This is a genomic window from Paraburkholderia sp. UCT31, assembly GCF_014397655.1.
In the GTDB taxonomy this organism is placed as follows: domain Bacteria; phylum Pseudomonadota; class Gammaproteobacteria; order Burkholderiales; family Burkholderiaceae; genus Paraburkholderia; species Paraburkholderia tuberum.
Genome location: NZ_VZQP01000012.1, coordinates 1 through 57,671, shown reverse-complemented (window position 1 = coordinate 57,671; position 57,671 = coordinate 1). Strand labels below are relative to the sequence as shown.

Here is a 57,671-nt window from a genome sequence, read left to right as displayed (position 1 = left end):
GTGGCGCTGGCGTCGAACGCGAAGAACTACGACGCGAACAACATCGCCGAGGCGGACCGCATAATCGGCCAGGCGCAACAGTTGATCCGGCAGGGGCAAGCGGGCGTGCGGGTCGAAGATTGCAAGCGGTAAGCCGGGCAGCCAGGAATCGAGGAGCAATTTACAGATGAACGCTTCGATCGTTGAGCCACCGCAGTCAACCGGGGCGTCGGTACGCTTGCGCGCGTGCGCTGTTCTGGTGTCCGCCGCGCTGTGCGCGTGCGACAGCATGAGCACACCGGAGATACTGTCCTGCGCGGGCGCGCTGGCTGCGTCGGTGCTGATCGGCGCGGCGGCGGGCAGCGGCAAGGGCGCGGCCATCGGTGTGGGGGCGGGCGCGGCGGCATGCGTCGCGATTCACTTCGCGATGCGTAAGACTCGCGACGCGCCTCAGGTCGAAGCGGACTATCTGCGGGCGCACAACGGTCAGCTTCCGCCGCAGCCCATCATTTACAGGGCCGATATCAGCACTCAGCCGTCCCAGGTGGTTCAGCACGGCAGCCGGTTTCTGGTGGTCTCCAACCTCGAGGCTGTCAGGGGGGAAAGCACGCAAATCAATGACGTGAGCGCTGAAATTCGTTTCTTCGCATACGGCAAGACCGAGCCGATCTTCGTCCACCGACAGGACGTATCGCATGATGGGGGCAGCGGCGCGTACGAAGCACAATTCAGTGTGGAGTTGCCCAACGCGATGCCGCAAGGGCGGTATCGGGTCGAGGCCGTCTATTTCCTGAACCAGCAGCCAGCGGATAGCCGTTCGGTGTCGCTGCAGGTGGTCTAGGCAGGATCGTATGTCACTCGCCGCCCCAGTCCTCGCCAAAGCCAGCACGACACCGGCGGCCGATCGGTCTGCCGGACCGGGTCGGGTTCTGGGCACGCGCTGTCCGGGACACGGTGCGGAGGACCCGCAGACATACCATCAAGCCGTTGCGGATCTCGGCTGGGAGTTCTCGGCGCTCCCGCCGTCGAGTCGAGCGTCGACCGGGCCTCCTCAAAAGCCTGTCAAACCACAGGAAAACGAATTATCAGGCGGGCTGGAAAGTCGCCGCATGGCGGCGAGTGCTGACGATCCGCTGGAACACGAGGCCAACCGCGAAGCGGAACGCATCGTTCGCTCGCGCGACAGTGCCGATGCGGTGAGCCTGCGCGTGAACCCGGCTCACGGGCCCCCCGCGATGCAGACTGATGAGCGCGCCAACGCCGCTGCAGGAGATGCCGCGAGCGTGCGTTGTCGAGGCGCACGAGGCGCACGAGGCGCACGAGGCGCTCGCGCTCTCGCCGCGCCGGCGGCGGCGCCGCAGTTGGTGCATCGCGCGCTCGCGTCGCCAGGCCAGCCTTTGGATGCGGGCGCACGCGCATTCATGGAACCACGCTTTGGCCGCGATTTTTCCGACGTCAGGGTGCACACCGGGCCGCTCGCGGCGCAGGCTGCCAGGAGCGTCGCGGCGCAGGCGTTTACGGTGGGCAGCGATATCGTCTTCGGCAACCGCAAGCTCGCGATGGAATCCGACAGCGGCCGCCTGCTCCTCGCACACGAACTGAGCCATGTCGTTCAGCAGGCAGACGGGCTCGGAAGTGGCACGCTTCAGGCCGCACCGGAGTCGTCGAAACCTGCCGCGTCGAACCGGCCGAAGCCCCGACGGTTCTGGGTGGAAGTCACCCGTGAGATGACGCCTGACGAGTTGCTGCACGAGTTCGTCCGGCAGTACTACCACGAAGCGGACGAGAAGGAGATTCAGAAGAAGCTCGCGATCTGGAACTGGCAGACCGCACCGCGCAGCGCCACCAGCGCAGACGTGGCCCGACATGGGCTCTTTCTCGTCGTGACCGACTATTCGCAATTGCAGATTGCGTCAATGTCGCAGCAGCAGCAGCAAGCGCTGAACAGGCAGACCGACGAACGTTTCTGGCAGGAAACGGGCTATAAGCCCGGAGAAAAGCTGGGCGAATCGGCGCAAGACAAGGAAATGGCGCAGAAGTGGCTCGGCGTGCGTACCGATATCCTGATCGAGAACGAGCAGAGCCGCGCCATCAATGCGCTGCCCGACGACATCAAGCGGATCCTCTTCGGCGGCGATCGCAAGCTCAGCCCCGACGAATATGAAACGGTGCTCAAGCTTGCCGCCCGGCTCGCGAAGCTCACGCCCGCCGAACGCCAGGACTACCTGAACAAGGTCAACGAGGGCACCGACAGCTGGAACGATATGGACGCCTCCATTACGCGCTTCGAGCGAGAACTCGCGGTGCGCGAGGCCGAAGAGGAGAAGACGGAGAACGCGGCGGCAAAGCTTTTCGGCCTCGAAGATCTCTACGCGTTGTACCGGGCGAGAAACCAGGCACGCACGGCCTATACGGTGACCGCGGCCAGTGGGGCCTACGATCCGCGAGCTCTGCAGGAGATGATGGACGCGGATCGCCAGTTCACCGAGTCATTGCGGCAGAACGACTTTGGCAGCGAAGCGGAGTTCACCGACGCGCTGGAGGCCTACCGGCTGCGTTTTCGTGACGAGGCGGTGCATCTGGCGCTGGAAGTACTCGCGCACTACGATCACCTGCTCTATCAGGAACGCGTGAAGTTCCAGGACCAGGGTCACGCGCAAGCACTCGTGCGTGGCATCGGCGCGACCCGTGCGAGCGAATTCTATGCGGCGGCTAATGCGAAATTCGACGAGGCGAGCGCCACGCGCAGGACGATCGATCCCGAGGACACGCAGGATGCGCTGACCACCGGCATGCAGGCCGCCCAGCTCGATGAGGAAGGACGCAAGTTCAGGGAGCAGGCCGAGAGCGAGGTCCTCAAGGGCGCGGACAAGGATGCGCTCGTCGACCCCGCGAGCCTGGGGCGCGGCACCGATCGCGAGAAGCTGGCCGGCCTTAATGCCGCCGATGCACAGCAGTATCTGCTCGAAGTCGTCCAGCAACGGCAGAAGGACGCCAACCAGGCGCGCGCCGAATTCACCGAGGATCCGGAACGGATCTTCAGCATTCCGGATCTGGTGAAGGCCACCCAGATCAGCCTCGGCATTGCCGACAACACCGTCTACGCGATGAGCGTGCGCGACTATATCGACGAACAGAAGACGTTGCATCTGTTCTCGGAAATCGCGAAGGGCATTCTCGCGCTGGTGCTGGCCGTGCTCGTTCCAGGGGGCGGCTGGGTCGCCGCCGCGGCGCTGATCGCCAGCGCTGGCCTGAGTGTCTATCAGGCTTACGAGGCGATCAGCGAGTATCGCGAGAAGGAGGCTGACTACCGACTGAACTTCATTCAGGACGAACCTTCGCTGCTGTGGGTTGGCGTTGCGATTGCGGCGGCCGCGCTGGACCTGGGGCTCGCGACCAGCCAGGTCTTCAAGGCGTCTGCCGCCGGACTCAAGGAACTCGAAGCCCCATTGAAGGAGTTCGCCGCGGCAAGCGACGCCGAGACCGCGGCTGCGCGACTGGCCAAACTCGAATCCAGCATCGACGCGGTGGATGGCCTGGAGCAGGAGGTCAAGGACGCGCTCAAGGCGCACGCCGCGGCGGAAGCAGGGTTCAAGAAGGCGTTGGGCCAGGCGGGCGGCACGCTGATGGGCTCCGTTGGAGGTGTCGTTGATACCACGCCAATCTTCGAGGCCGTCTACTACGCGATCAAACGTGGCGTCGACTCCATCACGAAACTGCGCAAGGAGGCTCAGATAGCGGAGCTGATGGCCGACGCAAGCAAGCTCCCGGGAGCAGGCAAAGACGAGCTGAAGACGGTCTTCGCCCAGATCAGGAAAGTGGTGAACACCGGCAAGAGCAAAGGCATGGACGACGCGACCGTGCTCGCATACGTGGACCGCGTGGCGGCTGAGCGCTCAGGCGGTGAGGGTGCCTTCGAGGCAATCGCGAAAGACATGGCGGCCTGGCGGAAACCGACCGCTCAACAGATCGCGACGCAAAAGCAGCTCACCGAGGCGTATGACACGCTGGCATCGCTCAGGCGTACCAAGCGGGAACTGGAGGCCGAACTGCGCGCGGGTCCGAAAACGCCTCAAGGCACGCCCGATGAAGAAGCGATCGCAGAGTTGAGGGAGCAACTGAAGGGACTCGAGGACGAGTACAGGGTCGATCCGGCCACCGGCAGGAAATATACGGTGCCGGGAAGAGACATCGCGCGGGCGACCGAGCTTGCCGAGTCGGCGGCGAAGGCCGCCGAACGGGCCGCGGTCGACCCGAAGGAGATCATGCGGCAAGCATTCAACGGATCGGAGGAACGGGCTGCCGTGATCGAAGGCGTGTTGACCGACCAGGTCGGGACATTAAGGAAACCGGCCCAGAAACTGACGGTCGATCATATCGTTTCCATCAAGCAGATTTCGGAGATGGACGGCTTCGAAAAACTCACAGTGGTCGAACGCAATGAATTGGCCAAGCTGAAGGACAACCTCGTGGTCATGGACGGTTCGGCCAATTTCTCCAAGGGCGGGCGCCGCTGGGCGGCATGGCAGCAAGCCTCCGAGTTTTATGACGACGCGACGCGCGATGCCATGATCCTTCGCGAAGCCAGGTTGCGCACCCAGATACAGAAGTGGATTCTCGACAAGGTACGCACGCGATGATACTGACATCCACCATCGACACTCACGAGGTTCTGCTCGAATGCGATGTCGCGTTAGAGCCAGCCGCCAAGGACGTGTTGCGCACGCTCGCGGAACTGAGCCGTCCGGATGCGCCGCTGCGCGATGGATTGCGCGTTCGCTTCGGCTGGTCGCTGCTGACGCTGCGCACGGAACCGGCGGGGCTGCGAGTCTGCGAGCCGCATTTTCGCGGCGACCCCGAGCGCGAGTTGAACCCGCGACTGGACACCACGCTTCGGGTGCTGGTGGAACAGTCCGCGTGGCTGCACCAGTTGGGCGAAGCGGGTAGCGACGTGTTCTTCGATCAGCAGATCGTGGTGGCCGGCGACGCGCTTCACGCCACGAATATCTTCGCGCTGCGCGGGGAGGTGCAGAAGCAGGGCGATAGCGGCTGGTCGGTCGCACCCGTTCCGTCCGGCGGACAGGCGATCGACATGCACAACCTTCGAGCCCTCCCGGTTCACCGGTTGCTCGATGCACGCCCCGGGTTGCTGGCGGTCCTGACGCTACCCGCTGGGTATCTGGTGCGACTGAAGGCGAATCGGGTGGTCGAAGTGAATGCGCCGGATGGCCGGGTGGTGTGGCTGCTCAATGGTGGCGACCCAGCGGCGCGTGTCACCGTTTAGTTGCGCGTTCCCGGCGCGGCCCATGCCCACAGGCGGTCCAGCAATCGCTGTCCGGCGGTTTTTTCTGGCGCGCTCGTCTGACGCAACACATAGTTTGACAGCACGAATTCACACTGATCATAAATCGAGCGCCAATACTTCACGGACGGCACGCGCGTGTGCAGACTCTGGTAGTCCGCCTCCAATTCCTGCCAGCGATCCGCGAGGCAACGCTGTTCAAGGGTCGTGTAAAGCTCGAGTTCCGCTTCGCTGGCCACGCTCCAGAAATCGGCGCTCGCCTCGTTCTGTTGCGCAAGCTCATTGCGTATGCGCGCGACGAGGCCGGCGTCCACACGAGTGGTCTTGCCCCGCATACTCAGCGACAGTTCGGCGGCGAAGCGGTTCATGGCCGCGTAGAGGAACGCGGATCGGTTGGATTCCTGAGCGCATTCCATCGCCCGTCCGTAGTAATAGGACATCTTGTCCAGTGCCGCGCGTTCGTCCTGTCCATGCGTCGCTCTGCTTTCGATCATCGCGAGACGCTTGTATGCCGAGCCGCAGATGCTGAACCGTTCGGCGGTCGGGGGAAACGTCAGCAGCGATTCCATCCGGGCGAGTGCCGCCTGTACATTGTCTCGCGCGCGTTGGATCGCCTTGCCACGCACGGCATCGTGTTGCCTCGCCCCCGTCCGGGTCTTCTGGACTGATGCAATCCTGTCGATCTCCTTCAGTTCCTCGCGCAAGGTCGTCCACGCGCCCTTCGCGGTCAGGTTGACATATTGATGAGCCGCGCCGAGCGTCGCGCTGCCGTCGTTGGCGCCGAGCGCGATTTTGAACCAATCGATCGCCCTTGCCTCGTCGCCGGCTTCGGCCCATGCCAGGCCGAAGCCTTCCGCGACTGCACCGATGTCGCGATAACGCTCGCCGAACTTCTGTTCGAGATAATTGAGACGTTGCCGGTGGTCGTCCGGATCCGGCTTTTCGTAACGGGACTTCAGGACGAGTCCCTCGAGCGCAAGCGTCAGCGCGGGCGGCGATGCCACGTTGGCATAGCGCACGTCGACCGGGATGGTGCGGGCCGTGGCCTGTTCGCGCGAGCGATCCAGCCGCCAGTCCGCGTCGCCATAGCATTGATATGCGGCCCAGGTGTTAGTGTGCAACCGCCACGCCGCTTCCCGGGCCAGCGCGACCGCTTCGATGAAGCTCTGTCCGGCTACGACAGCCCGGTAGAAGGAGGTGGCGAACGTCTTTGCGGCCTTGTCGTCCACGGCCCATCCGGCCGCAATGACGCAGCGCACGCCGATCTTGATCAGTTCTTCGGCCACGGTCGCGGCGAATTGCGGCCGATTGAAACGGCTGTTGAACGGATCAGCCAGCAACTGGCCGGCGTTGCGCGTCGCCAGATGGCAGCAATTGATGAAGACGAGTTCGGGCACTCGTTCCATGTTGCGAATCTCGCGTGGGCCGAGATAGGTGCCATTCGAAAGAACGACGCCACGTAGACTGTCGTCCTCTTGCCGCGACGGTCCGTACTGTCCAGGCGCCTCCCCGTGTCCAGCGATGTGCACGATTTTCCAGTCGCGCGCGAGCAGCGCGTTGATTACGTCGCGGGCGCCTGGACCGGGCGCGCCGTCCGTCGCGCTGTAACACGCGTAGACCCGATCCTCGCCCAGTTCCTTCTTGAACAGCTCGGCGACTGCCACGGCTTCCGCTCGCGCATCCGGCAAACGAGGGTAGTTGCGCGGGGCGGTGTCCGGCTCGCCGACTACGAGCACATGGGCTTGCGTTCCCGCGTCGTTGACCTGGCGCCTGAAATCCTCGATGCGCAACTTTCGCAGCAGCTTCGAGCGGATTGCCCACGGGCGTTGGGTATCGCTGCCGGTCGCAGCGCCGCTGCCGCTGTCGAGCAATTCCCAGGGAATACCTGCGGTACCTGCGTCGAGCTCGATCTGCATCTCCGTGGAACCGGTCATGAACGGCCGCATCTCGAGTGGAATGACCAGTTGGAACAGCGTGCGCCCGATCTGCGGGTCGCGGTTACCGTCATTGGACGCGGTGCTCACCAGCTCACGCAGCAGCGAGCTTTGCGTCGCTACCGCCCGCACCTCCGTGCGAGCGCGGCGGGTGTCGAGCGTGTACGCGATCGACGCTTCGCCGTGTTTGTTCTCCTGGGAGATTGCGCTGATCAGGTCGTAGTCGGCGCCGCGATAGCTCGAATCGAGCGGACGCCTGCGCGCGCCTTCGGTGGACTCCACGACATCGTCGATCAGATAGTGTCCGACGTCGGCGTCAGACAGCAATTGGAGCGATCGCCACGCATCGGTCGCGCGATCGAGATACCACTCGATGATCCGAAGCCTGCCCACGCGCGGCCAGTTGGACGCCGCCAGCCTTTGATTCGCCTGGTACACGCCCTCGGCCACGAGCCGCGCCGATTCCCCGGCCGACACGTTGATCCCGCCGCTGCCGACGAGCGTGGCCGCAAGATCGAAAATGGGGGCCGCGGCAGGAGTCTGCTCCGCGAGCCGCTGTGACCAGGCAATCACCCCCTGGCGGACCGCGGAGATCAACGCGCTGCCGCGCAGTTGCCCCTCTTCGCCGAGCCCGATGACGATGACGCCAGCGGGCCGAAGCTTCTCCGCTTCGCACACCCTGTTGACGCCGGTATTCAGAAACACCTGCTGACTGTCGAGTTGTTGCGGATAGCGGCCGAGCCGCAGTGAGGCGCTCATCGTGCCACCGATCAGTTGGTCGACGGCGAGTTCACTGCCTGCCAGCGAGGCGCCGCGATAGTGGCCCATCAATACCGGTTGGTGAACGAACTTAAGATTGCCGTTGACGACGCTGATCGCGAGCGGTGCCTGTTCGGCGCCGTTCGCCCGGGTAGCGTTGTCGCCGCAGGCGATGGCCTGCGTGTCACCTTCGCTGCAAGGCGGCGTGTTGGCTACGCGCATCCGGGACGGGCGTAGCCGCACTGGCGCAACGCCGTCGGCGTGGCCGGAGCGTTTCGCGTCGAGCTGGAGGCGCGACGCGAGCGCTGTGGTTCCTGTCGACAACAGGTCGCGATACAGCGCGAAGCAGTCCCTGGCTTTTGGCAGGTCACCATGTGCGTAGGGAACCTGCCAGGTCGGTACGTTGGGCAGCAGAGCGCTTTCGAGCGTGACGCGTCCGTCTCCTTCGGCTTGCTCGACATGCAGATAGGTGAGACCGCGCTCGCCCGTTTCATAGCCGCAAGGCGTAAGCTGCGCCTCGCCTACCACCTGTAGGAGCTTGCCATGGGCCAGCTCGGCTATTCGGCTGTGCTGTTCGTCGAGCCGCGCGCGCCAGGCCGAGGCCAGCTCGAGCACCTGTTCGGTGGGAATGCCCCAGCGGAAAGCGTCGGTTTGCTCACGGCACGTGTGCCACCAGTTGTATGCGCGAAGTGCGCCTTCGTCACTGGCCGCCAGTTCCTGCCACGTTTTGACGTCGCGAAGCGGGCGTCTGACATCGAACAAACCCGCCTGCAGCTGAAGGAATCCCGGCAGCTCCGCCATCACCTGGCGCGCCGCGGAGCCGGCATAGGGCGAGCTCGTCGCGACGAGCGTGTTGCCGAACGTATCGTCGCCGGTCAGTACCTGCATCGGGGCAAACGAACCGGCGTTAGGCGTGCCGAGCATCAGGACGCGCGAATCGGGGTGGGCCGCCATGCGCTCCCAGATCGCCGGGCATTCCAGCAGCAGCGTGCGCGCGAGCAGACCACCCGTCGAATGGGCGATGATACGCACCGGAAGCCCCGTTTGCGCCCGGGCGGTCAGCGCCTTGCGCACTTCGTTGCCGAGGCGTCGCGCCTCCGTTTCCATCGGCTGCCGCCAGTCGTATGGAAAGGCGATGACCTCGTGCGTTTCGGACATGAAGTCGATGAGATCGTCATAGATGATCCCGATTGGCGCCTCGGGCGTCACATTGTCTGGCGCCTCGTCCGACAGGCGCAACTTCTCGAGACCGTTCGAGGTGCGCCAGCTCAACCAGACGCGCTCCCCGTTGACCTTCAGGTGGCTGCCGAGCATGCCCGGCAGCAGGAACACCGCGGGCCTTGACTGGTCGGAAGTGCGGGTCGCGCGCCTGCCGGCGCGCAACCCGTCGGCGGACTTGCCTGACCACGACAGCGGACCGATCGATCTGAAGTCCTGCTGGGGTTCGTCGTCGACGAGCGCCGCGACGATGCGGTTCGCCGTCGAATCGTTACTGAAGTACGAAAAGTGGCTGGCCTGACCGCCACTCTCCAGATAAAAGCTCGCGCCAGGTCCACGTGGCGCACCGCCGTACATCGAGCGCGTTTGCACTGCGAGATCGTTGTCGGTCCAGTAGAAGGCGTCCGCGAGCAGTATCTTGATCCATGAACCGAGCGAGTCGCCGTGCAGGTCGCCGGCTATCACGCGCAGCTCGCCGGGGATCGGATCAGTCACCGCGTGCAGCCACCTGATGAGCGGGCTGTCGGGCATCTGCTCGGCAAGACCCGGCGCCTCTTCCGGATTCATTCGATGCTGTGCGACGCTGCCGAGGAGTTCGACGAACACATCGGCGACTGGGATGTTGGCGAGGTCGAGCATCCATTTCAGCACGGACAGATACGCGTCCAGGCGCTTCGAGGCGAGCAGCGTGCCGCGAGCTGGGCAGGCCACCCGCACCACGCGATCGACGCGGATCCCTTTGTCACGCGCGAGCGAGATCAAGGCCCGCAAGTCACGCCGCTCGGCGGCGTGCCCAGGGGCCTTGAATGGCGCCTGGTCACTGTCGCTCAAACTGACGCCGCTGCACACGCGCGCGAGCACTTCAGCGACAAGGCCACCGCGACCGTGAGTCAGCAAATGCAGGCGCGTGCCGGCTGGGATGGCTTTGACCAGGTCGAGCGCGTTGGTGATTGAACTTGCGCCGAGCGTCGGATGATCGAGTGCGTAGACCTGATCGGCGTAGCGGCGGAACAATTCGACGAGCAATTTCGGATGCTTTTCCCACAACTTGCCGAAGCTGCCATGCGTGTGGGAGAAGGTGCCGTGCAGCAACACGAGCAAGGGCTGCTCCCGTGCGTGCAGCACGAGCTTGTCGTTGCGCATGTCGCCGCCGGGCTCGGGTGCGCGCGCCGCCGACAGTTTGTGAAGACCTGCAGTGGCCTGAGCATCGAATTTCTCGATCAGCTTCTCCGCGATCCTGCCTGCGGCGAAGTCGACCAGCGGTCCGCGCAGGATATGAATCGCAGAGAGGATGACGTCGGACACCATGCCGCGGCTGCGATCGGCGGGCATGATGCCGGCATGTTCGTGACCGCGCCATTCGAGGCGCCGCCCCATGCGGATTTCCTGTATGCGTGCGCTGTCGTCCTGAGCCGGAACCGCGCCGCCCGAGCGGCTGTTGCGCGCGATGTCCTGCTGTCCAAGCAGCAGATCCCGAGCGGTCTCGGGATGCAGCACGAGGCTCGGGCCGTGAGCGATCGTCAGCACCACGACGTCCTTGCCCACCGTTGCGTCGAGGCGCCGCTCGCTGGCGTTGCCACGCAGCGTAGACACCACCGCCGTGTCCTTGAGCTCGCCCAGTTTCGCGAGAAAATCGTCCGCCGAACCCTCGCCTGAAGCGATCGGCGCGGCGTTCTCCGATTGGACGATGAACGTAAGAGTATTAGCTGAGCTAGCCGCCATGATTCTTCTCCAGCCTCTGTGCTTCAGCCCGGGACCGGTCCCATTACGGAAGACCGCGAACAGAAACTTTTCCAGTGCTCAGCATGCCTGCTTCGCGGGTTTCTCGACGGTTTTCTAGTATGAGCCGCGTCTCTCGGCAATTCTATTGCTTTGCCGATTATTTGTTATTGGAGTACTGAAAATCAATGGACGTCGCCATAAGGTGTTAGCTGGCATACATGTTTCGATTGAATCAAAGAATGTCGCGAGGAGCGCATAGCATGTTGTCCAGATCAGAAAAAATCGGACAGTCACTGCGCAATGGGTAGCTACCTGGCGCATAAAGACTGGAACGGCGTAACGCAATCGCCTTTTTATCTAATTCGTTTGTAAGCACGCGATGCAGGCAGTTTCGAATGAGACGCAGCGACACGGTCGTAAGCATTGCAATGTCTGGTCTTTGGGATTGAGCCCACCTATAATTGGTCAAAAATGCCGGGTCGGAACGTCCGCAGATCCTGGCGCGGCTGGATCGCTTCAGTTCTGTTTAAACGAACGAGCCGCACACTTCATTGCCCTGAAATCGTGCAAGGTTATTCGCCAAACGTTGGGCGCCGCTGCTAGCGAAGCGCCGTCCCGAGCAGAAATGATTTCCGAGGCTACCTCGGGGTTCATTAAAGGTGTCTTCCTGATGACGAGCCGCCTGGAGTGCGCGAAATGGACATTTCAAGCAAAAAGCGATTCAAGCTCTTTGTCAGTCACACTTCGGAATATAGTGCGATTGCCAAGCGCTTTCGCGAGGCGCTTGTCGAGCTCGATCCGGACAGGCGTCTGGATGTGAAGATCCACGAGGACATGGACCCTGGTACAGACTGGCTCGCGTGGATCGAGAAGCACACCACGTCGGCCAACGGTTTCGTCCTGCTTTACCCGCATGCCGACATGAAAATGCATTGGCCGTTTTACGAGGTCGGGCGCTTCAAGCGCGGCGGGAAAGGCTCGGCATCGAGCGAGGAAAGCCGCGCCATCGTGACCATCAAGAACGAGCATGTCGAACTCAAGTACGTGTTCGACCGCTATCAGGCCAGTTCCGCGACGGTTCCAAAGCTTCTCGAGTTTTTCGAGAAGGTTTTTGTCGAGGGCCTCTTCTCGTGCAGGGAGCCGTTGAATCCGGCTATCAGAGACGAGGCAGGCGACAGCCGCTATCGTGGACTGGCAAAAGCGGCAGCGCAGGACATCGCCGCATTGTTCTCCGAAGCGGCGGTGGATCCGCACCTTCATGAGCAACGAATTGAAGTATCGACACAATACGACGGCAACGGTCGACTGATGCCCGAGCAATGCATGGTGAAGGGCAACGAGGGGGGATTGAACGTGCTCGCGGCAGGCTCGCATGCCGCCACCACATGGGCGACCCTGTTGCAGGGACCGCATGCGCAAAAAAATGCCTGGGTGTCGGAACTGGACGCGGTCATGACGCATTTTGACCCGCATGCCATTCCGTCCTCCCTAACCCCTTTTGAACAGGATGGAGAGGTCTGCATTCCCGTCATATCGCGACACGACACCGTACATTACCGGCTGACCTCGATAAGCGTCATTTTCGTGAAACCGGATGTCGAAAAACTTCTCGACGTACTCGCATTGAGGTTGCCACGGGCGATACCGGAGCGTCCGGCGATGCTGATCAGGATTATGCGTGTCACGTTGCATGCACGCTTCGTCATTCTGAAGAAAAGACGAGATGAGTTTTACAGTGCCGCCACGGCTGCTGAATTCCGGGCGGTGGCAAAAGGGACGCTTGCCGATTATCAGGGCACCAGGAATATCTCACGCGGCGCCGGTATCCCGGGATTCGCGACATTTGCTTCTTTCTTTGACAGAAGCCTGCATGAAGAAATGTTTGCCGCGCGGGACGAATTCCGGCAGACAGTCACGGAGTTGACGGAACTCTCCACGCAAGAATGCGACGCGCAGCCGGCTGATCAGCCATTGAGTAAAAGGCTGGAATCGGTACTGAACAGGCTCAATGAAAACAATGCGCGCTGGCTGCGGCTCGTCGCAAGTCAATTCGCAATGTCGTTCAATTCGGACTGACCTACGCGCTTTGACGCAGCAGGCGCTGGGTGTCGACGATCGTGATCGATTCGAAGCGCTGGGAAGCGGCGCTGACCAGGTGGGCCGTGCCACCCCGCTTTTCGCTTTCCCGGCCGTCCCAAAGGGCGATGACATGCACCGCCTGCCGCCCCAGCGCGTACGCCGAATAGATTTGCCAGCGGTTCACGCGTTCGTACTGATTGTCCGACTCTGGCGTCGGACCGAGAGAGTCCGGCATGCAGTAGACGCAGGTGCGGAGATCCTTCTTGACGTTCACGTACATGTCCCGCCACGTTTGGCCCGCAAAGCCGACCGACTTCTCCAGAAACAGCTTTTCGTCGAATGGCAGGCGCAGTTCCAGATCCATGTTCCGCTCGAGCGCCGCTTGCGCAAAGAGCAGGTCACCTCCGCACGCACCCTCGCAAAGCGCAAGATCTCCGCGGCCTGCGCCGAGCTTGTCGAGCGCTTCTCCAATGGCCTTTCTGGCTCGATCCTTCATTTCGTCCGGAAAGCGCTTCTCATGTCGTGAAGGCCCGTCGATCATGTGGCCGGAGAAGAGCATGACATGACGAGGACGAAGCGGCGATTTCACGTGCTCGAGCGCTTGCTGGACCATGCGGAGCGTCAGTTCGACGTTCGCTGGCCAAAGGCCTAGATCCGCCATCCACATGAGTCGTTGCTCTGCGCAATGAAGCCGGTACCAGTCGTGATCGGCCGCCGCGATCGCGCTCCGATACGCACAGGCCGCGCCTTCCATGTCGTCCGCAAGTATGCAAAGCTCCGCGCGCGCCACCGTTTGCCAGAACTTGTCGGGTTCCGAGGGTTGATGGGTGAGGGCGAGCTGTGCCGCCCAGCGGGCGGCGCCGATGAAGTCGGCGAGCGGCGTGGCATGTCGAGCGGCACTTGTCAGGCGCCGGCATGCATCACCGAGGATCGCCATGTCGATCCCAGGCGGAAGGTCGCAGCCGTCGTGCGCGATCGCCGTTAGATGAGCCTTAAGCGCTTCATGCAACATGTCGATGCTTGCGGCCGCCCTTTCCCTGCGGTGCGCCGGATCGGCTGCATCGATCCGCCACGCGTGCGTCCACCGGTATTTCGCGATCTTCGCAAGCACGCGGAAAGTCCGACCGTGATCGCGGGGATCTTGCGCGATCCGTTGAAGCAGGCTGTTCGCTTCGTCGAATCGGCCGAGGCGTCCCAACAATAAACCTTTCTCACGCAGGCTCGGCAGATGAGTCGGTTCGAGTGCGAGCGCGCGCTCGATCTGTTCGAGTGCGATCGTTTCCTGTCCAAGCTCCCTGAGGCGCGCCGCGGCCTCGAGGTGGGCATCACAGCTGGCCGAAGTCACGGGCGCTTCCTCGGCGAGCATCATGAGGTCGCCTGGCCTGCGCTCGCGCCCCGCCACCGCGACCAGATCGCGCCATTGCTTCTCATTGCTCCAGAATTCGCGGGTACCGTCGACTCGCAGCATTTCCGTTGCCGGCTCCTCGAGCAAGGGCAGTCTTGCACGAAGCGGGTTCGGCGGAAAACCGGCAGGCGCCTGTGTGGCCTCCCGTAGCAGACGCGCGAGCGAGGAAATATCCTCATGCACCCAACGCGGATCGGGCTTGCCGGTTTTCAATCTATAGTGGAGCGCCACGGCGTAGCCGGCGTTGAGTGAAGCGGCCGCCGGCCGGCCACTGATCGTGACCACGCCGTGCGAACGAAGCGCGTGGCGCACGCCCAGCATGTACGCTACGGCGGCGTTCTCCAGGGTGAGGTCGGCGACCACGATATCGGCGATCAGAAGGTTTTGTAGAACCTCGTCGGCTATGCCGCCCCCTGGTGGCGTTGCATCCGCATGGAACACCGTGAACTCTGCAGACCCAACTGCCGGTTCGATCAGCGCGGCATACACCGAGCCGAAATCGATGCCGGCGTGAATCCCCGAAGGGGCTGCAATAAAGATCTGACGTGTCATTGCGGTAACTCTCTCAAACGGCACTGGACCTCTTGTCGATTCTACCCGCGAACATGAGCCCATCAACGACGGGTGCGTGCCCTCGATCTCAACGACCGTGTCGAGCGGGACCATCCGGCGATCGGGCAGCGCGTGCGATCCATGCTGGATCCGAAACCCAGGAGGCGACCCGTCACTCAAGCAATGGGTTTCGACGAGCTGACAGGAGTCGTGCTGGGGCCATAACTTTGGCATCCAGATGGATCTGACATAGCATTTGAACAGTGGAGCTATCGCTTGGCGGGTCGAAGAACTTCCGCTATTCGAGGGTGGAACGATGAGGCGCTTTCGCTTCATTCCTTGCGCGATGGTGCCTGCGGACCATCAGATATCAAGGTGACCGTATGAGCCGATCAATGTTGCTGTCGCGCAGTGCCGCGGCGCGTTCCGAAGCGGGCTCATCCGGTTTGCGGGGCGATTGCGCATGCCGGAAAACGGGAACGTATTGTCCGAGCTGTGCACACGAGAACTCGTCCATCCAAAGAAAAGCGGCTCACGCCGGCGAGATCGGCGCCGTTTCGCCCGTCGTCGACCAGGTTCTGGCGACGCCCGGTCAAGGGCTAGACCCATCGGTGCGCGGGCCGATGGAGCGAGGCTTTGCACGCGACTTCTCCAAAGTGAAAGTGCACGCGGACGCTCAGGCCGGCGCATCCGCGCGCGCGTTGAATGCCCACGCTTTTGCGGTGGGCAATGACATTGTGTTCGCGAGCGGCCAATATGCGCCGCAGACGACGTCGGGCCACCGCTTGCTGGCGCATGAGTTGGCGCACGTCGTGCAACAGTCCCGGCCCGGTTCCGCGCACGCTTGCGAAACTTCGCTCGAAGCCGAGGCAGATCGCGCAGGCGAAAGCGTGTTACATCGCGCAGTCTTTCCGCCGCTGACGGCGTCACCTGTGCGAATCGCGCTCAAAGCAAAGAACGATGCGAAGGAAGAACCGGGGCGCCTGTCCGTGCAGCAGGAGCCAGGACGCCTGGTCGTGGTGTTCGATGGCGCTGCGCTTATGACCATTCAATACAAAGCAAGCTCCGGCGCCGCGCAGGTCGATATTTTCAGGGAAAGAGACGGCGGCGAGTCCGTTCATATCGTCACCCCTGCCTATTCAGACGCGAGCAGAAGCATCGACCCACGATACGGCGCACTACGCGCAGCGGGAGAGCTCTCGATCTACGACACGGAGGTCCAAACCGAGGACGGATTTACGCAGACGAGCGGAGCCGGTTTCGGCGTCACCACGAAAGGCGCGTCCACTCCGCACAAACAGGCGGCACCCGCTGCACCAGCAGCCAAACGCGCTGCCACGCCCCCGCCTGATCGCGCCGAACGACAAGCGCCGGCCACGCAGATCCCGCCCGCCGAACCGAAAGCGCCGGTGCAAGCGGATGCGCGCTCGGAGCCACAAAAAAGCCCGGCGCAACTGATCGACAGTTCAACCCGTTTCAACTTCCTCGACGAAGACAAGCTCGGCAGCGACCTGCTTGGCATCGCGTCGCGGGGCGACATCGCAACAGTCGACGCGACCCTCGACGAACTGCATTCGACCGATCGCGACGATGTCGCGCTAGGCTTCGCCTCGCACGCGAGCGACGGACAGCTGAATGCGCTGGCGCAGACCGAGGAGGGCCGCAAGCTGCTTCTGCGGCTCTACGACGAGATGACATCCGGCTATCTCGGCGACGATGAGAAGGAACAGGCGGAGCGCCTGATGACGGCACGCGCTCAGCGCATCGACGTCAACAAATTCGTCGAGGCCAAGGACAAGGCGATGGTGATTCCGTTCTCCAGCATCGGCTTCACGAAGTTCAGCTCCGCGAGCCTGAGCGTCGAACGGCTCGACAACGGGAAGATCTGGGTGAAAAGCCATATGAAGACGGAGCACTGGAAGGACGCTAAACGATTGCCGAGCATGCTGTTTGCCGCCGGTGTCGAAGGCGTCGAACTCGATCCCGATCAGGTCGTGGGCCTCTACCTGTACGACGAAGGCGGAAAGGTGATCTACGTTCCCGCGATGCATCTGCTTGAACTTGGCAACCAGGAAACGACGAAGGCCTACACCATGGCGGGTGAGGCGGTCTTCACGGGACTCACGATGGGCTTCGGCGGCGAAGTTTCTGCGGGAGCGAAGGCCGCCAGAGGCGCATGGGCACTTCGCGGCGCCAAGGCCTTGCAGTTCGCGGATCGCGCGTCGGCGGTGGTCGGCGTCGCGGGGACGTTGATCAACGATCATCGTGGGTTGATTCTCGAGCACTTCGGCGCGGATGGCGAGCGCTTCCTCGAGATATGGGGAACTGTTGAAACCGTCGTCGGAATTTATGGCCTGGCGCGAGGCGTGGCGGCGTTGGGCAAGAGCGCCTTTGCGCTTCGCAAGGCGATCAAGGACATGCGAGTACGACGCGCGCAACTGCGAGGCTTGAGCGCATCGGACGAAGCGGCGCTCGACTCGACGATCAACCAGGCGGAAAAAGCGGTCGAAGATATCGAGAACGCCCAGCAATCGGCGGCGCAAGGCGCGGGCGAGGCGTCTCCCCAACCCGGCACGCCACCGACGGCACAGTTAGATCCCACGGATGCCGCTAACTTCGTCAAAGACCATCCGCCCGAGAAAATTGCCGGCGAGCCGGGGCATCGCAGGGCGTCGGTAGGCGGAGGTCATGAAGTCGTCGAAGTGCCGGATCCGACTGTGCCGTCCGGCGTCGGCTGTGAATTTCATTCGCCGCCTCCGTTCGCAAAGGTTCCGTGTCCGCCGGGGATGGGCAGCGGGAAAGGTCGAAAGGGCAAGAAGACGGAAGGGGGCTTTTTCGCTGATCTGAAAGCGGCTGGGGAAGAACCTACGAAGGAGGATCTGCGGCGCGCCGGCATCGTGGAGGACATCAGATCGACGCAGCGGCAGTTCGACCCTGCGTCCCAGCAGGCCGAGATGAACGCCTTTTCGTCGACGAGCGCGAAACAGGCGGGCGTCGATGTGGCGGAGGCACACCATATCGGTACCAAGTACGGTCCATTGGGTGCCGAAAACAAACGGATGTTTGAGCGGCTCGGCTTTACAGTCGACAGCGACATGAATCTGATCAAAGAATTCAAGGAACACGGTCAGATGCGCGGCTGGATGAAATGGAATCCCGAAAAGCAGGAGTTCATCTATATGCGCAATGGTCACCACCCCGAATACCACGCATGGGTGACGGAGCGGCTGCGCGCCGCGATCGAAGGTCTGTCGGCTAGTGAGGCGGAGAAGGCGATCAAACGGGCGGAGGCCTCGTTGCGCAGGATTATCACGAAGAATCCCGATGTGCTCGTGTATGGCCTTCAGGCGTTGCCTGCCAATCTGCGCTGAAGCGTTGATTCGAGGGGTGACGTGTCTCGCGTTCGCTAGCAGACTATGCAGAACCTGTCTTTCGAACGGTTCACCATATCCGCGCGCGCTTGATGCAACAAGATCCGACAAGGCTGTCATCGGACAGGCGATGCGACCCACGCGAACAATCGATGTGAGTACCGCGCGCTGACCAGCAACAGCATCGCCGCGACGCCGAAATTCCAGACCAGGATCATGACCGTCGCGTCGAGCGGATGAAACATCGACAGAGCCACAGCCGTGAGCGCGGCAACGGCCAGGCTGCCCGTCATCACCACGGGAGCGGGCGCGAGCCGCGCCACGTGACGCAGCATGATCAGCAGGGCGAGCGAGAGCGGAATGCCCGTGAGGCCGAGCGTCGCAAAACAGCGCGCGGTTTCCCCCAGCGACATGCCGTCCGGGCCGATCTCCACCCAGTTGATCAAGCATCCGTAGCCGATCGTCGAAACCCATGCCACCAGCGCGGGCAGCGGTAACAGTAGCCAGCGCAGCGACCTTCCCGGCACGCTGGCAACGAACGACGCGACGGCAGCGAGAATGCCCGTCAACGCGGCTGCCGCCACGCCCGTCACGAACACCGGCTGATGGAGCTTCGCGGCGAGGTCAGGCCGCATGCCGTGCGCCACGCCGACCAGAGTGAGCACGAGTGCTGCGAACAGGAGCCAGCCGACCGCCCGCACGGCGGGCGGGCGCAGCGGGCGCACCGGGTTCGCATCGGCAACCAGCGACTCGATCAGATCGGAGGTCGGACTCATTTGCGGTCTCCTTGCGTCAGGAGCTTGTGCAGGCCTTTCAGCCCGCGATGCACAGCGACCTTCAACGCGGCAACAGTCATTCCACTCGCCACAGCCGCCTCTTTCAAAGACATCTCCTCGAGTTTGAGCATACGTATCGCGTCGCGCTGCCCGGGCGGCAAACGCTCGATCGTCTCGCGCAGCATGCGCGCATCGGTGGCCTCTTCCATCAGATTCGCTGTGGGGTCGGCCAAGGTTTCATGTTCATCGTCGAGCGGCACCTCGCGGGCGTCAAGACTCCCAGCGTGGCGCAGCGTATCGACGATGCGGCGCATGGCGACGGTCAGCAGCCAGGGGCCGAACGGTCGCGCGGGGTCATAGGTATGGCGCACGCGATGCACGGTGGCGAGGACGTCCTGCACGACGTCCTCGACTGCGTCGGGACGGACCCCATGACGGTTCGCGAGGTTGCGCAGATACGGCGTCATGCTCTGCAGCAGCCGGCGGTAGGCGTCGCGATCGCCTTGCTGCGCGCGCGCCATCAAAACGGACCAGTCGGGCGTGCCGTCGGGCCGCGTTGCGTCATCCAGCGTGGCGCTGCGCGGTTCCCCGCCAGCCGGTGTGGACCGCTCGGGCAGCATGCGCGCGACGCTGCGGTGTCGATAGTCGGACATCGTTGCAGTCAGTGGAAGAGGCGATCTGCGCAAAAAATTATTGGTGCGCGGCGTAACCTTTGACCGCGCCTGACCGAATCTGCTTAGGAGATCGCAGCTTCGCGATCCCAACCCTCGGAGAAGATACTATGAGCAAGTCCGCTTTGACCATGTCGTCGCTGTCCGCCGCGGTCGGCATGGCGCTTGCAATGCAGGCGTTGCCCGCGCAGGCGCAGGGTATGGGCAAACCGCCGCAGGTCGTGAAGGACAATATGGCCAGAATGGCACAGAACCACCTCGAAAAGTGCTACGGCATCAACGCGGTAGCGAAGAACGACTGTGCAGAAGGGGCGCACTCGTGCGCCGGCCAGGCCACTCAGGGGCGCGACCCGAAGTCATTCGTGCTGTTGCCCGCGGGCGATTGCAGCAAGATCGCGGGCGGCCAGACGAAGGCAGGCTGAGGGGCGCTGCGGCCATGAGCGCAACCATCGCCCGCACGCGCGCGCCGGCCAGCCCGATTCCTTCGAGGGCCGGCGTGGGACTGCGTTTTCGCCATCATCGGGCCGTGCTCGATGAACGACCGGCCGCGGCGTGGTTCGAGGTGCACACTGAAAACTACATGGGCGGCGGGCCCGCTACGCGTTATCTGGATGCGATTCGCCGCGACTATCCGGTCTCCCTGCACGGTGTGGGCCTCTCGCTCGGCAGCGCCGATGGACTCGACGCCGCACATCTTGCACGCGTGAGCGAGGTCGTCGCGCGTGTACAGCCTGGCCTCGTCTCCGAGCATCTTGCGTGGAGCGTGACGGCCGGTACGTATCTCGCCGATCTGCTGCCGTTGCCGATGACCGAAGAATCGCTCGACGTCGTGTGCCGGAACGTCGATCGGATGCAGACGGCACTCGGGAGGCGGATTCTCGTGGAGAACCCGTCCACTTATCTTCGCTTCGCGCATTCGACAATACCGGAGTGGGAGTTCCTCGCGCATCTCGCACAACGCACGGGATGCGGGCTCCTGTGCGACGTGAACAACATCTACGTCAGCGCGTGCAATCACGGATGGGATCCGCACACGTATCTCGACGCGCTGCCGCCGGCGGCCATCGACGAAATCCATCTTGCCGGCCACAGCGTGAGGCAATTAGAAGGCGGCCAGGTCTTGCGAATCGACGATCACGGCTCACGCGTCGCGGCGCAGGTGTGGGCGCTCTATGCGGCTGCGCTGCAACGCTTCGGGCCGGTGCCGACGCTGATCGAATGGGACACCGACGTGCCGCCGCTCGACGTACTCATCGAGGAAGCCGCAACGGCGGAATCAGCACTGGAGGCGGTTCGCCATGAACATGCACACGCCATCGATGGCTGATCTTCAACAGGCCATGCGCCGCAGCCTGCTCGAAGGCGCCAATGAAAGCGCCGCCGCCACCGTGCTGGCCGATGGTCTCGATCCGCAAGCATGCCTGAACATTTATCGGAACACAGCGGAAGGTGTGCTGATCAATGCGCTGCGGCTTGCCTTTCCCGCCGTGCAGCGGCTGGTCGGCGGGGACTTCTTTGAGGGCGCAGTGCGCCTGTTCATGCATGCTTCGCCGCCACACAGCGCATGGCTCGACGACTACGGCGCACAGTTTCCGACCTTCCTCGCGCGGACGCCACAACTCGCATCGGTACCCTATGTGGTCGACGTCGCGCAGCTCGAATGGCAGGTGAATGGCGTGCTGCACGCACCCGACATCGCGCCGCTCGATCCAGTACATCTCGCACGGCTCGACGAGGGCGCGCTCGGCTTGCTGCGGTTATCGCCTCATCCGGCGACGCGGTTGCTGCGCTGCGACGCTCCCGCTGACGCGATCTGGCGCGCCGTGCTCCAGCAGGACGACGCGGCGCTGCGCGCAATCGACCTCGCGGACGAGCCTGTGCATCTGCTCGTGCAACGTGTCGATGAAGGCGTCGATACCCTGCGCTTGAGCGCTGGAGAGTGGCGCATCAGCAAGGCGCTTTTTGCGGGCGAGGCGCTCGGCGCGGCGCTGGCACGCGCGCCGGAAGCGGATGGTCTTGCACTCATTGGCGCCTACCTTGCACGCGGATGCTTCGCCCAGACGTCGCAGATTGCCAGCCGTATTCGGATCGACCAGGGATCATCGACATGACTCGCCTCTCCAACCCTGCAGACGGCCATAGCGTATTTCAGTGCGCAGTTCAGTTGCTGGAAAACGTGCCTTACTGGCTGCTGGCCATTCCGCTGCGCCTCGCGGTTGCAACGATTTTCTGGAATTCGGCCATGACCAAGCTCGCGAACTGGGATGCGGCGCTCGAACTGTTTCGCGACGAATACAGGCTGCCGTTGTTGCCGCCGGATGTGGCAGCACACATTACCGTATCGATAGAACTGAGCATGCCGGTGTTGCTGGTGCTCGGCCTGGGCGTCAGGCCCGCCGCATTGATTTTGCTCGGGATGACCTCCGTGATAGAGCTGTTTGTGTACCCGCAGGCGTGGCCGACGCATATTCAGTGGGCAGCCATGCTGCTCGTCCTGTTGTGCCGGGGCGCCGGAGCCTTGTCGCTCGACCATCTGGTACGTCAGCGACGGTGGAGCGCTGCTCCGTCGGACGGCGTCCGGCGTCAGCGCGGTGATGGTTGATTTCGACAGGAGGACCGTCACCGTGAGCAATGTCGTTCTCGCTTCTGTGCTGACCTGCCCGCAATGCGGGACCGCTACGCCGGAAACCATGCCCACGGATGCATGCCAGTTCTACTACGAGTGTCCGGCCTGTCATGCGCTGCTGCGTCCGAAGCCGGGCGACTGCTGCGTGTTCTGTTCGTTCGGCGCGGTACCGTGTCCGCCTGTTCAGTACAGGCGCGCGTGCTGCGAACCTCAGACAAGGTAACGCTACGACGAAAGCATCAATCTGAACGCACTGAGGAAGCGGGGCTCGCCCCTTCCTGGAAGCCTCGCGCTTCCCCCTCGAAACGCTTGACGGACTGACTCAGGGCGTGAAGCGGCCTTACGCGCGAGTGCAAGGACAACGACCGTTTCCAAGGTACATCGGTCGTTCAACACCGCCTGGACGAAATGATAGGGGCATACGTCGACGCACTTCGCACATGTTCGGAGCATCGAACTGTCGGCACGCCGCAGACATTTCGCCGCGAGTCTGTCAGTGCGCCACCACCACTCGCGAATCGCCTTCATGCCCGCGGCTGCCGCGCAAACCGATTCGATCGCGCAAAGCCGTGTGCCGCCCGGGGCGCGGCACACGGCGCGAACATGGCACACCCTGTGCGCTAGAGACCGCGGGTCCGCAACACTCTGCAGTTCAAGGATCTGCGGCCTCGCTCGATATGCTAAGCTGTCAGGCAGTGCTCCGCACAAACGTAGCGCACGATCGATGCTTTTCTCGGATGTATAAAGAGGAGAAGCGACCATGAAAATCCTATGGGTCGATGACCACGAAATTCTTTGCGTTGCTCTTTCCGAATATGTCCAAACACACGCGTCGGAGCTGAGCGCAGCCCCAATCGACATCACGCCCGTCTTTACGCTTGCCAGCGCGCTTGAAGAAGTCAACAAGACACCGCCCCCGGACCTGGTATTCCTGGATCTTAATCTGGATGGTGAGAATCGTGGCGCCGCGACACTTGAGCATTTTCAGGCCGGAAATCCATCCAATGTTCCCGTGGTCATCTGCACAGGACTTGCTCCTGGAAACGATCATGAAGTTGAAATTTTGCGAATGTGCATGCGTGACTACGCCGCTCGGGGAATCCTGTTGAAAGGAGGCGCGTACAAAAAAATGTTCATTGGACTGAGCAGGATCTTAGGAGGTGAACTCTGGATTCCGGAAGAAGTCTTGCTCCGCTTTGCCTGCTCGACACAAGCGCCCTCAGCTAGCCAGAATCAGCATCATCTTGGGCTTTCTCCGCGAGAGTGGGATTTGGCGCGTTGCATTGCACGTGGCCTCTCAGGTAAACAGATCGCAAGAGAGCTTGGCGTCTCCGAGGGACATGTCAGACAGGTTTCTTGTGTTATTTACGACAAACTTCAAGTCAGAAACCGCGTCGAAGCTGCACTTCGAGTCAATGCCGAGCTTACCCTTGGAAGTGGGGCAGCAGATACGCGACTGTCGTGAAGATCTCTGCTACACCGCTCTTCATGTTTCCCTGCCATCACTTTTAACCGCCTTCGGTCGACGTTTTTGGCTTATGTTCTGCAAGTGTGGTCAATAAGGTTCGTTCCGAAACCGGTTTCGACAAAAGCTTGATGCCACTGACGGCTACTTTTTTGAGCACAGCTGACGAGGTGTCCCCCGACCACAGGATCGCAGGGATCGAGGCGTCGGTAGCAGCGCGGACCGCCGTAATCGCCGCAATGCCGTCCTCGTTTTCCAGCCGGTAGTCGGAGAGGATGAAGTGCGGACCACTTGCCAGAGCCTCAATGCGCAACTGCTCGATGACGTCGGATGACGATTCCCCCGCCACGACGTAGCAGCCATGCTCGATCAGGCGCATCGATATTTCGATTCTTAAGTCGCTGTTGTCCTCGATGATCGCCACGACCATATTGGTCAGGTCCGGGTCGCCGTCTTCAACCGTTTGAACCTCGCGCAACGCCGGCGGTATGAGTCCCATGAACGGGACCGTAACCGAAAAACGCGATCCACGTCCTGGTGTCGAGTCCACGTTCAGTTTGTGACCAAGAAGGTTCGCGAGACCCTGGACAATGGACAGACCCAGGCCGAACCCTTTTTCACGATTCCTCTCGGGATTATCGACCTGTACATAGCTTTTGAAGATATCCGCCTGTCGACCTTCAGGGATACCGATCCCGTTGTCCCAGACGCTTATCTTTATGCCGCTGCCTCGCCTCTGGCAACTCACCAGAACATGTCCCTTCTTGCCTCCCTGTTCGGAAGGCGTGTAACGGACCGCATTGAGCACCATATTCCGGACGATCCTGTCCAACGCATGTCGATCCGTACGGACCAGATAGGGGCGACTACGGAGTCTTAACTTCAGCCCCTTTGCCTCAGCCAGCGCCTGCATATCCACGACTATGCCGCGTAAAAGGGAAGGCAGCGCCACCTCCTGAATTTCTACATTCCAGGTGCCGGACTCGAGGCGGCAGATATCCAGTGCCCCGTTAATCATTCCTTCCATCGCGTCCACTTGCCTTTGCGCAATCGAGACGCCTTCGACCAGATTGGTCGATTTAATGCTCCGCCCGATGAAATTTAACTTCAGGCCGAGCGTGGTGAGCGGTTGACGCAGGTCATGGCTTATCGCAGCGATAAGCAGGTTCTTCTCCGCCGTTGCCGCTACAGCCTGAGATCGCGCCTCCTCGAGAAGAATCTCTTTAACATATGCGCGTTTCTGACTGTAAAAAATAAACCACGCGAGGAAACAATAGCCAATCAGTTGAGCCGTATAAAAGCCCAGTATTGCTGGCCGGTGAATAAATAGAGGTGGTCCCAAGCTAAATCCGAACGGGATAGCGCCGAGCACGAATGAACCTAAATTCGCACGAAGACTCGGTGCGAGCAGCAGCAAGGTAAATGTATGGCTGATTAGCGTGTACTCAAGGAAGCCAAAACTGGCCAATTTGACGTAGGGAGCATGGCCCGAGAAATCGGGTGGGGTTAGCCCAAAGCTACCTGTCGCCCACCAGAACGATGTCAGTGTGACGACTGCAGCCCACGTCCAGTGCATCTGCTCGACCGCGTCGACGCTGGCGTGCTTCGGGAGCGCCATGGTCTTTTTCAGCAAGTATGCTGCCATGGGAGTGGCTATCCCCCACAGTCCCAGGACCCAGACGACACGGAACCAACGGTAGCTATCCGACGTTTTGATCCACGATCCATATACGCACAACAGCGAGGCTCCGACCGACACTAGCACGGTCCAACATACCGCCCGACGGGACAGCGATTTCAATAACTCACGTTTGACATAGAGATTCTGCTCGGTACTGAGTGCCGCAACCGGTCCCAGAAAAGGATTCACAAGTTCAGCGAATACGCGGCGCCCGATTGTGTGATCCGTTTCGCCCGCGCACAGTGATGTGCTGGCCCCGGGCTTTTCGCCCGCGTCGGAATCACGTCGTGTTTGAATACGGGACGCCATAGCAGGCCTCCGAGAATCAAGTGCAGCTACGCTCCGTTATGCAAGCTTTGTGTTCCCCTGCCATCTCTTTCACCCGCCTTCGGTCAATGTTTTTGGCTTATGTTCTGCAAGTGCGGTCAATAAGGTTCGTTCCGAAACCGGTCCCGACAAAAGCTTGATGCCACTGACGGCTACTTTTTTGAGCACAGCTGACGAGGTGTCTCCCGACCACAGGATCGCAGGGATCGAAGCGTCGGTAGCAGCGCGGACCGCCGTAATCGCCGCAATGCCGTCCTCGTTTTCCAGCCGGTAGTCGGAGAGGATGAAGTGCGGACCGCTTGCCAGAGCCTCAATGCGCAACTGCTCGATGACGCCGGATGATGATTCCCCCGCCACGACGTAGCAGCCATGCTCGATCAGGCGCATCGATATTTCGATTCTTAAGTCGCTGTTGTCCTCGATGATCGCCACGACCATATTGGTCAGGTCCGGGTCGCCGTCTTCAACCGTTTGAACCTCGCGCAACGCCGGCGGTATGAGTCCCATGAACGGGACCGTAACCGAAAAACGCGATCCACGTCCTGGTGTCGAGTCCACGTTCAGTTTGTGACCAAGAAGGTTCGCGAGACCCTGGACAATGGACAGACCCAGGCCGAACCCTTTTTCACGATTCCTCTCGGGATTATCGACCTGTACATAGCTTTTGAAGATATCCGCCTGTCGACCTTCAGGGATACCGATCCCGTTGTCCCAGACGCTTATCTTTATGCGGCTGCCTCGCCTCTGGCAACTCACCAGAACATGTCCCTTCTTTCCTCCCTGTTCGGAAGGCGTGTAACGGACCGCATTGATCACCATATTCCGGACGATCCTGTCCAACGCATGTCGATCCGTACGGACCAGATAGGGGCGACTACGGAGTCTTAACTTCAGCCCCTTTGCCTCAGCCAGCGGCTGCATATCCACGACTATGCCGCGTAAAAGGGAAGGCAGCGCCACCTCCTGAATTTCTACATTCCAGGTGCCGGACTCGAGGCGGCAGATATCCAGTGCCCCGTTAATCATCCCTTCCATTGCATCCACTTGCCTTTGCGCAATCGAGACGTCTTCAACCAGATTGGTCGATTTAATGCCCCGCTCGATGAAATCTAACTTCAGGCCGAGCGTGGTGAGCGGTTGACGCAGGTCATGGCTTATTGCGGCGATAAATTGGTTCTTCTCCGCCGTTGCCGCCACAGCCTGAGATCGCGCCTCCTCGAGAACAACCTCTTTTACACATGTGCGTTGCTGATCGTTGCAAATGAACCATGCGACGACACAATAGCCAATTATTTGAGCCGTATACCAGTCAAACATTCCTGGCCGGTTAATAAAGAACAGTGGTGCCATGTTAAATCCGAATGGGATAGTGCCAATCACGAGTGCCCCTAAAGCCGCACGAAGACTGGGTGCGAGCAGCAGCAACGTAAATGCCTGGCAGATCATCGTCAGTTCCAGAAAGCCATACCGGCCGAATCTAAAGTAATAACCATGGAGGACCACGAATTTGGGTGGGATGAGCCCAAAGCTGGCCGCCGCCCACCAGAAAGATGTCAGCATGACCAATGCAGCCCATGCCCAGTGCATCTGCTCGACCGCGTTGACGCTGGCGTGCTTCGGGAGCGTCATGGTCTTTTTCAGCAAGTATGCTGCCAAAGGAGCGGCTATCCCCCACAGTCCCAGGATCCAGACGACACGGAACAAGGGATAAATATCCGATGTTTTGATCCACGATCCAAATACGAACCAGAACGGGCTTCCGACCAGCAATAGCGCGATCCAATATACCGATCGGCGGGACAGCGATTGCAATAACTCGCGTTTGACGAGGAGATTCTGCTCAGTACTGAGTGCTGCAACCGGTCCCACAAAAAGATTCATAAATTCAGCGAATCTGCGGCGCTCGATTGTGTGAGCCGTTTCGCCCGCGCACAGTGATGTTCTGGCCCCGGGCTTTTCGCCCGCGTCGGAATCACGTGGTGTTCGGGTACAGGACGCCATAACAGGCCTCCGGGCATCAGGTGCAGCTACACGCCATTGTGCTAGCGGTCCGCCAGCAAGTCGATGGACAAGTGTTCTGTTTTTTGCCGAACAAAAGTTCGTGATCCACGCAGGTGGTCCCTACCTGAGATTGTGCCCGCTGTGCCGAGCGTTGGGCGGAAGACCGTCAAAGCTGCTGAACGAGGGTAAGTATGAGGCTGATCTCTCGCGCTGCGCAGTACCAGTAACTCGCGGTTGTCCTGATCAAGCACGGCTCGCCAATTGCGATATTGGGTGCTCGCTCCGTGTGTGCCGCGTCGAACTGCATCCGTAACCAGGCGTGCGCCGTACTCTCAAGAAATCACTCTAACGAATAATCGTAAAGCGACACCCAACATTTATTCTCCCGAAAAGGAACATTTAATGCCGAACATCAAATTATCGACGTAACTACAACTGACACGATTACACGGCGCAATAATGCAACATAATTCGATACAAGGAGGGCGTCAATCACCGCACAACGGCCCGCGTTCTTCTCTTGTCGAATGCCTGTTACGAGTACGGCTCTATAACCGGCCGATGCGGAAAACGCAGTGCGTACATGCGCGACGTTTTCCACCTCACTTTCAGGGAGATCGACATGATCCGCAATACGCCACCGAGTTAAGCCAGCTGAGTCGCGGACGACTCCACACCCCATATCAACCACAACTTCCAGTTTGTCTGCAGAACTGGCTGCAGTGTGCTATTCGGTTTCCCGATTGTTAAGTTAGCCATGAATCAAGGAGCTCCATGATGAAAACCCTTGCATGCCTTGTCCTCGCCAGCTGTGCGCTTGCCAGCCCAGTCGTCAGCTTCGCTCAGAGCACCGCGCCCGTCACCCGTGCGCAGGTGCGCGCGGAACTGATCCGTCTCGAGCAGGCCGGCTATCACATGGGCGACGGCGACCATACGAAGTATCCCGAGCAAATTCAGGCTGCTGAAGCGAAGATCGCTGCACAGGACAGCCAGCAGGCGGGCAACAGTGACGTTGGCGGTACGACGACCAACGGCACCGCAGCTTCCGGCAGTGTCCAGCATGTGTCGACGCCCTCGCCATCGTCGTGCGTCGGCCCCGCAAGTTATTGCAACCTTTTCTTCGGTAATTGACCGCGAGATGGCTCGCCCGACACCTCTCCGACGATCCGGGTAACGTGCCTGGATCGTCTGGGGGCGTCCTCACCGGTGGCGTCCGAATCTTCGGACCCTGCGCAACGAATTCCAGGTGAAATGATGAACCCGCGGTCGATACGCATCGCCGGCCACATGGTGTTGACCTCGTTGACACTTTACGTCGCCAATGTATTGCTGCGCACTAACAACAGCGTTGCAGGCGCGATGTTGCTGATCCTCGGGACGTTGGTCATACATCTCCTTCGCCCCTTAATCCATTCGAGCATCGAGCCGCCTTCGATGAGCTTTCGCGTCTGGCTCAACAAATCCTCGCTGCCAACGGACTTTCAGATCGGGCAAGCATCGCTTCGTTCGCACCCGACGCCGCGGGATACGGTTCTCGACAGCTTCTTAGCCTCGGCGCTCATCAGCCGTCCGTCGAAACGGTGGTAGCCTCCCACGCATCGATTTCCACGTTCAATGCCGACAACTTGTCTCGAACGAGCCCGAGTGCGTCGCTACCGAGCAAAAGACGCGTGGGCGGATGATCCGCTGCCATGGCGGCCAGCATTGCGCGCGCCGCTTTCCTGGGATCTCCCAGCTGCTTGCCGCTTTTTTCCTCGCGGGCCTGGCGGATGGGATTGAAAATATCGTCGTAATCCGAAATTGAGCGGGGGGTCCGCGTCATCGAGCGACCTGCCCAGTCAGTGCGAAATGAGCCCGGCGCCACGGCCGTCACGGCAATACCGAAGGGCTTGACCTCTTTGCCAAGCGCCTCGGAGATGCCCTCCAACGCAAACTTGCTCCCGCAGTAATAAGCGATTCCCGGCATCGTGATGTAGCCGCCCATCGATGTGATATTCAGAATGTGGCCGCGGCGGCGCTCACGCATGAACGGCAGGACGGCCTTCATCATGGCGACCGCACCAAATACATTCACATCGAACTGTCGGCGCATAGCCGAGAGCGGCGATTCCTCCATGATGCCCTCGTGGCCGTAGCCGGCATTGTTGACCAGCACATCGATTGGTCCGACGCCAGCCTCGATTTCCGCCACGACGCCGTCGATGGCGTCGAAGTCGGTCACGTCGAGCACGCGTCCCCAAGCGGCATTCGCGGATACGGACTCGAATTCACGCTTTGCCTGGGCACTTCTCACCGTACCGACGACCTTGTGACCCACCGACAGCGCTTCCTGTGCGAGTGCGCGGCCAAAGCCGCTGCTGACGCCGGTGATGAGCAGAGTTTTGCTGGTTGCCATTGAAGCTTCTCCCGAATGTCGATTGGAGAGTGCATACTAATCTGACCAGCGAGGCAAATTAAGCCGAATTCCGCTGATTTTCTTGCATAAAACTATGAACACGATACGCGCTTCGACCCAGCATCCAGGTCTATCTTCTCGAAGCCAGAAACGCATGATTGTCCTGCTACGCGCATTGGCGCCCGACGAGGGCTACAACCTGACGGCACTGCCGAGCGTCCGCATCTTGCGGTCGAACCGGGCGCTATCGCGCACGCCCGTTCTGTACGATCCCGGTATCGTGATCGTCTGCCAGGGCCGCAAGCGAGGTTATTTCGGCGAGCAGCTCTACCTGTACGACGAGCGTCACTACCTGGCCGTGTCCGTGCCCGTGCCGTTCAGCATGGAGACCGACGCAACCGAGGAGCGCCCATTGCTCGCGCTGTATCTGCACCTCGATTTCGCATTGGCCGCCGAACTTGCGGAGCGGATCGACCGCGAAGGCGTGGGGGAGTGCGCACCAGCACCTCAAAGCATGATGTCGACGCCGATGGATGACGCAATGCAAGCGTCCGTGCTGCGCTTCCTCGAGGCGATGCATCGGCCACTCGAATCTGCTGTGTTGGGCGCCGGGCTGCTGCGTGAACTGTATTTCCGGGTGCTCACCGGAGCCCAGGGAGGCTCGTTGCGCGAGGCTTTGGCGATGCGAGGACAGTTCGGCCAGATAGGCCGCTCACTCCGCCTGATTCATGCGAGCTATGCGCAGCCCCTCGACGTAAGGCAACTGGCCGACGAAGCGGGTATGAGCATTCCGAGTTTCCACAGTCACTTCAAGGCAATTACGCAGGTGTCGCCGATGCAATATGTGAAGTCGACGCGCCTTCATCAGGCTCGCCTGTTAATGGTGCGCAAGGAGCTAACCGCGGAGGCGGCGGGACACGCTGTGGGTTATGCGAGCCCGTCCCAGTTCAGCAGGGAATTCAGGCGTCTGTTTGGCTTGACGCCTGCCGCAGAGGCAAAGCGTATGCGCGAGAGCTTCGCGATCCCGGCAGTATTCGCTGATACGGCTTATGTCTCGTCGCACTGAATTTGCCGCGGTTCGGTTCGATCGTAGATCAGTGATCGGACATCCACGAGTGTCTGCTAGACGGTGAGAAGCATGCGCCCGCAACGTCGTCATGGAGGACGGTTACTTTTGACGAGGGAGGCTTTCAGCGCAGGTTGAAACCCGCCGCGAGTAACCGTCTTCGCTGGCCGCGGATTGCCAGACCGCCGGCCCCGCGTCGTAATCGAGGCAGCGCTGGATCACAACCGGCACCGGTGAGCGCGAACGTTCGATATCACGCCGATTGTCCGAAAGTTAGGGGGATACAGGGACGGCGGCCGTTTTCAAGCGGCGATGCAAACCACCTAACTGACCGAGGTCCGTCCTTGATTCATTGTCGATTTTATACACGACCTACCGGAAGGCGAAATTTCGGGGGAAGCTCAATCGAGACGTCCTGGCACACAGGCCGACACGTTGGGGCGAACTCGGCCTTCTGGCGCGTTTATGACCGGCCAGTCACACCAACTTTTTTCTACCGTCGCGATCTGTGTTCCAGTCGCTGCTATTCGGTCACGCTTCGCCCGACGAAATTGAACCGCCTGGTCGCTTTGCGCTCATTTGCGCCCGGTTGCCAGCCTTGATTGCTCTCATTGGCCGGCTGGCGACTTTGTGGTTGGCGTCGCCAGCGAGTTGTTAACCCCGTAAGCGGGGGGGCGGGACGTCGAGCTACTGTTCGCGCTATTCGGCTGGCCCGAGGTCGGCGACCCGGAGCCGCCGCTGTCCGTGTTGGTGGCGCCAGGCGTGCCGTATCCACTCGTTGCAGCGGCCGGCGACTGTGTGGTCGGAGTCGCCAGCGTGTTGTTGCTTTGTGCATATACGCTGCCCGACAGCGTGAGTGCGGCGACGGCCGCGATCAATGTGCTGGTTGCCTTGTTCATGACACGCGTCTCCTTGGTTGGACTGCGATTTCGACGCAAACGATGCTTCCGCACCGTTTCCGTCGTGCTCGCCTAATGCCAAGTTTAGGAAAGCGATGGCTGATAGTTACGCGCATTATTCACAATGGTGAATATCGATTTTCGGCGCTAACCGGGTAACCTGACGCGCGCTGGTCCCCGATCTGAGGCTATCAGTCAACGCGCGCAAGACTGCCACTGTGGTTGCCCATCATTTCTCTTCCCGCATCCACGGCGTAAACGTGATTCCGACCAGCAATCCTTCCGGCCCGATGAAGCGACTGACCGTCTGGCCCCACGGCTCATTCCGGTTCCTGACCAGCATCCGATACCCTTGCGATTCAAGTTCCGCCGTTGCCGCCTGGACGTCGTCGACATCAAACTCGATCCAGGCTTGCGGGATGGGTACGTCGCGAGGCCACGAATCCGTGCCGAAGCACGACTGGGAGGCGTGGGAGAGCGGCCACAAGGCGAAAGAGTTTGCGCCGTTCAGACCCTCCGTATGGAGATAGCCGCCGTTCTCTTCCTTGAAGGGGATACCGAAGGCCCGACCGTAGAGATCGCGGCTTGCCTGGGCTTCAATCACAATCGGGCCAAAACCTGCGATGAACAAGGCCGTGGCTTTTGGGATCTTTTCCATGGCTTCTCCTTTGCCGCGAAAGAGCGGCGCGATGAAGAACGAGCATGTTCGCCCACGCCCATCGAACTGATCTGGCGGCGAGTTTTCCGGTACCGCGGGGCATGGCATGGTTGAGTGTAGGCTTGTTTCGGGTGGCCGGCGATGCATCGCGCGGCGCCGTGGCGCGTGCGTCGAGGCGAAACGGCGTTGGCACGCTTTACCGTCGCTTTGCAAGAATTGCAGAAATGCGCGCGGGTGCGATGCCCGGCCATCAAGCCTCGGCGTTGATGCCGTCTTGCGCGTTGTCCTCGCCGCCCCGTTCAAGCGTGCTGCGATATGCGCGCGACTGCATCTCGGCAAGCCGGCTCAGCGTACGCGACAGATCATGCGCGCCTTCGAGACCGATCAACGCGGTCCCGATCGGCTGATCGGAGGCGATGAAGAGCGCACGCTTGCGGTCGTAGAAGATGTCGATCAGCCAGACGAGGCGCTGCAGCGTATGCGGCTGCCTCAGCGCTTCCGTATGCAGACGATCGACGATCAAGCCTTGCCATTGCTCGGCGAGATCGAGGTAGTCGAGGTGCGAGCGGCTTGCGACGCACAACTGCTCGAAGTCCGCCCACAGCAGCGCGCGGCCGGCTGCCCGCGCTTCGAGCGGCCGGCCCGCCGCGCTCAGCCTGATCGGCTCGATCGCGGCGTCGCGTTCATGGCTCGTGAAGATATCGCGCAACGCGGCCTCGCTCGATGCGTCGAGCGGCGCGAAAAAGCGCGGCACCTCGGCCGCTTCGCCGCCGAAGCGGTAATCGCGCACGCCATCGAAATGGATCACCGTGAAGCCGCGTTTGATCTGCGCGATGGTCGGCAGAAAGCGCTCGTGAAACTCGGGGTCGGGCAACAGATCGTCCGGTGCGTAGTTCGACGTCAGCACGATACGCGTGCCCAGGTTGATCGCGGTGTCGAGAAAGCGGCCCATCAGGAACGCGTCGGCGATATCGTGCACATGGAATTCGTCGAAGCACAGCAGCTCGATACCGTCGAGCCATTGCCGCGACACGTCGCCGAGCCGGTCGTCGCCACGCGGCGCGTGCACGAGCCGGCGGTTCATCGCGCGCAGGAACTCGTGGAAATGCAGGCGCCGTTTGCGGCATGGCGCAAGCTCGAACAGCGTATCGACGACGAGGCTCTTACCGCGGCCCGGCAGTCCGTGACAGTAGACGCCTTGCGGTCCGAACGCGGCGGTGGACCATGCCTGCCGCGCGCGCTGCTGCGCGCCGACCAACCCGACGAGCGCGCCGATGGCCTCGCGCTGCCGTGCATCGGCAGAGATGCCGCGCGCGGTCAGTGCGCGCGCGATGCGGGTTTCGTCAAGCATGGGCAAGAGCGTCCATGCCTGATGACGCGAATGACGCGAATGACGCGACTTGCGCGAATGACGCGAATGACGCAGTGTGGGCCGCCGCGAAAACGGCGAGGATGTGTGTGAGCATGAGATAACGCCCGACGTGATGGCCTGCGGCGAAGCAGACCCAATGAGCGCGTGCACGGAGCGCGCGCCATTTTACCAGCCACGTTCTGCGTCGAACGTTGGCGCGCACACGCGTCGTCGAGCCGCTACCGCGTCATTTGTCGTGATGCCCCGGCAGCACGGCACCGAGCACCTGCTTCGCCGTTTCGACCACCACGTTGCCCTGATCGGGATCGCCCTTCATCAACGTCTCGACGAACGCCTTCGCCTGCGCGAGCGTGACGTGCGGCGGCAGCGGCGGCACGTTCGGATCGGCCTTCACCTCGATCACGACCGGGCGATTCGACGCGAGCGCGTCGTCCCAGGCGGTGGCCATCTGATCGGGATTGTCGACATAGATGCCCTTCAGACCGATCAGCTCCGCGAAGCGGTGATACGGCACGGACGGAATGTTCTGCGAGGCCTCGAACTTCGGATCGCCTTCCATCACGCGCTGCTCCCATGTGACCTGATTCAGGTCGCCATTGTTGAGCACCATGCAGATCCAGCGCGGATCGCTCCAGCCTTGCCAGTACTTCGCGACCGTGATCAGTTCGGCCATGTTGTTCATCTGCATCGCGCCGTCACCGACGAGCGCGATCACGGGCCGCTCGGGGTACGCGAACTTCGCGGCGATCGCATAGGGCACGGCCGCGCCCATCGACGCGAGCCCGCCCGACAGCGAGCACATCATGCCGCGCTGCACTTGCAGATCGCGTGCGTACCAGTTCGCGACCGAGCCCGAATCGCTGGTGACGATCGCGTTCGAGGGAATGCGCTTCGACAGCTCCCATACCGAGAGCTGCGGATTCAGGCCATCTTTCGCGGGTTCGTGCGCGCGTTTTTCCAGCGTCTTCCACCAGTCGGACACCCAGCCTTCGATGCGCTCGCGCCACAGCCGATCCTTCTTTTCCTCGAGCAGCGGCAGCAGCGCGCGCAGCGTCTCGGCGCTATCGCCGACGAGGTTCACTTCCATCGGATAACGCAGGCTCAGCATGTCGGCCTTGATGTCGATCTGCACGCCGCGCGCGTCGCCTTCTTTCGGCAGAAATTCCGAGTAGGGGAAGCCCGAGCCGATCATCAGCAACGTATCGCAATGGGTCATCATGTCGTAGCTCGGCTTCGTGCCGAGCAGGCCGATCGAACCGGTCACCCACGGCAGATCGTCGGGCAGCGCGGCCTTGCCGAGCAGCGCCTTGGCGACGCCGGCGCCGAGTTTCTCGGCGATCGCGATCACTTCGTCGGTCGCGTGCAGCGCGCCCGCGCCGACCAGGATCGCGACCTTGCGGCCCGCGTTCAGCACGTCGGCGGCCTGGCGCAATTGCTCGTCGCTCGGTACGACGCGCGGGCGTGCGTAACCGATGCCCGAATGCAGCGTGCCATGCTTGCGCCCCGGCGGCTCGTAGGAAATGTCCTGCAGATCGTTCGGCAGTATCAGCGCCGTGACCGCGCGCTCGGCGAGCGCGATGCGCACTGCGCGATCGACCAGATGACGGACCTGCGCGGGCAGCGTCGCAAAGCCGACGAACGAGCCGGCCACGTCCTTGAACATCGCGGGCAGATCGAGCTCCTGCTGATAATGTCCGCCGATCGCCGCGCGTGCCTGCTGACCGGTAATCGCCAGCACCGGCATGTGATCCATGCGCGCGTCGTACAGCCCCGTCAGCAGATGCGATGCGCCCGGCCCCGAGGTGGCGATGCACACGCCCAACTCGCCGGTGAATTTCGCATGCGCGGAGGCCATGAACGCGGCCATTTCTTCGTGACGGACCTGAATGAATTCGATCGGGCCCGGCTGATCCGTGCTTTTGTGGCGTTTCTTCGCTTCGCTCTGCGCGCGGTTCAACGCGCCGAACACGCCGTTGATGCCGTCGCCCGGATAGCCGTAGATTCGCCGCACACCCCATGCGTGCAGTCGCCCGATGATGAAATCGCCGACGGTTTCAGCCATGATCCTCGCTCCTCGATAGCCAGTCGATGCCGCCGCGCGAAATGGGCGGCCGTCGTCGGTATCGGCGAGCAAGGCTTGTTCCTTGCGAATGGCTTGCTACCCGGTCTTGATCCTCGGCTGCGGCGCGTCGAGCGGTTCGTGGCCGAAGCGCTCGTATTGCGATATCACCTGCGCGCCGAACAGCAGCAAGGTGGCGAGCCATTCGAAGCTGAGCAGGATCACGATCGCCATCGTCAGCGAACCATAGACGACGCTGACCTGCGACAGCGTGGCGAAATACCAGACCAGCACGTGCCGCGTGATCTCCCACAATGCGCCGGCCACCACGCCGCCGATCAGCGCGTGTTTGAGCGACGGCCGTCCCACCGGCATCACCAGATAAACCGAGGTCAGCACGAAGATTTCGCCGGCGAGCCCGAACAGATACAGCATCACTCGCGAGAAGCCCTGCAACGACACGTGCAGGCCGAACAGTCGGAGTCCTTCGGCGCCGATCGTGTCGAGCGCGCTCGACACGAACGTGACGATCAGCAGCCCCACGCCGAGAAACAGGATGTAGCAGTACGGCAGCAGCGCCGAGATCAGGAAGTGGCGCCGCTTCACGACGACCCGATGCACGAAGATCAGCGACATCGCGTTTTCGAGCACGGTGAACGCGAGCGAGCTGAAGAAGATCATCGTCAGCAGCAGCACCCAGCCGATTACCGCGCGATGCAGCAGGAAGTTCGACAGCTCACGCACGAGCGCGGCCGATTGTCCGGGCACGAGCCAGCGCAGCAGATGCGCAAGCGCGTCGAGCACCAGCTGCTGCGGCACCACGCGCGACAACACGATGACGATCAGGATCAGCAGCGGCACGATGGACAGCAACGCGTAGTACGCGACCGCGCCCGCGAGCAGCAGCCCCTGGTTCGCGCGAAACGCTTTCAGCGTTTGCAGCAGGAAGCGCCAGGGATGTCTGGCGATATACAGCGCTTGCTGGTCGAGCAGGATCGGCATGAGGCCTCGCGGTGCGCGCCGGGCACTGCCGGATGGCAGCCGCTCTCGACACGCCTGTGTGCTTTATATACCGTAAGCAGAAACGGGGCCATCAATGGTGCGGCATATAGTTTGCTTGGCCGCGTTCGCAAGATCGCGTTCCCTTGCCGAGGACAGCCGATGGATCAGCCGCCGCGTCAGACCGACACCGCGCCGCAAGCCAACGATCTGGTGATCGCGCGGCCGGAGGGACTGTATTGCCCGCCCGGCGATTTTTACATCGATCCGTGGCGGCCGGTCGAACGCGCGGTGATCACACATGCGCATTCCGACCACGCGCGTTTCGGTCATCAGCGCTACCTGGCCACGCGCGCGGGCGCGAGCGTGCTGCTATCGCGGCTGCCCGGCATCGCGCTGCACCCGCTCGACTACGGCGAGCCGCTGACGATTGGCGCGGCGCGCGTGTCGCTGCATCCGGCCGGGCACGTGCTCGGCTCGGCGCAGGTGCGCATCGAGCACGCGGGCCGCGTGTGGGTGGCGTCGGGCGACTACAAGCTCGAAGCCGACCGGACCTGCGCCGCGTTCGAACCGGTGCGCTGCGATACGTTCATCACCGAATCGACGTTCGGTCTGCCGATCTATCGCTGGGATACGCCGCAAAGCGTGTTCGATTCGATCGATTCATGGTGGCGTCACAACGCCTCCGAAGGGCGCGCGTCGGTGCTGTTCTGCTATTCATTCGGCAAGGCGCAACGCGTGCTCGCGAGTGTCGATGCGGCGATCGGGCCGATCTTCTGCCACGGCGCGCTCGAGCCGCTCAATCGCGCGTATCGCGACGCGGGCGTGCGTCTGCCGGCGGTCGGTCTGGTCGGCGAGATTGCCGCGAAAGACAAGGGCGTATTCAAACAGGCGCTGATCGTCGCGCCGCCGTCCGCGCAGAACAGCGCGTGGCTCAGGCGCTTCGGCGACTACAGCGATGCGTTCGCGTCGGGCTGGATGCGCCTGCGCGGCGCGCGTCGCCGGCGCGGCGTCGATCGTGGCTTCGTGCTGTCGGATCACGCGGACTGGCCGGGTTTGCAAACGGCGATACGCGAGAGCGGCGCCTCCCGCGTGATCGTCACGCATGGCTCGATCGAACCGATGGTGCGCTGGCTCAACGAGCAGGGCCTGCACGCCAGCGCGTTCGAAACGCAATACGGCGACGATACCGTCGAAGCCGATGCGGCCGGCGCCGACCAGGCGCCGGCGGCGAGCGAATCATGACGGGCACCGTATGAAACGCTTCGCGGCTCTCTACACCGCGCTCGATGCGACCACGTCGACGCACGACAAGCTCGCGGCGCTGACCAGTTATTTCTCGGTGGCCGACCCCGAAGACGCGGCATGGGCGTCGTATTTCCTCGCGGGCGGCAAGCCGCGTCAACTCGTGCCGACGCGTTTGCTGACCGAAATCGCGCGCGAGCGCGCCGGCTTGCCCGAGTGGCTGTTCGAGGAGTCGTATCACGCGGTGGGCGATCTGGCCGAGACCATCGCGCATATCCTGCCGCCGGCGTCGCGCAACTCCGAGCTGGGTCTCACGCAATGGATCGAGCAACGCATGCTGCCGCTGCGCGGCCTGCCGCCCGACGAGTTGCGCAGGCGTCTGCTCGGCTACTGGGACGAACTCGACTGGGGCGGTCGTTTCCTGCTGACCAAGCTGATCGGCGGCGGCTTTCGTGTCGGCGTCGCGCGGCAACTGGTGGTGCGTGCGCTCGCCGAAGTGGCCGGCGTCGATCACAAGCGGATCGCGCAACGAATGGTCGGCTGGACCGATTCGCGACAGAAGCCCGATGCGGCGCGCTATCTGCGTCTGATCGCGCCGCAGACCGACGACGATACGCAAGCGCACGCGCCTGAACACGATAGCGACCTCGGCCTGCCGTATCCGTTCTTTCTCGCGCATCCCTTGCAGACCGATCCGGCGACGCTCGGCGATCCCGCGCACTGGCTGATCGAGTGGAAGTGGGACGGCATACGCGCGCAACTCGTCAAACGCGGCGGCCGCGTGTGGTTGTGGTCGCGCGGCGAGGATCTGATTACCGATCGTTTTCCCGAAGTCGCGGCATTGGGCGAGTCATTACCCGATGGCTACGTGATCGATGGCGAGATTCTCGCGTGGGAGCCCGGCGCGGCAGCGCCATTGCCGTTCGCGCGGCTGCAACCGCGCATCGCGCGCAAGACGCTGACGCGCAAGATACTCGCGGATTCGCCCGCCGCGCTGCTCGCATACGATCTGCTCGAAGCGAACGGACAGGACCAGCGCATGAACCCGCTCGCTGAACGGCGCGCACGCCTCGATGCGCTGGCCAGCTCCGTCGATGGCACGCTCGCGCGTGGTCTGCTGCGCATATCGCCGCTCGTCCTTGCAGCGGACTGGACCGCGCTCGCGGCGTTGCGCGACGAGAGCCGCGCGCGCGGCGTCGAAGGTTTGATGCTCAAGGAGCGCGAGTCGATGTACGGCGTGGGTCGTACCAAGTCCTCGGGCACGTGGTGGAAATGGAAGATCGAGCCTTATGCGGTGGACGCTGTACTTGTTTACGCGCAGCGCGGTCATGGCCGTCGCGCGAGTCTTTACACGGACTACACGTTCGCGGTGTGGGACGAGGCCGACGGCGTGCGCACGTTGGTGCCGTTCGCGAAGGCCTATTCAGGGCTCACGGATGAAGAGATGCGTCGGGTCGATGCGATCGTGCGCAAGACCACCGTCGATAAATTCGGCCCCGTGCGCAGCGTGACGCCAACGCTCGTGTTCGAGATCGGCTTCGAAGGGATACAGGCGAGTTCGCGTCACAAGTCCGGCGTGGCCGTGCGTTTTCCACGCATGCTGCGCTGGCGCACGGACAAACACATCGACGACGCAGACACGCTCGCGATGTTGAAAGGGTTCATCGATAATCGTGCGGGATAACCCGCAGAGCACAAACCCCTAACATGTCGAGCATTTTTTTATCGGCATCGTCGCTTATTCTTTGTTAAGACCGCGTCATCGATTCGCGCCATCAGTGCGCAAGCGGCATGCATTGCGTGGCCCCCCAATTCGTTGAAATTACCGATAACCTGCGACGCCCCGGAACGAGGCGGATAGCACAAAGACAGAGCGTCAATCGATGTTGCGCAGCGCGCACATCGTAGGCGCCGTCATTCAAATGCCGTGATGAATGGGCACGCTGAATCCCGCATTCCAGCTGATTGAAACGCTGGAATGCGCGACGAGGCGTGCTGGCCGCGGCATCGTCCGATGCGAAGCGGGAATAACAAAAAGCTGATCGTAGTCCGGCAAAAGCAATGGGATCGAATCTTGCACGTGTGGCGCGGATGCCCTTCAGGGCCAATGTAAAAGGGCGAGAAATAATGACAGTGTTCAACGACAACGTGGACAGCAGCGACGACGTGCTCGTATGGCGACCGATCCGCTATGCGATGGCCGCGCATCGTCGTGTGCTGGTAGTCGACGATTACCGGGAAGCGGCCGATGCGCTGCAAATGCTATTGATGGCCGACGGCTTCGAATGCCGCGCGCTCGACGATCCGTTTGCCGTGTGCGAGACCGCGCGCGAATGGCAGCCGTTCGCGGTGGTGCTCGACATCAAGATGCCTGGACTCGACGGGCTCGAACTCGCGCGGCGGCTGCGCGCGCATCCGCAGACTTCGCACATGCTGCTGGTCGCGTGTACCGCGTTTGCGTCGCGCGACGATCGCGCGCTCGCGAAGGCGGCCGGCTTCGACGCGCATTGCGCCAAACCGTTGACACCCGAGCGTCTGCTGCGCGTGCTCGAATCGGCGGCGGCGTTGCATGCGGCGGAGCCATCATCTGAATCACGTTGTTAGCGAAAACTTGCTGACAGTTCTGTTATTTCTGCACGGTCGTCGCCAGAAAATCGCACTCGTCGTTCTGCGAATCTGTTTGTCATCAATCTGCCATCTGTTCGCCACCGTTCTGTCCGACGCAGTTTCTTTAGCCATGCGTGTCCTGCGCGCAGGAGTTTCCTCTCGCTATTGCATGCAGGCCCACTCGTTGCTGAAAAACCGATGATGCGGCGCGCTCGTGCGCGCCGCCCATGGTCATTCGCACCGAGGGAGATCCGACATGAGCGACACGCAACGTCCGGCACCGCCGTTTCCTGAACAGCAGCAGGACCAGAGGCCCGGCCGCACGGCCGACATGAACCCGCAACCGGATCACGGCGAGAAAACCTATGAAGGATCGGGGCGTCTCGCAGGCAAGGCGGCGATCGTGACCGGCGGCGACAGCGGCATCGGCCGCGCGGTCGCGATCGCGTTCGCGCGCGAAGGCGCGGATGTGCTGATCGCCTATCTCGACGAAGACGACGATGCGCGCGAGACCGCACGCTGGGTCGAGGACGCGGGTCGCAAGGCGGTGCTGCTCGGCGGCGATATCCGCGATCGCACGCATTGCGATGCGATCGTCGACAAGGCGATCGAGGCATTCGGCCGGCTCGACGTGGTGGTCAACAACGCCGCGTATCAGATGAGCTATCCGTCGCTCGACGCGATCAGCGACGAAGAATGGGACCGGACCTTCGATACCAACATCGGCGCGATGTTCAGGATCACGCGCGCGGCGGTGCGCCACATGAAGCCGGGCGGCGCGATCATCAATACTTCGTCGATCAATGCCGATCATCCGAATCCTGGCCTGATCGCGTATGCGACCACCAAGGGCGCGATCCAGAACTTCACCGGTGGCCTCGCGCAATTGCTCGCGGAAAAGGGCATTCGCGCGAACTGCGTGGCCCCGGGACCGATCTGGACGCCGTTGATTCCATCGACGATGCCGGCAGACAAGGTCGAGCAGTTCGGCAAGCAGGTGCCGATGAAGCGCCCCGGCCAACCGGCCGAACTGGCCGCCGCGTACGTGATGCTCGCGTCGGATGAAGCGAGCTACATCTCGGGCGCGACGATTGCGGTAACGGGCGGCGCGCCGATTATTTAGGTTGTCGAACTGATGGCGGCATGGCCGCCTGCGCTCACGTACGAGGTTCGCGCAGTGGGTTTTCATAACGTCATAAGGGAGAGTTCCATGAAGATCGATGTATCCGTCAAACTGGCTGCCACGCTCGTTTCAGGCTGCCTCGCGCTAGGCTTTGCGCAGGCGGGCTTCGCGCAGACCGGTACCAATCCGTCCGTGCAAAACAGCAAGTCTGCCGCGCAACCCGGCGCAAGCCAGGAAGAGTCGCGCACGCCGGACACGACCAGCGCGAACAACGCGAACGGCAATGTCGGCGAATCGGGGGGCGCCACCAATGGCGTCGCCGGCGGCGGCAATGGCCGCACCACCACCCACAAGCGCTTCAAAGGCGCGACGCCGCCGCGCGCGGGTAGTGGGGCGGGGCAATAAGCGATCCGTCGAGCGCGTCGGCCTGCCTCCCGACGCGCCGCACGCCGCGGCGGCATCGCGCTCGCGCGCTGTCGCCGCTTTGCATTGGTTTGAGTTGCGTTGAGTTCCGTCGCGCGCCGCACTGCTTGCGCGATGCCTTGTGAGGAGGAAATCCGATGGCTACCCCCGATGCTGAAACCGCCCGGGCCGACGCGCCCGCGTCGCATGCATTGACGTTCGAGATCAACGGCGAGACGCGGCGCTTCGACGTCGAAGCGTGGACCTCGCTGCTCGATCTGCTGCGCGAGCATGCGCACCTGAGCGGCACCAAGAAGGGCTGCGATCACGGTCAATGCGGCGCTTGTACGGCGATCGTCAATGGCCAGCGGATCAATACCTGCCTCGCGCTCGCGGTCGTGTACGACGGCGCAGCGATCACGACGATCGAAGGTCTCGCGAACGGCGACACGTTGCATCCGCTGCAGCAGGCGTTCATCGATCACGACGCGTTCCAGTGCGGCTACTGTACGCCCGGACAAATCTGCTCGGCGCACGCGATGCTCGAAGAAGGACATGCGCGCTGCGCGGACGATGTGCGCGAGCAGATGAGCGGCAATCTGTGCCGCTGCGGCGCGTATCCGAACATCGTCGCGGCGATTCTCGACGCTGCGCATTTCGGTGACGATGACGCAAGGCAAGACAGTGCGGTCGCGAATCAATCTGGAGCGCGGCCATGAACCGCTTCTCGTACACGCGCGCCGATGCGGTGCAGGATGCGCTCGAACGGCATCGTTCGGACACGGGCGCCGCGTTCATCGCGGGCGGCACAAATCTCGTCGACCTGCTGCGCGAAGACGTCGCGCGCCCGGCTTTGCTCGTCGACATCAACCGTTTGCCGCTCAGGCAGATCGAAGCGTCGGCGCAGGGCGGCCTGAAGATCGGCGCGCTCGTAACCAATAGCGCGCTCGCGTATGACGATACCGTCGCGACACGCTACCCGCTGCTCGCGAAAGCGATTCTGGCGGGCGCGTCGCCGCAGATTCGCAACGTCGCGACGGTCGGCGGCAATCTGCTGCAACGTACGCGCTGCTACTACTTCTACGACATTGGCACGCCGTGCAACAAGCGCGAACCCGGCAGCGGCTGTCCGGCGCTGCATGGCGTGAACCGCATTCACGCGATCCTCGGTGCGAGCGAGCACTGCATCGCCGTGCATCCGTCCGATATGTGCGTCGCGTTGGCGGCGCTCGGCGCCACCGTGCATCTGATCGGCACCGACGGCGCACGCACGCTGCCGTTCGCGGATTTTCACCGGCTGCCCGGCGATACGCCGCAGATCGACACCAACCTGCGCGACGACGAACTCGTGACCGCGATCGAACTGCCGCCGCAAGGCTTTGCCGCGCATCACGCGTACGTGAAGGTGCGCGACCGCGCATCGTATGCGTTCGCGCTGGTGTCGGCCGCGGTCGGCGTCGAACTCGATGACGAGGCGCGGATCGTCGACGCGCGTTGTGCGCTCGGCGGGGTCGCGCACAAGCCGTGGCGCGATCCCGCCGCCGAAGCCGCACTGCGCGGCGAGACGCTGAACGCGCGAACGTTGCGCGACTTTGCGGCGACGCTGCTGCGCGGTGCGCGCGCTCAGCGCGACAACGCGTTCAAGATCGAACTCGCGGCGCGCGTGATCGTGCGCGCCTTCGGCGAGGCCACACAACGTTCGTTCGAGGAGGCCGCGCGATGAACCGTGCCGAACCCTTGCCGTCGACAGGCAGCCCGAAGCCTGCCACCGGCGTGCCGCATTCGCGAGTGGACGGGCCCGTCAAAGTGACCGGCGCCGCGCAATATGCCGCCGAGTTCTGCGTCGAAGGGCTCGTGTATGGCGTCGTCGTGTCGGGCACGATCGCGACAGGCAAGATCGTGTCGATCGATACCTCGGCCGCCGAGGCGCTGTCCGGCGTGCTGCTCGTGCTCACGCATCGCAAGCGCCCGGCGCTGCCGTCGGACGTCGACGCGTTCAAGGACATGGTCGCGCCCGGCGGCACGCCATTGAGGCCGCTGTGGGACGAGCGCGTGTGGTACAGCGGGCAGCCGGTTGCGCTGGTGGTCGCGCAGTCGCTGGAACTGGCGCGCTACGCGGCGTCGCTGGTGCAGGTGCGTTACGAGGCCGGCTCGCACCAGACCGATATCGAAGCAGCGTTGACGAGCGCCGTGCCGCCGTCGGCCGAGAAGGGCGGCTTCGATCCGCCTCCGCCCGAGCGCGGCGACCCACGCAAGGCCTTGGCCGATGCAAAGGCGCGCGTGGACGCGTTCTACACGACACCACCGGAGTATCACAATCCGATGGAAATGCACGGATGCACCGTGGTGCCCGATGCGCAAGGACGCTTGACCGTCCATGAAAAGACTCAGGGCGTCGTCAATACGAAGGGCTATCTGACGCGTGTGTTCGGTTTGAAAGACGACGAAGTGCAGGTGGTGTCGCCGTTCGTCGGCGGCGCGTTCGGCTCCGGCTTGAGGCCGCAATATCATCTGGCGCTCGCGGTAATGGCCGCGCGCGAACTGAACAAACCCGTGCGCGTCACGCTGACCCGGCAGCAGATGTTCACCTTCGCGCATCGTCCGCAAACGGTGCAGCGCGTCGCGCTCGGCGCGTCGGCGGATGGCCGCCTGCAGGCGGTGATCCACGAGGCGGTGTCGGAAACCTCGCGCTACGAGGACTACTGCGACGTGGTGGTCAACTGGGCGGGGCAGCTGTATCGATGCGACAACGTGTCGATGGGCTACAGGGTCGCGAAGCTCGACGTGCCGACACCGGTCGACATGCGCGCGCCCGGCGCGACACAAGGGCTCTTTGCGCTCGAAGTCGCGATGGACGAACTGGCCGAGGCATTGCGGATGGACCCGCTCGAATTGAGGCTCGTCAACTATGCAGAGCGCGACGCGAACAGGAATCTGCCGTTTTCGAGCAAGGCGCTGCGCGACTGCTATCGGGAAGGCGCGGCCCGCTTCGGCTGGGCGGGGCGGCCGCTCGAGGCGCGCGCACGCCGCGACGGCAACGAGTTGATCGGCTGGGGCATGGCGACCGGTGTGTGGGACGCGATGCAGAACGAAGCGGCCGCACGCGCGGTGTTGACGCCCGATGGCCGCGTCAGCGTGTCGAGTTCGACCGCCGATATCGGCACCGGAACCTACACCGCGATGACGCAGATCGCCGCCGACGCGCTCGGCGTGCCGCTCGGCGACGTCAGCTTCGAACTCGGCGACACCCGGCTGCCGAAGGCGCCGATCGAGGGCGGATCGTGGACGGTGTCGTCGGTGGGCAGCGCAGTCGATGCCGCGTGTACGCGCCTGCACAACCGTCTGGTTGAACTGGCGCGCGAACATGGTGGGGCACGGTTCGCGTCGGCGACTCGCGAACACGTGCGGCGCGAGCGCAACCGGCTCGTGTGCGGCCCACACGCGGACGACTCGATCGCGATTGCGACGCTGTTGCAGCGCGCCGGGCTGGACGAACTCGAAGAGCAGGCCAGCGTGAAGCCGCACGAAAAGCAGCAGGCGTATTCGATGGGCACGCATTCGGCGGTGTTCGCCGAAGTGCGCGTCGACGAAGCGCTCGGCACTGTGCGGGTGACGCGCGTGGTCAGCGCGGTCGCGGCGGGACGCATCGTCAATCCGAAGACGGCGGGCCATCAGGTCGCGGGCGGCGTCGTGTGGGGCATCAGCATGGCGCTGCACGAGCACGGCCAGTTCGATCACGCGCTAGGACGGCAGATGAATCACAACCTCGCCGAATATCACATGCCGGTGAATGCCGACATTCACGAGATCGACGTGCTGTTCGTCGACGAGCGCGATGACATCGTCAATCCGCTCGGCGTCAAAGGTGTCGGCGAAATCGGCGTGGTGGGCGTGGCCGCGGCAGTGTGCAACGCGATCTGGCATGCGACCGGCAAACGCATCCGCGATTTGCCCATTACGCCCGACAAGCTGCTCGGCTGACTACGCCCCTGAACGCATGTGCATGGATGGCCCGTTGCCGCGTCGATCGATTCGACGCGGCAACGCCGCGCTCAATTCGCGTACTTGAACTCCGGCAACGCCTCGAGCGATTTCTTCGTCGCCTCGGGCAGCACGACGCGCCGGTTGTCGATCTGCAGATCGTTGAACGGCACGGCGACCAGATGCTTGCCCATGCCGAGAAAGCCGCCGACCGACAGGATCGCATACGTGGTGCGCTCGGTGCCCGGCGACACGATCAGATCATCGAGCGTGCCGATGTTGTCCTTGTTGCGGTTGTACACGTCCGCGCCCGACAGCTTCGACGCGCGATAGCCGCTCGCGAGCTGCACGACGTCCGTGCGTTTTTCGGTGATCGCCTGCGGCGCGCCTTGCGCGAACGCGCTGCCGCACGTGCCCAACGCGGAAATCAGCGTAATGGCGGCGAGAAGCGATGCGGAAGCGGCCAGCGGTGTGATCTGCGTGTTGCGCATCATCTGTGTTCTCCCGGTTTGGTGTGGTGGCGTTTCGACGGCGCGCAATGCGTGCGCCTTGCCGGTATGCTGCAAATCTCATGCCGCGACTTTGAGCTGAGGGAAAGCGAGGCGGATCAGGCCCGTAAGTTGCTACACGCACCGGCGCGCTGCTTGCGCGCGGTGCAATGTCCGGCGCGCGGGCCTCGAATGCCTACACTGGAACAATCAGCAGCAAAGAACACGTGGAAAGGCAGTTGAAAAAAACACATGCATGACCCTGAGATACCAACCTCCTTGCAGCCACTGAGAACACCTATGTCATCCCCAGCCAGCTACTCGACGCGCATTGCCGAAGGCACGCCTTTTCCGCTCGGCGCGACATGGAACGGCAGTGGCGTCAACTTCGCGTTGTTCTCCGCGCACGCAACCAAAGTCGAACTGTGTCTGTTCGATGAAACTGGCCAACACGAACTCGAACGGATCGAGCTGCCCGAATACACCGACGAGGTATGGCATGTGTTCGTACCGAATCTGAAACCGGGTGCCGTCTATGGATATCGCGTGCATGGTCCCTACGAGCCCGAAAACGGGCATCGCTTCAATCCGAACAAGCTGCTGCTCGATCCATATGCGAAGGCGCACATCGGCGAGCTTATATGGGCGCCGGAAATCTTCGGCTATACGCTCGGCTCGGAAGAGCTCGACCTGTCATTCGATGAACGCGACAGCGCGCCTTTCGTGCCGAAGTGCAAGGTGGTCGACGCGAATTTTTCGTGGAGCCATCCGGAGCGCAACGCGCTGCCGTGGGAGCGCGTGATTCTCTACGAGACGCACGTACGCGGCTACACGAAACGTCATCCGCGGGTGCCCGAGCGTCTGCGCGGCACGTTCGCGGGTCTGGCGCAGCAGCCGGTGCTCGACCATATCCGCAGCCTTGGCGTGACCTCGGTCGAGCTGATGCCGATCCAGACTTTCGTCAACGACAGCCATCTGCTCGACAAGGGTCTCACGAACTACTGGGGTTACAACACGATCGGCTTTTTCGCGGCCGATCCGCGCTTTTTCGCGTCATCGACCGAGTCGGTCGGCGAATTCAAGGAGATGGTCGACCGGTTTCACCAGGCCGATCTCGAAGTGATACTCGACGTCGTGTACAACCACACGGCCGAAGGCAACGAACGCGGCCCGACGGTCTCGTTCAAGGGCATCGACAACGCGTCGTACTACCGGCTGATGCCCGACGAGCCGCGCTACTACATCAACGACACCGGCACCGGCAATACGCTGAACCTGTCGCATCCGCGCGTGCTGCAGATGGTGACCGACAGCCTGCGCTACTGGGTCACCGAAATGAAAGTGGACGGCTTCCGCTTCGATCTCGCGACGATCCTCGGCCGCGAAGATCACGGCTTCGACGAGGGCGGCGGCTTTCTCGACAGCTGCCGCCAGGACCCGGTGCTCTCCAGCATCCGGCTGATCGCCGAGCCGTGGGATTGCGGCCCCGGCGGCTATCAGGTGGGCGGTTTTCCGCCGGGCTGGGCCGAATGGAACGATCGCTTCCGCGACACCGCGCGGGCGTACTGGAAGGGTGACGAGGGCACCGCCGCCGATCTCGCGACGCGCGTCACCGCGTCGGGCGACAAGTTCAATCATCGCGGCCGGCGGCCGTGGGCGAGCGTGAACTTCATCGCCGCGCACGACGGCTTCACGCTGAACGATCTGGTCTCGTACAACGACAAGCACAACGAGGCAAACGGCGAGGACAACCGCGACGGCCATTCGGACAACAAGTCGTGGAACATGGGCGTCGAAGGACCGACCGACGACGCCGACATCCGCCAGCAACGCGAGCGCCAGAAGCGCAATCTCCTCGCGACGCTGCTGCTCTCGCAGGGCACGCCGATGATCCTCGCCGGCGACGAATTCGGCCGCACGCAGCAGGGCAACAACAACGCATATTGCCAGGACAACGAGATCAGCTGGGTCGATTGGGATGCGATCGACGACGACGGCCGCGCGCTGACCGAGTTCGTGCGCAATCTGACCACGCTGCGCCACCGTTTGCCGGTGCTGAGGCGCGGCCGTTTTCTGACTGGCGAATACAACGAGACGCTCGACGTGACCGACACGCGCTGGCTATCGCCGGACGGCACCGACATCACGGGCGAGCAGTGGGCCGATCCGGCCATGCGCTGCTTCGGCCTCGTGATCGACGGCCGTGCCCAGGCGAGCGGCATTCGCCGTCTCGCGTCCGACGCGACCTTGCTGCTGGTGCTGAACGCGTATCACGACGTCGTCAACTTCACGCTGCCCGACATTCCCGAGGGCGATTTTTGGACCTGCCTCGTCGACACCAACATGCCGGTGCGCGCCGAGCTGCCGCAATTCAGCGCGGGCGATGCCTACCAGGTGACCGGCCGCTCGCTGCTGCTGTTCGCGCTCGAAGCGCCGAGCCGCGCGACGCAGCGCGTGTTCGACCGCCTCGAAGAGCAGTTGACTTCCGACGAAGGCGACTCCGCGCCAGGCTAGTGCAGGCTGGCGAGCGACGCCAGCCCCGTTGCAAAAGCGGGCCGCAGCACAGGTACAAGGTTTGCTCCTGCTGTTATCGACGATACGCACGCGTCTGCGATCTTCGCCACGGCAGGCGCGCGCACGCAAACGGCCAAGCTGGAGTGAACAAATGGAACAGGAACCGAGCGTCGAGGAGCAGATCCGCACGCGCGCCTACTATCTGTGGGAGCAGGCGGCCGAGCCGAAGGGCACGCCCGAGCAATACTGGGAGCAGGCCCGCAGTGAGATCGAGAAGGAGGCACCACCGGTCGAGAGCGGGCCGGTGTCGGGCGATTCGATGAAATAGGCATTGCTCAACGGGATTGAGTAATAAGACTCCGAGCCGGCGAACCGCGTGCGGCTCAGGGACCGTTTTTCCATGCCCGATCTTCGCTCCGCAACATGAACGACACACCCGAGCCGCGCGGCACGAGTGCCGCCTCGCGCCGCGTGCCGTCGCATCGATGCGACGCGAACGGTGATCGCGCAGCCCCAGTTCGAGGATGGTCGATAGGTGGTTTTCCTGAGCGATCGTTGCTGATGCGTCCCGGCATCGCCGCTTGTTATCCGCCTATTGACCGGCGGGCTTGTCGTGCCCGCCCTTCGACTTGTCCTGCTCCGGCTCGATCTTCGTGGTGCCGCCCGTCGAAGGCGGGTCGCTAGCCGGGAAGCTGTCTTCGACCTGCTCGTCGATCTGCTGCTCGCTCTTTTCCGAGTGCGGATGCTTTTCCTTGTTTGTCGTCATGGTGGCTCCTTGCTCCAGGTTGAACGTCAAGACATCGGATCGCGCGGGTCCACGTGCGCATCGTCACGACGCCGCCGCTTCCGGCGCGCCGATGATCGCGAGCGCGTCGGCCCGCGACAGGCCGCCGCGCATCGCGTCGGAAAGCCGCGCGGTCAGCGCTTCGCGCTCGCAGGCGAACACCGCGTCGACGTGGCCGTCGCGCACGTACAGCGCGATGAACTGGTGATGATCGAAGTCGCCATCGACGACGATCTCATCCCACTCGCTCGCGTGGCCGAGGTATTCGAAGTTGTTGCCGTAGTGATAGGTCCAGAAGAACGGCACGTCGGCATAGCGATTGCGCAAACCGCACATGTTCTGCGCGGCGATGCGCGCATGCTGCTGCGCGACGCGCCAATGCTCGATACGCACCGGCTCCTGGTTCTCATGCAGCGTGAACACGGCGATATCGCCGGCCGCATACAGACCGCACGCGGCGTTCATGCCGGCATTGACGACCACGCCGCCGTCCTTCTGCAATGGCAGTCCTTCGACAAACCCCGTAGCCGGCGCAACCCCCGTGCCCAGCAGCACGACATCGGCCGCGATGGCCTCGCCGCCGGCGAGCATCACCGTATGCACATTGCCTTCCTCGCCCTCGAGCGAGGCGACCTTGGCGTCGAGATAAAACTTCACGCCATTGCTTTCGTGCAGCGCGCGAAACATCTGGCCCGCGCGCTCGCCGAACTGCTTCGCGAACGGCACCTTGTCGCGCGAAATCACGGTGACGGGCACGCCGTGCTTGCGCAACGCGGACGCGACTTCGAGGCCGATGAAGCTGCTGCCGAGAATCGCGACGCGGGTTTGCGATGCATCGTCGCCGAGCGCGTCGATCAACGCGGCAGCATCGTCGAGGTGTCGAAGCACATGCACGCCGCCGAGTTCGCAGCCGGGCATGTCGGGCACTTTCGGCACGCTGCCGGTCGCGAGCAGCGCGGTGTCGTATTTCAGCGGCTCGATGCTCTGCTCGCTACCACCCGCGCCGGCTTCGAAATGGATCGTGTGCGCAGGCACGTCGAGCCGCGCGACCTTCGCGACGATACGCTCGATGCCGTGCGTGTGCAGCCAGTCGGGCGGCAGCAGCGGCGGCACGTCGGCGGGCGTCATTTCAAACGAGGGGACGAATTTGCTCAGCGAGGTGCGGTCATAGGGTGCGTGCGCTTCGTCGCCGATCAGCGTGATGCGGCCCTCGAAGCCGAACTCGCGTAACGCGGCACAGGCAGCGGCGCCGGCCGCGCCCGCGCCGATTACCACGTAGTGCTTGTCTTGCGCGGTGGCATCGGGCGGGGATGTGTGCGCCGCCGGTGCCGGCGCTGCGACTTTTTCCACCGACACGAGCACGTCGTCGCCATCGAGCGTGACCGGGTAGCGATCGAGCGGCAGCAGCGCGGGCGGCTCGAGCACGTTGCCGGTCGCGACGTCGAACGTACCCTTGTGCCATGGGCAGATGATGCGGCCGTGGCACAGCGCGCCCTCTTCGAGCGGGCCCCCGGCATGCGGGCAATCAGGCGAGTACGCCCGCACGGTGTCGCCATCGCGCACCAGCAGAATCGGCGTGCCGTCCACGATCACGCGCACCGCGCGGTCCGCTGGCAATTCCGAGAGCCGCGCGACGCGGCGGGCAGTCGTGGACATGGTGAAGCCTCGCGCAAGAAAGAGCTCGCGCAGCGCACGCAAACGCGTCGCGAGCGGTGACGGAAGTACGCTTGCCATCAAGCAGCGATAAGGCAGCAATCGTCGTGCCCGGACGCGTCGGCGGAGTGATGCCGTGAAGCTGCTTGGGAAGATAGGCCGAGTTGCGGTAAATTTCGAGACAGGGGAATTAGCGCGCGAACAGCGGCGTGCGAATTCACAGGCAATGCCTTCCCTGACCGTATGCAACTTTCATGGAGCAGGTGACCGTGCAGCGTGCAGAACGTGTCGCAGTCGATGTGCCGATGCCGTCACGCAACTTCGCGGCGACGCGGCGCATGCTGCTGATCTTGCTGGCCGTGTCGATCGTGTTTCCGTTGGCCTGCCTCGTGGGCTATGGCTACTTCGACTACCAGCGCCGCATCTCCGATGCGAACGATATGATCGACCGCATCGCGCGCGTGGCGCAGGAGCAGGCCATCAAGGTGCTGGATTTGAACCGGCAGATGGCCTCGCGCGTGATCGAGCTGCTCGGCAATTCCGACGACGCGCAGATCCGCGCGCGCGAGCGCGAATTGCACGAGCGTCTGCAGAGCATCGGCGGCGACTATCCGCAGGTGGCGTCGATCTCACTGCTCGGCGTGAACGGCCAGTTACTTGCGTCGAGCCTCGCGTATCCGGCGCCGGCAGTGACGATCGGCTTGCGCGACGACTTTCTCGCCGCGAAGGCGATGCGTCCGCAGCCATATTTCTCGCTGCCGATGTTCGGCACGCTGTCGAAGATCGACGTGTTCACGACCGCGATCGCCCGCACGGGTATGGACGGTCAGTTTCTCGGCGTGGTCACGGTGGCGCTGCGCGACGAATATTTTTCGCGCTTCTATCGCGAGCTGACCAACGGCGATCCGTCGCTCGCGCTCGCGCTGTACCGGCAGGACGGCAATCTGCTGGTGCGCTATCCGCCGTGGCCGGCCGGCGCGCGGCCGTCGATGCACAGCGCGTTCATGTCCGCGTTGCGCGACAAACAGCTGTTCGGGCACGTGCGTCTGGATTCGACCGTCGACGGTGTCGAGCGGCTGCTCGCGTTTCGCCGCGTCGGCGACTATCCGTTGTATGTGATGAGCGCGTACGCGACGTCGTCGATCGTGGCGGCGTGGCGCACGCACTTTATGTTGATCGCGGCGCTGACGGCGGTGCCCTGCATCGCGATCTGGGGGCTCGTGCTGTATTCGCTGCGTCAGCTCGAGGCGGAGCGGCGCGCGTGGGAGCGGTGGCAGGGCGAGGTCGCGATGCGTCTGTCGGCCGAGGCGTCGAGCCGGCAACTGCAGCGCATGGGCGCGCTCGGCAATCTGGTCGCGAATGTCGCGCACGATTTCAACAACCTGCTGATGGTGGTGTCGGCGAACACCGAGCTCGCGCGCCTCAAGCATTACAACGATCTCGAGAAGGAAGTGCATGCGGTCGAGCGTGCCACCGCCACGGCCGAAGCGCTGACGCGGCGTCTCTTGAGCGTCGCGCGCAAGCAGCCGCTGAAGCAGGAGCCCGTCGAGCTTGCGCGCTGGCTGCCGGCCGCCGTGCCGCTGATCAACGCGGCGCTCGGCGACACGATCGAACTGGCGTTGCGCATCCCGGAGAACCTGTGGCAGGTGCTCGTCGATCCGACCGATCTCGAGTTCGCGATCGTGAACATCGCGATGAACGCGCGCGATGCGATGCCGCGCGGCGGACGCTTCGTGATCCGCTGCCAGAACAATCGGCTGGTCAGCAGCGATACGCTGCTGCCGGACGGCGAGTACGTGCTGATCGCCTGTTCCGACGACGGCGAAGGGATGTCCGAATCGGTCGCGCGACGCGCGTTCGAGCCGCTGTTCACGACCAAGCTGCGCGGCTCGGGCACCGGCCTCGGGCTCGCCCAGGTGCTGTCGATGTCCGAGCAGGCCGGCGGCACCGCGAAGATCGACAGCGTGCTGGGCAGCGGCACGACGGTGCGGATGTTTTTGCCGCGCTATCGTGAGGGCGCCGCGCTGGCCGGCGCCGATGCGCGCCAGCCGCTGCCGACCGCGGCCGGGGCCGTGCTGCTCGTCGAGGACAACGAGGACGTCGCGGCCGGCGTGACCGCGGTGCTCGAAACCTTCGGCTGCGAAGTGCATCACGAGCCGACCGCCGACCAGGCGTTCGACGTGCTGAGCGCCGGCGAGCGCTTCGAGCTCGTGCTGTCGGACATCCAGATGCCGGGCAAGCTGAACGGTATCGACCTGGCGGAGAAGATCCGCAGCGCGTGGCCGTCGCAGAAGATCGCGCTGATGACCGGTTACGCCGACGAGCTCGACCGCGCGCGTCGGCTCGGCATCGCGATACTCGCGAAGCCGTTCAATATCGACGAACTGCATGCGCTGGTGGCTTGCGGCACCTGAAGCCGCGGCACCGTTCGTCTATCGCGTCCATGGGCTTTTCCTGGCGTGCTGTGCTGCGGCACAGCCCTTGCTGAAAAGAGCGCGAGGTTTGCGCGTGCGGTCACCGCGCGCCCACTTCCTTTCGACACTCTCGACACCGAGGAGAATCGCCATGAAGATCAGACAGGCAGTGCTCGTTTCCACCTTGCTCGCGGCTTCGTCGCTCGCAATGGCCCAAGGCGCCGGCGGTGGCGCAGGCGGCGGGGGACCGGCCGGCAACGACCCGAACACCAACGCCGCGACCTCGACACGCGAGGGCGGCGATGCGGGCGCGACCGGGGAGACCACGCCTTCGACTCCCCATCACATGAAGAAGCATTCGAAGTCGAAGAAGCCCATGACCGACTCGACGAATACGCCGGGCGCCGACGCGAGCAGCGATACGAAGGGGCAGTAAGCGCAGCGTGTCAAGGCAGAAGGGCGGCTGGAGTCGCGCGTCGGGTGTGACCCGGCGTGTCGGCTCCCACCGTTTTGTTCATAAACGTGATTACTGGCGATTCGCAATCGCTCGCCAGCGGTCAATCCTTTTCCATCGCCGCGTCGTACTTGCCGAGCGCGGCCGCGCCGTTCAGACGCGCGCGCTTGAGCAACGCCTGCTGCGCTTCCTTCACGTTGGCCGGCTGTCCGCGCCACGCATTCAACGGCGGCTCCTGCAACGCGCGCCCGTACGAAAAGCTCAGATTCCACGGCAGCGCGCCGAGCCGGTTCATCGCACTGAGATTGGCGGTAGCCTCCTCGGGCGACTGTCCGCCCGACAGGAACACGAGACCGGGAACCGAAGAGGGCACCGTACGCATCAGCACGCGCACGGTTGCCGCCGCGATATGCGCCGTGCTCGACTGCTGCTGATGCTCGGAGCCGGCCAGCACCATGCTCGGCTTCAGCACGATATGTTCGAGCACCACGCGATGCCGATGCAGCGCATGAAACACCTCGTGCAATACGGCCTCGGTGACTTCGGCGCAACGCTCGATCGTGTGATCGCCGTCCATCAACACCTCGGGTTCGACGATCGGCACGATGCCGGCTTCCTGGCTGATCGCCGCGTAGCGCGCGAGCGAATCGGCGTTCGCCTCGATCGCGAGCCGGCTCGGCAGGCTCGCCGTGATGTTGTAGACCGCGCGCCACTTCGCGAAGCGCGCGCCTTGCCGCTTGTAATCGGCGAAGCGTTTGGCGAGACCGTCGAGGCCCTCGGTGATCTCGTCGCCGGGAGCGAGCGCGAGCGGCACCTTGCCGAGGTCGACCTTGATGCCGGGCACGATGCCGTTTGCCGCGGCCGCCTGCGGGAACGGCGTGCCGTCGTCGGCTTTCTGGCCGAGCGTTTCTTCGTAGAGGATCACGCCGCTCACGAACTCGCCGAGGCCGGGCGTCGTCAGGAGCAGGTTGCGATACGCGCGACGGTTTTCCTCGGTCGATTCGAGGCCGATCGTCTTGAAGCGTTTGGCGATGGTCGGGCCGCTTTCGTCGGCGGCGAGAAGACCCTTGCCCGGTTGAACCATCGCCTTGACGGTGGCTTGCAGCTCGCTACGGGTGTCCATGAGGTGTGCTCCCTTGGGTAGGCTCCGTTCGATGCGGTGTGCGGAGAATTGCCGGTGACAGTTTCCTTTGCGTGACGAGTGGGTGCAAAAGCGGGCTTCATTCGCCGAGCAGATGCAACACGATATCGCGCGGCTGCGGGTGACGCCGATGTTCGAACAGATACAGCCCCTGCCATGTGCCGAGCACCATCCTTCCATGCTCGACGGGCACGGACAACTGCACCTGGGTGAGCGCCGTGCGCAGATGCGCGGGCATGTCGTCGGGGCCTTCGGTGTCGTGCTCGTAGCGCGTGTCGTCCTCGGGCGCGAGGGTCTCGAAGTAGCGCTGCAGATCTCGCCGCACGGACGGATCGGCATTCTCCTGAATCAGCAGCGACGCCGACGTGTGCCGGCAAAACAGCGTCAGCAGACCGGTACGGATGTCCGTCTCGTCGACGAAGCGGCGCGCGTCGTCGGTAACTTCGACGAGGCCGCGGCCGCGGGCCTCGACACTCAGATGATGGATGACCTGGCGCATGACGGAGCTCGAATCTCAGAGCGACGCGAACGCGTCGTCGATATCCTCGGCGCTGCGTGGCCGCACCACGCGCGCGACCTCGGCGCCGTCGCGCATCAGCACGAGCGTCGGCCACAGTTTGACCTTGAACGAGCGGCCGAGCGGGCGGCCGGGGCCGTCCTCGATCTTCAGATGCCGCAGGCCCGCGTGCGGCGCGAGCGCCTGGCGGATCGATGCCTGCGCGCCCTGGCAATAGCCGCACCAGTCGGTGCCGAATTCGACGACGGTGACGCCGGGCAGCGAGTCCAGCTCGGCGCGGGTCGGTCCTTTCGGGGAATAAGCTGTCGTCGAGGTCATGCGTGCTCCGCTGCTGATCGTGATCTGCCAAGGGTAGCAGCTATGCCGCGGATCGTCAGCGCAGCGGCCGTATGCTGCCGATGCGCGCGGTGTCGCCGCGGCATGTTAAAAAGCGGTGCGCGCGTGCTCGACCGATCGACGCGCCGCGTCATCGCACGGAACCTCGCAAAACATGAACACACGAATCTATCTGCAACATCCGCAACACCAAGACGCTATCGCGGTCGCGACCGGCTTCAGCTGGGGCGCGTGCCTGCTCGGCTTCATCTGGGCGCTGTCGAAGAGAATGTGGTTCGCCGCGTTCGTGATGCTAGGCATCAACGTGATCCTGCTCGGCATCGGTCTGTGGGGCGAGACGGCCGATCTGATCGGCTTCGTGCTGTCGATCGTGTTCGCGTTCGCATGCGGCGCGTATGGCAACCGGTGGCACCGCTGGACGCTCGAACAGCGCGGCTACGTCGTGGTGTGATGCGTTCGCGCTGGAGCGGGGATTGCTGCGCGCAGGAATGTGATCGAAGCTGAGTTCAATCCGTCATGGAGGCGTTTCATGTTCATTGCATCGGCAGTCGCTGGTCTTTCCGCTGCTCGGCTTTCGACGCGCGGCGCGCGGGCGGCCGCGCTGGCTGCATCGTTGGTCATGTTGGCCATCGCGCCGCTCGCGCACGGCGCGGACGCGGCGCCCCCCGCCACGATTGCGGCCACCCCAGCCACGGC

At 63.0% G+C, this 57,671-nt stretch carries 46 protein-coding genes and 1 pseudogene (1 of these 47 running past the window's edge); 29 read left to right on the top strand and 18 right to left on the bottom strand.

Annotated features, from left to right (window positions below):
- From F6X40_RS12575 to F6X40_RS12560, 4 genes are all read left to right on the top strand, one after another.
- Window positions 1-132, top strand: partial view of a hypothetical protein gene (locus F6X40_RS12575; protein WP_187628079.1) — the 3' end only. 924 nt of this gene lie to the left of the window's left edge; the window shows 132 of its 1,056 coding nt (coding positions 925-1,056); its start codon lies off the left edge, out of view; the stop codon is at window positions 130-132.
- A 34-nt stretch (window positions 133-166) separates the two neighbouring features.
- Window positions 167-820 carry a hypothetical protein gene (locus F6X40_RS12570; RefSeq protein ID WP_187628078.1) on the top strand — a complete coding sequence of 218 codons (654 nt, stop codon included), beginning with the start codon at window positions 167-169 and terminating at the stop codon, window positions 818-820.
- A 268-nt stretch (window positions 821-1,088) separates the two neighbouring features.
- Window positions 1,089-4,619, top strand: a complete 3,531-nt coding sequence (locus tag F6X40_RS12565; RefSeq protein WP_222946055.1) for a DUF4157 domain-containing protein — start codon at window positions 1,089-1,091, stop codon at window positions 4,617-4,619.
- Entirely contained in the window at window positions 4,616-5,263 is a 648-nt protein-coding gene (locus F6X40_RS12560; RefSeq protein WP_187628077.1) for a hypothetical protein, read from the top strand. The genes F6X40_RS12565 and F6X40_RS12560 overlap by 4 nt, the downstream gene beginning before the upstream one ends.
- On the opposite strand, the gene F6X40_RS12555 is transcribed toward F6X40_RS12560, so the two are convergent.
- Window positions 5,260-10,914, bottom strand: a complete 5,655-nt coding sequence (locus tag F6X40_RS12555) for a CHAT domain-containing protein (RefSeq protein WP_187628076.1) — start codon at window positions 10,912-10,914, stop codon at window positions 5,260-5,262. The genes F6X40_RS12560 and F6X40_RS12555 overlap by 4 nt on opposite strands.
- A gap of 696 nt (window positions 10,915-11,610) precedes the next feature.
- On the opposite strand from F6X40_RS12555, the gene F6X40_RS12550 reads away from it, so the two are divergent.
- Window positions 11,611-12,990, top strand: coding sequence for a hypothetical protein (locus tag F6X40_RS12550; RefSeq protein ID WP_187628075.1), 1,380 nt, complete (start codon window positions 11,611-11,613; stop codon window positions 12,988-12,990).
- 1 nt (window position 12,991) lies between these two features.
- Here F6X40_RS12550 and F6X40_RS12545 read toward each other — a convergent pair whose 3' ends face one another.
- Entirely contained in the window at window positions 12,992-14,950 is a 1,959-nt protein-coding gene (locus F6X40_RS12545) for a hypothetical protein (protein WP_187628074.1), read from the bottom strand.
- Window positions 14,951-15,333: 383 nt separating this feature from the next.
- Between F6X40_RS12545 and F6X40_RS43500 the strand changes: the two are divergent.
- Both F6X40_RS43500 and F6X40_RS12540 read left to right on the top strand, forming a co-directional pair.
- Window positions 15,334-15,765: pseudogene (locus F6X40_RS43500) on the top strand (DUF4157 domain-containing protein); the annotation flags it as partial.
- Between the two features lie 117 nt (window positions 15,766-15,882).
- On the top strand, window positions 15,883-18,321 hold the full coding sequence (locus F6X40_RS12540; protein ID WP_262421445.1) for a hypothetical protein: 2,439 nt from the start codon (window positions 15,883-15,885) through the stop codon (window positions 18,319-18,321).
- A 116-nt stretch (window positions 18,322-18,437) separates the two neighbouring features.
- Here F6X40_RS12540 and F6X40_RS12535 read toward each other — a convergent pair whose 3' ends face one another.
- Together F6X40_RS12535 and F6X40_RS12530 are read right to left on the bottom strand one after the other, a co-directional pair.
- A complete protein-coding gene (locus F6X40_RS12535; RefSeq protein ID WP_187628072.1) occupies window positions 18,438-19,097 on the bottom strand; it encodes an NrsF family protein in 660 nt (219 codons plus the stop codon).
- Entirely contained in the window at window positions 19,094-19,717 is a 624-nt protein-coding gene (locus tag F6X40_RS12530; protein WP_262421444.1) for a sigma-70 family RNA polymerase sigma factor, read from the bottom strand. Before F6X40_RS12530 ends, F6X40_RS12535 begins: the two co-directional genes overlap by 4 nt.
- Window positions 19,718-19,878: 161 nt before the next feature.
- On the opposite strand from F6X40_RS12530, the gene F6X40_RS12525 reads away from it, so the two are divergent.
- From F6X40_RS12525 to F6X40_RS12505, 6 genes are all read left to right on the top strand, one after another.
- Window positions 19,879-20,190 carry a DUF2282 domain-containing protein gene (locus F6X40_RS12525; RefSeq protein ID WP_187628070.1) on the top strand — a complete coding sequence of 104 codons (312 nt, stop codon included), beginning with the start codon at window positions 19,879-19,881 and terminating at the stop codon, window positions 20,188-20,190.
- 14 nt (window positions 20,191-20,204) lie between these two features.
- Window positions 20,205-21,095: a DUF692 domain-containing protein gene (locus F6X40_RS12520; protein WP_187628069.1), complete on the top strand. Its 891-nt coding sequence runs from the start codon at window positions 20,205-20,207 to the stop codon at window positions 21,093-21,095.
- On the top strand, window positions 21,067-21,879 hold the full coding sequence (locus F6X40_RS12515) for a DNA-binding domain-containing protein (protein WP_187628068.1): 813 nt from the start codon (window positions 21,067-21,069) through the stop codon (window positions 21,877-21,879). The genes F6X40_RS12520 and F6X40_RS12515 overlap by 29 nt, the downstream gene beginning before the upstream one ends.
- Window positions 21,876-22,370 (top strand): DoxX family protein, encoded by a 495-nt coding sequence (locus F6X40_RS12510; RefSeq protein WP_187628067.1) that lies wholly within the window; start codon window positions 21,876-21,878, stop codon window positions 22,368-22,370. The genes F6X40_RS12515 and F6X40_RS12510 overlap by 4 nt, the downstream gene beginning before the upstream one ends.
- A gap of 22 nt (window positions 22,371-22,392) precedes the next feature.
- Window positions 22,393-22,617, top strand: a complete 225-nt coding sequence (locus tag F6X40_RS42260) for a GDCCVxC domain-containing (seleno)protein (RefSeq protein WP_316251807.1) — start codon at window positions 22,393-22,395, stop codon at window positions 22,615-22,617.
- Window positions 22,618-23,154: 537 nt separating this feature from the next.
- On the top strand, window positions 23,155-23,859 hold the full coding sequence (locus F6X40_RS12505; protein ID WP_184062315.1) for a LuxR C-terminal-related transcriptional regulator: 705 nt from the start codon (window positions 23,155-23,157) through the stop codon (window positions 23,857-23,859).
- A gap of 43 nt (window positions 23,860-23,902) precedes the next feature.
- Here the strand turns inward: F6X40_RS12505 and F6X40_RS12500 are convergent, their stop codons facing one another.
- Window positions 23,903-25,849, bottom strand: a complete 1,947-nt coding sequence (locus tag F6X40_RS12500; RefSeq protein WP_187628066.1) for a hybrid sensor histidine kinase/response regulator — start codon at window positions 25,847-25,849, stop codon at window positions 23,903-23,905.
- Between the two features lie 69 nt (window positions 25,850-25,918).
- Window positions 25,919-27,868, bottom strand: a complete 1,950-nt coding sequence (locus F6X40_RS12495) for a hybrid sensor histidine kinase/response regulator (RefSeq protein WP_187628065.1) — start codon at window positions 27,866-27,868, stop codon at window positions 25,919-25,921.
- Window positions 27,869-28,642: 774 nt separating this feature from the next.
- On the opposite strand from F6X40_RS12495, the gene F6X40_RS12490 reads away from it, so the two are divergent.
- Both F6X40_RS12490 and F6X40_RS12485 read left to right on the top strand, forming a co-directional pair.
- Window positions 28,643-28,999: a DUF4148 domain-containing protein gene (locus F6X40_RS12490; RefSeq protein WP_410452414.1), complete on the top strand. Its 357-nt coding sequence runs from the start codon at window positions 28,643-28,645 to the stop codon at window positions 28,997-28,999.
- Between the two features lie 120 nt (window positions 29,000-29,119).
- Window positions 29,120-29,455: a hypothetical protein gene (locus F6X40_RS12485; protein ID WP_187628064.1), complete on the top strand. Its 336-nt coding sequence runs from the start codon at window positions 29,120-29,122 to the stop codon at window positions 29,453-29,455.
- On the opposite strand, the gene F6X40_RS12480 is transcribed toward F6X40_RS12485, so the two are convergent.
- A complete protein-coding gene (locus F6X40_RS12480) occupies window positions 29,430-30,263 on the bottom strand; it encodes an oxidoreductase (protein ID WP_187628063.1) in 834 nt (277 codons plus the stop codon). The genes F6X40_RS12485 and F6X40_RS12480 overlap by 26 nt on opposite strands.
- 154 nt (window positions 30,264-30,417) lie before the next feature.
- Between F6X40_RS12480 and F6X40_RS12475 the strand changes: the two genes are divergently transcribed.
- The gene (locus F6X40_RS12475) at window positions 30,418-31,329 is read left to right on the top strand and encodes an AraC family transcriptional regulator (RefSeq protein ID WP_262421452.1); all 912 of its coding nucleotides are present in this window, start codon (window positions 30,418-30,420) and stop codon (window positions 31,327-31,329) included.
- A 608-nt stretch (window positions 31,330-31,937) separates the two neighbouring features.
- Here the strand turns inward: F6X40_RS12475 and F6X40_RS12470 are convergent.
- From F6X40_RS12470 to F6X40_RS12450, 5 genes are all read right to left on the bottom strand, one after another.
- Window positions 31,938-32,228: a hypothetical protein gene (locus tag F6X40_RS12470; protein ID WP_187628061.1), complete on the bottom strand. Its 291-nt coding sequence runs from the start codon at window positions 32,226-32,228 to the stop codon at window positions 31,938-31,940.
- A 229-nt stretch (window positions 32,229-32,457) separates the two neighbouring features.
- Complete coding sequence (locus tag F6X40_RS12465; protein ID WP_187628060.1) at window positions 32,458-32,886, bottom strand: VOC family protein; 429 nt, start codon at window positions 32,884-32,886, stop codon at window positions 32,458-32,460.
- A gap of 250 nt (window positions 32,887-33,136) precedes the next feature.
- Complete coding sequence (gene zapE, locus F6X40_RS12460) at window positions 33,137-34,237, bottom strand: cell division protein ZapE (protein ID WP_187628059.1); 1,101 nt, start codon at window positions 34,235-34,237, stop codon at window positions 33,137-33,139.
- A 247-nt stretch (window positions 34,238-34,484) separates the two neighbouring features.
- Window positions 34,485-36,320 carry a thiamine pyrophosphate-requiring protein gene (locus F6X40_RS12455; RefSeq protein WP_187628058.1) on the bottom strand — a complete coding sequence of 612 codons (1,836 nt, stop codon included), beginning with the start codon at window positions 36,318-36,320 and terminating at the stop codon, window positions 34,485-34,487.
- A 96-nt stretch (window positions 36,321-36,416) separates the two neighbouring features.
- A complete protein-coding gene (locus F6X40_RS12450) occupies window positions 36,417-37,319 on the bottom strand; it encodes a YihY/virulence factor BrkB family protein (RefSeq protein ID WP_090809917.1) in 903 nt (300 codons plus the stop codon).
- A gap of 159 nt (window positions 37,320-37,478) precedes the next feature.
- Between F6X40_RS12450 and F6X40_RS12445 the strand changes: the two genes are divergently transcribed.
- The 8 genes from F6X40_RS12445 to F6X40_RS12410 all read left to right on the top strand — a co-directional run bounded on the left by F6X40_RS12445 (window position 37,479) and on the right by F6X40_RS12410 (window position 46,674).
- A complete protein-coding gene (locus F6X40_RS12445; RefSeq protein WP_187628057.1) occupies window positions 37,479-38,561 on the top strand; it encodes a ligase-associated DNA damage response exonuclease in 1,083 nt (360 codons plus the stop codon).
- 10 nt (window positions 38,562-38,571) lie between these two features.
- Window positions 38,572-40,245: an ATP-dependent DNA ligase gene (locus tag F6X40_RS12440; protein WP_187628056.1), complete on the top strand. Its 1,674-nt coding sequence runs from the start codon at window positions 38,572-38,574 to the stop codon at window positions 40,243-40,245.
- 443 nt (window positions 40,246-40,688) lie between these two features.
- On the top strand, window positions 40,689-41,165 hold the full coding sequence (locus F6X40_RS12435; RefSeq protein ID WP_018425151.1) for a response regulator: 477 nt from the start codon (window positions 40,689-40,691) through the stop codon (window positions 41,163-41,165).
- Window positions 41,166-41,424: 259 nt separating this feature from the next.
- A complete protein-coding gene (locus tag F6X40_RS12430; RefSeq protein ID WP_187628055.1) occupies window positions 41,425-42,291 on the top strand; it encodes a glucose 1-dehydrogenase in 867 nt (288 codons plus the stop codon).
- A gap of 87 nt (window positions 42,292-42,378) precedes the next feature.
- The gene (locus F6X40_RS12425) at window positions 42,379-42,696 is read left to right on the top strand and encodes a hypothetical protein (RefSeq protein ID WP_187628054.1); all 318 of its coding nucleotides are present in this window, start codon (window positions 42,379-42,381) and stop codon (window positions 42,694-42,696) included.
- A gap of 155 nt (window positions 42,697-42,851) precedes the next feature.
- Window positions 42,852-43,412, top strand: coding sequence for a (2Fe-2S)-binding protein (locus tag F6X40_RS12420; protein WP_187628053.1), 561 nt, complete (start codon window positions 42,852-42,854; stop codon window positions 43,410-43,412).
- Window positions 43,409-44,416: an FAD binding domain-containing protein gene (locus tag F6X40_RS12415; protein WP_187628052.1), complete on the top strand. Its 1,008-nt coding sequence runs from the start codon at window positions 43,409-43,411 to the stop codon at window positions 44,414-44,416. The genes F6X40_RS12420 and F6X40_RS12415 overlap by 4 nt, the downstream gene beginning before the upstream one ends.
- The gene (locus F6X40_RS12410) at window positions 44,413-46,674 is read left to right on the top strand and encodes a xanthine dehydrogenase family protein molybdopterin-binding subunit (RefSeq protein WP_187628051.1); all 2,262 of its coding nucleotides are present in this window, start codon (window positions 44,413-44,415) and stop codon (window positions 46,672-46,674) included. The genes F6X40_RS12415 and F6X40_RS12410 overlap by 4 nt, the downstream gene beginning before the upstream one ends.
- A gap of 71 nt (window positions 46,675-46,745) precedes the next feature.
- On the opposite strand, the gene F6X40_RS12405 is transcribed toward F6X40_RS12410, so the two are convergent.
- Window positions 46,746-47,168 carry a PRC-barrel domain-containing protein gene (locus F6X40_RS12405; RefSeq protein WP_187616711.1) on the bottom strand — a complete coding sequence of 141 codons (423 nt, stop codon included), beginning with the start codon at window positions 47,166-47,168 and terminating at the stop codon, window positions 46,746-46,748.
- 294 nt (window positions 47,169-47,462) lie between these two features.
- On the opposite strand from F6X40_RS12405, the gene glgX reads away from it, so the two are divergent.
- Together glgX and F6X40_RS12395 are read left to right on the top strand one after the other, a co-directional pair.
- Window positions 47,463-49,676 carry a glycogen debranching protein GlgX gene (gene glgX, locus F6X40_RS12400; protein WP_187628050.1) on the top strand — a complete coding sequence of 738 codons (2,214 nt, stop codon included), beginning with the start codon at window positions 47,463-47,465 and terminating at the stop codon, window positions 49,674-49,676.
- A 151-nt stretch (window positions 49,677-49,827) separates the two neighbouring features.
- Window positions 49,828-50,004 carry a DUF2934 domain-containing protein gene (locus F6X40_RS12395; RefSeq protein WP_184035182.1) on the top strand — a complete coding sequence of 59 codons (177 nt, stop codon included), beginning with the start codon at window positions 49,828-49,830 and terminating at the stop codon, window positions 50,002-50,004.
- 264 nt (window positions 50,005-50,268) lie between these two features.
- On the opposite strand, the gene F6X40_RS12390 is transcribed toward F6X40_RS12395, so the two are convergent.
- Window positions 50,269-50,442, bottom strand: a complete 174-nt coding sequence (locus F6X40_RS12390) for a hypothetical protein (protein ID WP_187628049.1) — start codon at window positions 50,440-50,442, stop codon at window positions 50,269-50,271.
- 63 nt (window positions 50,443-50,505) lie between these two features.
- The gene (locus tag F6X40_RS12385; RefSeq protein ID WP_187628048.1) at window positions 50,506-52,116 is read right to left on the bottom strand and encodes an FAD-dependent oxidoreductase; all 1,611 of its coding nucleotides are present in this window, start codon (window positions 52,114-52,116) and stop codon (window positions 50,506-50,508) included.
- Between the two features lie 251 nt (window positions 52,117-52,367).
- On the opposite strand from F6X40_RS12385, the gene F6X40_RS12380 reads away from it, so the two are divergent.
- Window positions 52,368-54,527: a hybrid sensor histidine kinase/response regulator gene (locus F6X40_RS12380; RefSeq protein WP_187628047.1), complete on the top strand. Its 2,160-nt coding sequence runs from the start codon at window positions 52,368-52,370 to the stop codon at window positions 54,525-54,527.
- A 151-nt stretch (window positions 54,528-54,678) separates the two neighbouring features.
- Window positions 54,679-54,963: a hypothetical protein gene (locus F6X40_RS12375; RefSeq protein ID WP_187628046.1), complete on the top strand. Its 285-nt coding sequence runs from the start codon at window positions 54,679-54,681 to the stop codon at window positions 54,961-54,963.
- A gap of 121 nt (window positions 54,964-55,084) precedes the next feature.
- Here the strand turns inward: F6X40_RS12375 and F6X40_RS12370 are convergent, their stop codons facing one another.
- The 3 genes from F6X40_RS12370 to F6X40_RS12360 form a co-directional block, all read right to left on the bottom strand.
- On the bottom strand, window positions 55,085-56,104 hold the full coding sequence (locus F6X40_RS12370; RefSeq protein WP_187628045.1) for a class I fructose-bisphosphate aldolase: 1,020 nt from the start codon (window positions 56,102-56,104) through the stop codon (window positions 55,085-55,087).
- A gap of 97 nt (window positions 56,105-56,201) precedes the next feature.
- The gene (locus F6X40_RS12365) at window positions 56,202-56,621 is read right to left on the bottom strand and encodes a secondary thiamine-phosphate synthase enzyme YjbQ (RefSeq protein ID WP_187628044.1); all 420 of its coding nucleotides are present in this window, start codon (window positions 56,619-56,621) and stop codon (window positions 56,202-56,204) included.
- Between the two features lie 15 nt (window positions 56,622-56,636).
- The gene (locus F6X40_RS12360) at window positions 56,637-56,957 is read right to left on the bottom strand and encodes a thioredoxin family protein (RefSeq protein ID WP_187628043.1); all 321 of its coding nucleotides are present in this window, start codon (window positions 56,955-56,957) and stop codon (window positions 56,637-56,639) included.
- Between the two features lie 172 nt (window positions 56,958-57,129).
- On the opposite strand from F6X40_RS12360, the gene F6X40_RS12355 reads away from it, so the two are divergent.
- Window positions 57,130-57,426 carry a DUF2628 domain-containing protein gene (locus tag F6X40_RS12355; protein ID WP_184062253.1) on the top strand — a complete coding sequence of 99 codons (297 nt, stop codon included), beginning with the start codon at window positions 57,130-57,132 and terminating at the stop codon, window positions 57,424-57,426.
- The last annotated feature ends 245 nt before the right edge of the window (window positions 57,427-57,671 follow it).

Coding starts and splice junctions, on each gene's coding strand:
- F6X40_RS12500 (WP_187628066.1), bottom strand. CDS start 25,849: ATGGCGTCCCGTATTCAAACACGACGTGATTCCGACGCGGGCGAAAAG.
- F6X40_RS12390 (WP_187628049.1), bottom strand. CDS start 50,442: ATGACGACAAACAAGGAAAAGCATCCGCACTCGGAAAAGAGCGAGCAG.
- F6X40_RS12430 (WP_187628055.1), top strand. CDS start 41,425: ATGAGCGACACGCAACGTCCGGCACCGCCGTTTCCTGAACAGCAGCAG.
- F6X40_RS12455 (WP_187628058.1), bottom strand. CDS start 36,320: ATGGCTGAAACCGTCGGCGATTTCATCATCGGGCGACTGCACGCATGG.
- F6X40_RS12385 (WP_187628048.1), bottom strand. CDS start 52,116: ATGTCCACGACTGCCCGCCGCGTCGCGCGGCTCTCGGAATTGCCAGCG.
- zapE (WP_187628059.1), bottom strand. CDS start 34,237: ATGCTTGACGAAACCCGCATCGCGCGCGCACTGACCGCGCGCGGCATC.
- F6X40_RS12445 (WP_187628057.1), top strand. CDS start 37,479: ATGGATCAGCCGCCGCGTCAGACCGACACCGCGCCGCAAGCCAACGAT.
- F6X40_RS12555 (WP_187628076.1), bottom strand. CDS start 10,914: ATGGCGGCTAGCTCAGCTAATACTCTTACGTTCATCGTCCAATCGGAG.
- F6X40_RS12565 (WP_222946055.1), top strand. CDS start 1,089: ATGGCGGCGAGTGCTGACGATCCGCTGGAACACGAGGCCAACCGCGAA.
- F6X40_RS12380 (WP_187628047.1), top strand. CDS start 52,368: ATGGAGCAGGTGACCGTGCAGCGTGCAGAACGTGTCGCAGTCGATGTG.
- F6X40_RS12440 (WP_187628056.1), top strand. CDS start 38,572: ATGAAACGCTTCGCGGCTCTCTACACCGCGCTCGATGCGACCACGTCG.
- F6X40_RS12450 (WP_090809917.1), bottom strand. CDS start 37,319: ATGCCGATCCTGCTCGACCAGCAAGCGCTGTATATCGCCAGACATCCC.
- F6X40_RS12370 (WP_187628045.1), bottom strand. CDS start 56,104: ATGGACACCCGTAGCGAGCTGCAAGCCACCGTCAAGGCGATGGTTCAA.
- F6X40_RS12415 (WP_187628052.1), top strand. CDS start 43,409: ATGAACCGCTTCTCGTACACGCGCGCCGATGCGGTGCAGGATGCGCTC.
- F6X40_RS12550 (WP_187628075.1), top strand. CDS start 11,611: ATGGACATTTCAAGCAAAAAGCGATTCAAGCTCTTTGTCAGTCACACT.
- F6X40_RS12515 (WP_187628068.1), top strand. CDS start 21,067: ATGAACATGCACACGCCATCGATGGCTGATCTTCAACAGGCCATGCGC.
- F6X40_RS12475 (WP_262421452.1), top strand. CDS start 30,418: ATGATTGTCCTGCTACGCGCATTGGCGCCCGACGAGGGCTACAACCTG.
- F6X40_RS12530 (WP_262421444.1), bottom strand. CDS start 19,717: ATGCTGCCCGAGCGGTCCACACCGGCTGGCGGGGAACCGCGCAGCGCC.
- F6X40_RS12545 (WP_187628074.1), bottom strand. CDS start 14,950: ATGACACGTCAGATCTTTATTGCAGCCCCTTCGGGGATTCACGCCGGC.
- F6X40_RS12495 (WP_187628065.1), bottom strand. CDS start 27,868: ATGGCGTCCTGTACCCGAACACCACGTGATTCCGACGCGGGCGAAAAG.
- F6X40_RS12410 (WP_187628051.1), top strand. CDS start 44,413: ATGAACCGTGCCGAACCCTTGCCGTCGACAGGCAGCCCGAAGCCTGCC.
- F6X40_RS12365 (WP_187628044.1), bottom strand. CDS start 56,621: ATGCGCCAGGTCATCCATCATCTGAGTGTCGAGGCCCGCGGCCGCGGC.
- F6X40_RS12480 (WP_187628063.1), bottom strand. CDS start 30,263: ATGGCAACCAGCAAAACTCTGCTCATCACCGGCGTCAGCAGCGGCTTT.
- F6X40_RS12395 (WP_184035182.1), top strand. CDS start 49,828: ATGGAACAGGAACCGAGCGTCGAGGAGCAGATCCGCACGCGCGCCTAC.
- F6X40_RS12525 (WP_187628070.1), top strand. CDS start 19,879: ATGAGCAAGTCCGCTTTGACCATGTCGTCGCTGTCCGCCGCGGTCGGC.
- F6X40_RS12405 (WP_187616711.1), bottom strand. CDS start 47,168: ATGATGCGCAACACGCAGATCACACCGCTGGCCGCTTCCGCATCGCTT.
- F6X40_RS12470 (WP_187628061.1), bottom strand. CDS start 32,228: ATGAACAAGGCAACCAGCACATTGATCGCGGCCGTCGCCGCACTCACG.
- glgX (WP_187628050.1), top strand. CDS start 47,463: ATGTCATCCCCAGCCAGCTACTCGACGCGCATTGCCGAAGGCACGCCT.
- F6X40_RS12505 (WP_184062315.1), top strand. CDS start 23,155: ATGAAAATCCTATGGGTCGATGACCACGAAATTCTTTGCGTTGCTCTT.
- F6X40_RS12375 (WP_187628046.1), top strand. CDS start 54,679: ATGAAGATCAGACAGGCAGTGCTCGTTTCCACCTTGCTCGCGGCTTCG.
- F6X40_RS12465 (WP_187628060.1), bottom strand. CDS start 32,886: ATGGAAAAGATCCCAAAAGCCACGGCCTTGTTCATCGCAGGTTTTGGC.
- F6X40_RS12360 (WP_187628043.1), bottom strand. CDS start 56,957: ATGACCTCGACGACAGCTTATTCCCCGAAAGGACCGACCCGCGCCGAG.
- F6X40_RS12485 (WP_187628064.1), top strand. CDS start 29,120: ATGATGAACCCGCGGTCGATACGCATCGCCGGCCACATGGTGTTGACC.
- F6X40_RS12535 (WP_187628072.1), bottom strand. CDS start 19,097: ATGAGTCCGACCTCCGATCTGATCGAGTCGCTGGTTGCCGATGCGAAC.
- F6X40_RS12435 (WP_018425151.1), top strand. CDS start 40,689: ATGACAGTGTTCAACGACAACGTGGACAGCAGCGACGACGTGCTCGTA.
- F6X40_RS12520 (WP_187628069.1), top strand. CDS start 20,205: ATGAGCGCAACCATCGCCCGCACGCGCGCGCCGGCCAGCCCGATTCCT.
- F6X40_RS12510 (WP_187628067.1), top strand. CDS start 21,876: ATGACTCGCCTCTCCAACCCTGCAGACGGCCATAGCGTATTTCAGTGC.
- F6X40_RS12420 (WP_187628053.1), top strand. CDS start 42,852: ATGGCTACCCCCGATGCTGAAACCGCCCGGGCCGACGCGCCCGCGTCG.
- F6X40_RS12490 (WP_410452414.1), top strand. CDS start 28,643: ATGATGAAAACCCTTGCATGCCTTGTCCTCGCCAGCTGTGCGCTTGCC.
- F6X40_RS12560 (WP_187628077.1), top strand. CDS start 4,616: ATGATACTGACATCCACCATCGACACTCACGAGGTTCTGCTCGAATGC.
- F6X40_RS12570 (WP_187628078.1), top strand. CDS start 167: ATGAACGCTTCGATCGTTGAGCCACCGCAGTCAACCGGGGCGTCGGTA.
- F6X40_RS12425 (WP_187628054.1), top strand. CDS start 42,379: ATGAAGATCGATGTATCCGTCAAACTGGCTGCCACGCTCGTTTCAGGC.
- F6X40_RS12355 (WP_184062253.1), top strand. CDS start 57,130: ATGAACACACGAATCTATCTGCAACATCCGCAACACCAAGACGCTATC.